Here is a 57,671-nt window from a genome sequence, read left to right as displayed (position 1 = left end):
ACCCTGAAAAGTCATGGACAAGCAAACGCTGGTGTAAGCCACTTGCAGCGGCAGCAACGGCTATCACATAAACCAAATCGAACAACAGCTCAAGCGTGGTTGAAGCGCGATTGGGCTCATCAGGATCGCGAGCACAAATGTTATCAATAGCAGGCAAGGTCATCATGGGCTATATTCGCTAAGCTAAAAAAGGCTCTACCTTATTATTTTTTGAGCGAAAAAGCCACGGTTTTATGACCTATCCAATTCACCCAGCTGACCGGGAAAAAGCGCAGCTGTAAGCGGATGATATTGGCCATGATGCCAGGTACGACTAAGAACTCTCGGTTTTTTACGCCTTTGAGCATAGATTTGACCGCGTCTTCAATCTTCAGCTCACCTGCTAGCTTTTTCATGCCGACGCCTGCTTCTGCCATCACGCCGACCTCGGCTTGAGTAAGAGGGGTATCGATGGGCGGCGGTGCAAACACGGTGATATCTATGCCTAACGGTTGCCACTCATAACTGATCGATTGCATCATACCCCAAACAGCGAATTTTGAGGCGCTATATGAGCTATAGCCGTAGCTACCGGTGAATGAGGCCATCGAAGCGGTGACCATGACTTGTTTGCCACGGGTTAAGAAAGGCCGCATTGCTGCCAGTACATTACGCGTGCCAAAAACATTGATCGCCATCACGCGCTCGAACTGCTCTTGGCTCATCTCATCAAAGCTCCAAGGGCCAGTAATACCGACAAAATGCATAAGAATATCAGGAGACCTCTCATTGGCAGCAGCCGCTATTTGCTGAGTCGTCATCTCGGCATCCGTGACGTCTAAATCATAGGCGCTGATAGTAGCATTGTCTTTATTTAAGCTTTGCAAAGTAGCGACGCTGTCATCGAGTGATTGTACATCGAATAATACTAAGTGAGCACCTTGCCCAATGAGCTGTCTTGCGGTTTCAAACCCGATACCCGAGGCGGCGCCAGTGATATAGACAGTTTTATCTTTATAGTAGCTCATCAAGCACCTACCTTTTGGGTTGAGCTATTGTTTGCTACATCGGTGTGCAATGAGCCAAACTTAGCTTCACCTATTAGATGACTGACTTTATGACCCGGAATGAGCCAATAAGGAGTCGCTTCGCTACTTGAAGCGCAGTTAGGGAAGTCAGGATTTAGTGAGGGACCAGCAATCGTTTTTTCCATTATCATAGAGATGTATTGATCGGTGCTATCTTCCAGCGTGTTGCCATTTAAGATAACTTCCATCCCTGTTTTTTTGGCATAGCGGCGAATGGCATTTACCTTAGAATTCATCGGTGCATAAGCATCTGCCCCTACGCCATTTTCTGAGGTGACGCGGATGCCATCAGGGACTCTAGCCACTAACGAGTGGTTGCCTTCAGTATGACCTGAGGTATGCACCAGGGCCAAGCCGTCCCCTAACTTAAGACTGCTGGTAAAGGTAACCACCTTATCAGGATCGACGCCTTCGATACCGTTGGGGCAATACCATTCTGCTTGCACAGGGAGTAAGCCTTGCGCACTTTGCCATTCTTTTTCGTGCACTAGTAGTTTGGCATTGGGAAAATAAGCCGCTCTATCCTCATCGGCGGTTTTACTGCCCAGCCATTGCCGTACATCTTGCGTATGCAAGTGATCATAGCTGATGTAGTCGACATCTTCAGGCTTTAGACCAATCTCATCTAGAGCTTGAGTCACGTCACGAAAAATAGGCGCAACTACACTCTCAAGCGGCGACCAATCTGGCATTTTATTCGTTAAGCGCTTAAAGAAGGGAGTCTCGCGATCCGCCTCAATATCAGAGGGTGAAAACAACAAGGTCTTAAGCTCGCCCAAAGCATTGCGAAACTGCACGATGAACAGACGATTAAGAATATGTAGATAAGGGAACTTATAAGTGCTTTGCGTGTAGACACCGCTGTAGGCGTACCATGTCGGATAAGGCACCCGGACCAGATTGACACTTTGATAGTAGGCAACTTCCGGCTCATCCATAAAGCGCTCTCGAAACGCCTCAGCTGCCTTACGCGCCGCTGTTAGGCGCTCTTGCGGTAATGGACTTGTGCGTACATTGTCGAAGTCATCAAGGGCTGTCATCCCTAGTGCTTGTAGATCCATCATACATCTCCTTATGATTAGTGGATTTTAAGATAGTACTATTTGATGCCGTACTATTTTGAAATCATATTAGCAGTAATGGTTTAAGCTTTATAGCGGCTTTTAAAGACTACTAAGTCTGCTCATCAGCGCCTATATCGCTTTATCCCAATAAGGATCATCCCCCAAACGCTCGGCAATAAAGTCGATCAAGTAGCGGCAGCGCTGAGATAAGAATCGATTTTTGGGATAAACAGCATAAGCGTTTAAGGTCGGCAATTGATACTCCTCAAGGAGCGGAACTAAATCACCGCGTGCTACGGTCTTATAGGTGATAAAAGTGGGCAAAAAAGCAATGCCTTGACCTTTTACCGCCATATCGAGTAAAAAGTCGCCATTATTGGCTTTTATTTTTGACTGAGTAGCGACCGTATGAGTTTTACCTTTGGCGTCCGTTAGCTCTATACTGCCATCTTTGCCAAGACCATATTGCAAAAACTGATGGTGCTTAAGATCTTCTAAGGTTTTGGGCGTACCCCTTTCGCTGAGATAATCAGGACTGGCGCAGAGGGCATAACGAATCAGCGCCAAACGCTTGGCTTGATGAGTAGAGTCTTGCAATTCTCTAATGCGAATGGCTAACTCAAAGCCCTCCTCGACCAAATCCACATGACGATCAGAGAAGTCTAACTCGAAGTTCAAGTTGGGATGCTGATTGGCATAATCGTCAATCACCCCGCTAAGATGCATCAAACCAAAAGTCAAAGGCGCGGTCATTTTCAGCGTACCTTCGATACGCGTAGGCGCGCCGCTAGTCTGCTCATTGAGCGCGTCGACCTCATTCAATATGCTGCATGCGCGCTGATAGTACTGCTCACCCGCCTCAGTCAGATTAGATTGACGCGTGGTTCGGCTGATGAGCTGATTACCTAAGCGCGTCTCTAAATCTTTTAAGCGCCGACTTACCGCTGATTTGGCGATATTTAATTGCTCAGCGGCCTTGGTAATACTACCCGCCTCGACAATACGTACAAACATCGCCATGTCTTCAAGCTGTCCCATCTTAACGGCCTTTTATTGTTTGTTTGAAAAACTAAGGGAGATTCTATCTAGAGAACCTCCCTTATTACATTAAAAAATGAGCTACAAATCAAGCGGCTATATACTTATCAGTAGCACTTTAATCACTTAAAACCGTCTATTTAAGATCGGCTTTTTTGCTGCCTTCAACTTGCACCACTAGCTTGACGTTTTTCATTATGCCGCCATCCGTATAGGTATCGATACCCCACTTGGTTCTATCAATAGTGGTCTCAAAATCACCACCACAAGCCTCAACGCCTAATATTGGACTATCGTAGCAATTAAACTTAGTCGCTGTTAGAGTCACTGGATGCGTCTCACCTAATAAAGTTAAATCGCCGGTGACTGTCTTAACTTTGTCACCAGCAAACTGCCAGTTGGTAGATTTAAAATAAGCCGTTGGATACTCTTTAACATTAAAAAAATCTTCAGATTTAAGATGATTATCAAAGGCTTTGAGCCCTGTGCTTAAGCTGCCCATGGGAATGGTAATGCCAACAAAACCCTTTTTTGCTTCAGGCGCGTACTCAAGAATACCTGACAAGTCATAGAAACCACCTGCATTGGTAGAAGTACCAAAGTGGTCTACAGAGAAGCGTACTGCAGTGTGATGGGGGTCAAGCTCATAAGTTGCAGCGTGAGCGACAGTGCTCAGCACCCCAAGACCACTGATAGCGGCGATAGCGATAGCACGATTGGTTTGCTTTAAAAATTGTGAGGTCATATTGAATAATCCTTTTATTAAGTACAGCCTTGTTGAGTACAGAGGTTTAAATGAGTTTAAGCTCAATTTTTATTAAGCCTGTTTAATATTTTACGAAACTAAGTCTAGCAAAGACTAGAAAAAATAAATGCCAAAGCTGCTAAAGATAGGTGTTATTGCGTTGCTTTTTGTACGGTTTTATAAGAATCACTTATAAAGTGATCGTTCTTGCTGTATAAGCACGATATTGAATACAAGCACTCTTTGTACAGCTACTTTTAGTAAGGCAATATTGATAGCTTGAGCATATTTAGTTTATCGTTAATAAAAACCTAATGTAGAGGCTCTAGATCAATACCTCAACTTAGTATAAGTAACGTGAGCCATAAATTTAACCATATTTTATGCCTTAGTATTGTTCTTATATTAAGAACTCATATTTGTAATTAAGATGGTTTATTACATTTTAGGTAACGACTATAATAGCGTCATTATTAAGCTTATCAACAATATTTTAACTTATGAAACCTTAACCTATAAATTATTTTTGGAGACTCACTATGGATAAGTTACAAGATTTAAGTGCACCGATTGGTCGTTTATTTATATCAATGATTTTTATTTTTTCAGGCTTTACTAAGATTACAGGATATGCAGGTACGGCAGGCTATATGGAATCTATGGGCGTGCCTAGTATGCTGCTGCCGTTAGTCATTGCCGTTGAAATACTCGGCGGTATTGCGGTACTTATTGGTTTTAAAGCTCGCCTGGCTTCTATCTTGATGGCTGGATTCAGTATTGTATCTGCCATTATTTTTCACCAGTTCTGGAACGATGAGTCGCAGATGAACCCCTTTATGAAAAACATCGCGATGGCGGGTGGTTTTTTGATGATCTTTGCTCATGGTCCAGGTGCTTACTCGATCGACAATCGTAATCGCCGTAAAATCTAGTATACTAAACGCCTTATAGTATATGGTTTTACATCATCATTAAGGACTTATTATGAGCGCACCACTGAACATTGCTCTGATTATCGGTAGCTTGCGAGCAGCGTCTATCAATCGTAAATTCGCCGAGTACATTGTCTCGCAAATGCCTGATAACGTAGATATACAAGAGGTACATATCGCCGATTTACCGGTTTATAATCAGGATTTTGATGAGACGACTATAGACAGTTATGAGCGCGTCCGTAGACAATTAAAAGCTGCCGATGCCGTACTTATCGTTACGCCAGAGCATAACCGTACTATGCCTGCTGCCCTCAAAAACGTTATCGACATCGGCTCTCGTCCTTATAAAGAAAACATTTGGACAAGCAAAAAGGTAGCTGTTGCAACAGCGTCCCCTAGTACTTACGGTGCTAGAGATAGCGGTTTAGATGTGCGTAAAAGCATGCAGATGCTATCGGCGAAGGTGATGATCAGTCCTGAGGTATACTTAGGTAATGCTACTGACAGCTTAGATGAAGAGGGCCAAGTCAGCGAGCGTACACAGAAATTTCTACAGAGATTTGTAGACAGCTTTGTAGACTTCGCTGGCAATACCAATGCCTAAAGCTCAAGCTAGCAATCATTCTCGTCACCCGCTAGAGGATAAGTCGCCAAGTTTTTGGCAGCGCTATCAAGCGCCCATCTTACTGACAGTGGTTGGCGGCGCGATTGATACGATTGGCTTTATTACTTTGTTTGGCTTTTTCACCGCTCATGTCACGGGTAACTTAGTGCTGGCGGGTAGCGGTTTGGTTAAAGGGGAAGATGGCTTATGGATCAAGCTTGCATCTGTGCCGCTGTTTATTCTGACAGTTGTGATTACGAAGATATATATTGATAAAAGTAAACATCAGCAGCGGGTGCTCAGTCATTTATTACTCGCAGAAGCGCTGTTTTTAACCGCTTTTATGAGCGCAGGACTGTCTTTTCAGCCCTTTACTGAAGCGGGTGACATGACAGTTGCGATCACTGGCGGCTTAGGGTTAACTGCACTTGCTATTCGCAATACTGCTAGCAAAACGGTCATTAAGCACATGAGCCCAACCGTACTTATGACCGGTAATACCACGCAATTAGGTATTGGCTTATCAGATTATCTGGCGAATCGTAGCGCTGATAATGCCAAAAAACTCGGTCATAGTACAGCGCTGGTTATCAGCTTTGTGATTGGCGCTCTACTTGGCGCAATACTTTATGTCAATCTAAGCTATTGGGCGGTCGGTTTATTTGTGATGCCGGTGCTGTACTTATCTTGGCTGGCACGTGATCCAGAGTTTTTACAAAACATTAGCTAGCTTTAAGGTTATCTAAGCGATAGAGCGTTTAAATTCACTTGTACTTTATCTTTAGCTATCTACTCTTTGAGCAATAAAAAAGCCATGATTCGTCATGGCTTTTTTATCGACTATTGCTATCGTACTATTTATTTCGCTTTGATCTTAAGCTGTTGCGTCATGAAATACCGAATTGGCTTGATATTCTGGATGCTTGTCGATATAAGATTTTACATAAGGACAGGTGGGTTTGACTCGTAAGCCTTTTGCCGCTGCATCTTCTAAGATATATTTGACTAAATAGCCTGCGATACCTTGACCGCCAAGCGCATCAGGTACTTCAGTATGCTTATACTCAATACCCTTCTCGCCTTGAGAAGTGGTAAAGAACTCATAGTCCTCTAAAGCAATTTGATCATCGATATGAATCTCAAAACGTTTTTTATCTTTATTATCAATAACTTCGTAATTCATCTCACCTTGATTTGACATTATTATCCTCTTTTTATGGTTTGGATTTAACACGCCAATTTATGTTAGCAGCTTATGTCAACAACAGCTCAGATATTATAGTACGTTAATTGTATGCTTTTTATAGCTTAACCTCTCTTATCTTGATAACAGCAATAAGCGTTTGTTTTAGAGTTGAAACAGCAGTCATCACTAATCATAGCTCTCCTGCGAACTGATAGCGCTCGCCGGCATGCCACATCTTTACCACCGTTAGCACCTTGCCTGCAGAATAAGTCTGGCGCTGTAGCATTAAAGTTGGCGAATCAGGGGCTATTTGCAAAGCTTTGGCAATATCTTTAGGCGCTGCTAGCGCTTGAATAGTGTAGCTTCCTCGCTCTAACGGAATCTGCTCAATTAGATAGTCGCTAGTGTTCACTACCCTAAAATCTTGCTCTATAAAGTCAGGCAACTGCTGGGCCGCGACCCAGCGCTCTTCGAACTGTATCGGTAGATCATTAGCCAGATGGATAATCTTCACTTCATATACCAGCGCTTGCGACAGATCCTCTTTTGCTAACTGAGCGCTATTATTCTGCTTAGGCTTTGCCGCGGTATAGTCAAACTTATCGCGCAATTCTTCTGGTAGCGCTTCTGCTAAGGTCTCTTGGGTAATACTACGTTTGCTCACCACTTGGGCTTGATAGTCGTGATTGGCTGATTTTAGATCCTCAGCGATATTACGCACCTCTACAAAAGTATGGTTAAATTGCTGCTGTGCCACAAAGGTGCCAGACCCTTGTCTGCGCTCAAGTACCCGCTCTTCGCTGAGCTCTTTTAGCGCTCGATTGACTGTCATCCGCGACACACCAAACTCTTCTGCTAGCGCCATTTCAGTAGATATCGCCTCTCCTGCCTGCCATTTACCGCTATGAATATTGTGCAAAATCGCTGTTTTGATACGCTGATACGCCGGACTTTTTTTTGTTTTTTCAGTTTTCATTTTAGTTATACCCATTACTTAACACCGTTATTACTGGTCATCCACCTTCATTGCGAAAACACCCTCATCAGATTATGAGCTTTACTATAACCATCATCGTACGATTTTGACAGAATAAATAATTATAAAAAGTGCTTGCAAGCCAATTTAATTCTTGATAATTTGTATATACAACTTATTCATACTAATATTTATAGCGTAATTATTTTATGGTTACCGAAACTCCTCTTTAGACAATCATAAGGAACGATGATGACTACTCAATCTGCGCCGCAAATCCCTACCTTTACTCGTCGTGACGACAGCCGTGAAATCGCCGCACCTACAGGAAGTGAGCTTCATTGTAAAAGCTGGCTCACTGAAGCGCCTTTTCGTATGCTACAAAACAACTTGCATCCTGATGTCGCCGAAAACCCAAAAAGTCTAGTCGTTTATGGCGGTATTGGCCGCGCTGCTCGCAACTGGGAAAGTTACGATCAAATCCTAGAATCTTTAAAAGAGTTAGAAGACGATGAGACATTATTAGTGCAATCAGGCAAACCGGTGGGCGTGTTTCAAACCCATGAAGACGCGCCACGCGTACTCATTGCCAATTCCAACCTTGTACCGCGCTGGGCCACGTGGGAGCATTTCAACGAGCTGGATCGTAAAGACCTATTTATGTATGGGCAGATGACCGCGGGGAGCTGGATATATATCGGTACTCAAGGCATTGTGCAAGGTACTTATGAGACTTTTGTGGAAGCAGGTCGACAGCATTATGATGGTGATTGGAGCGGGCGTTGGATATTGACTGCGGGACTTGGCGGTATGGGCGGCGCGCAGCCTTTGGCCGCGACTTTTGCTGGCGCATGCTCACTGAACATCGAGTGCCAACAGTCGAGTATTGATTTTCGTTTGCGTACCGGTTACGTCGACAAGCAAGCTGACGATCTCAACCATGCTTATAAGCTCATTAAAGAGCATACTGCCGCAGGCGAAGCTATTTCTATCGCCCTGCTCGGCAATGCCGCCGACCTCCTGCCAGAGATGGTTAAGCGCGCCAAAGACGGCGAGATAAAACCTGATCTAGTCACTGACCAAACTTCTGCGCATGATCTAATCAATGGTTACCTGCCTAGTGGCTGGACGGTTGCAGAATGGAAAGCGGCGCAAGAAGATCCAAGTCAATACGAAACACTGACCAAAGCGGCGGCACAGTCTTGCGCGGTGCATGTGCAAGCGATTCTTGACTTACAAGCGATGGGAGTCCCAGCGACAGATTATGGCAATAATATTCGTCAGGTCGCTTTTGATGAAGGCATTAAAGACGCTTTTAACTTCCCAGGCTTCGTGCCCGCTTATATCCGTCCGCTGTTCTGCCAAGGTAAAGGCCCGTTTCGCTGGGTGGCGTTATCCGGTGACCCTGAGGACATTTTTAAGACCGATCAAAAGATCAAAGAGCTATTCCCTGAAAACCAGCACATCCATCGTTGGCTCGATATGGCAAAAGAGCGCATTCACTTCCAGGGTCTGCCTGCGCGTATTTGCTGGTTGGGACTTGGTGAGCGCGACAAAGCAGGCCTCGCGTTCAACGAGATGGTTAAAAATGGTGAGCTAAAAGGGCCTATTGTCATCGGCCGTGATCATTTAGATACCGGTTCGGTTGCTAGCCCCAACAGGGAAACTGAGAGCATGAAAGATGGCACGGATGCAGTCTCTGATTGGGCGCTCCTAAACGCTATGCTCAATGTTGCAGGCGGCGCCACTTGGGTATCCCTGCACCATGGCGGCGGCGTCGGTATGGGCTACTCTCAGCACTCAGGCATGGTGATCGTCGCTGACGGTACGGATGCAGCAGCCAAACGTTTATCCCGCGTGCTGGTTAATGATTGCGGGTCAGGGGTGATGCGTCATGCTGACGCCGGCTACGAGCTAGCTATTAAAACGGCGCAAGACTATGGTCTGAATTTGCCGATGATTAAATAGGTATTAGTCGACTACCCCACAAAGCAATCGTATTATTTAAAATTCAAAAAACCTACTTATTAGGATAGCTTTTATGACCACTATAAAGAAAATGACCCTAACGCCCCGTCAGCTTAGCTTTGCTATGTTACGTGATATTTATGATTATCCCGTAACGCTAACCCTACCTGATAGTGCTTATGACGCTATCGACGCCTCACACGAAGACGTTCGTACTATCATCGCTCGTGATAAGAGCGCTTATGGGATTAACACCGGCTTTGGATTACTCGCTAAGACCCGCATCAGCGATGAGCAATTAGAGCTACTACAACGTAATCTGATTATCTCGCATTCAGTAGGTACAGGTGAGGCCTTACCTGCTGACGTGGTCAGACTGATCATGGTAATGAAAGTTGCCAGTCTCGCGCAAGGCGTCTCAGGCGTGCGCCGCCTCGTTGTCGATAGCTTACTTGGTTTAATTAACAACCAAATCACTCCGCATATTCCAGCTAAGGGCTCAGTTGGCGCTTCAGGTGATCTAGCACCGCTCTCGCATATGACGCTGGCGATTATGGGTGAAGGGCAAGTGTTTGTGAAAGGCGAGCTAGTACCAGCCGCCGACGCCCTAGCACAGCATGGTCTTGAGCCGATCACCCTTGCAGCAAAAGAAGGTCTGGCACTGATCAATGGTACGCAAGTCTCAACCGCTCTAGCGCTGCGGGGTTATTTCCACGCGCGTGATTTATTAGAGACCGCTACTATCGTCGGCTCGATGTCGATCGATGCGGCCAAAGGTTCAGATGCACCGTTCGATGCACGTATTCATGAAGTGCGTGGTCATCATGGCCAGATTCAGATCGCGCAAGCGCATAGAAGTTTGATTGAAGGTAGCGCGATTCGTGCCTCTCATGACGGTGAGCAAGACGATCGCGTACAAGATCCCTACTGCTTGCGCTGTCAGCCACAAGTGATGGGCGCCTGCTTAGATATTATCAATCAAGCGGGACAAACACTACTCATCGAAGCCAATGCGGTGACCGATAACCCGCTGATCTTCAATAACGAAGATGGACCAGTAGCTATCTCAGGCGGTAACTTCCATGCCGAGCCGGTGGCCTTTGCTGCTGATATTTTGGCATTAGCGATTGCTGAGATAGGCTCGATGTCTGAGCGCCGAGTCGCCCTACTAATTGATGCCACTTTGTCAGCAGGCTTGCCGCCATTCTTGGTTGAGAACGCTGGGGTGAACTCAGGCTTTATGATTGCCCATGTGACCGCCGCGGCGCTGGCTTCAGAAAACAAATCTATCGCCCATCCGGGTAGCGTGGATAGTATCCCAACTTCTGCTAATCAAGAAGACCATGTGTCGATGGCGACATATTGTGCGCGCCGACTGTATGAGATGGTACAAAATACGGCGACTATTATTGGCATTGAGCTGTTAGCAGCAGGACAAGGTATTGACTTCCGTCAGGACCTTGATACCTCGAAGCCTTTACAAACAGCGCATCAGCGTCTGCGCGAGCAAGTGAGCTTTTATGATAAAGACCGCTATCTTGCGCCTGATATTGAAGCGGCTAAGCAGATTGTATTGACGCGTACCTTAACCGAGCATTGGTCAGAGCTGCGCGATCAGTGGTATTTGTCTGAGTAAGTCAGTTAAACTTTTATCAGTTAAAAGGGTATCATCAATGACTAATACTGCTATTCATCACGTAGCTGCGGATATGAGCCTATGGACAGGTCGTAGCGAACCGTTTGAAACGGAGCGCGCCCGCTATTGGTATCAGCTTGCTCAGCCTTATACTTTTGATAAAACAAGCCAACACATCGCTTTAGTAGGTTTCGCTTGCGATCAAGGCGTGCGCCGTAATCAAGGCCGCATTGGCGCGAGGGCAGCACCGCCGCTATTAAAAAGTACTTTTGCCAGTCTTCCTGTTATCAGTGCATTGCAAGATAACTTTGATGGCGAGTTGCCAACCTTATTGGGTGATGCTGGCAACGTCGAATGCGATGATAATGATGAGTTTGCTGAGCAGATTTTAGAGGAAGCGCAGCAGCGCTATGCCGATGTGGTCACTAGTATTATCAAACAAGGCAGTCTAGCTATCGGGCTTGGCGGTGGTCACGCTATCGCCTATGGTAGCTTTTTGGGCCTATGGCAAGCGCTGCAAATAAAGCATAATAATCAAGATCAGATAAAGGCTCAGGCGATGCCTACTATCGGTATCATTAATTTTGATGCGCACCTTGATATTCGTGCCTCTAATGTTGCCACATCCGGTACGCCTTTTCGGCAAATCGCTGAGCACCTACAAGCTTTTAACCAACCTTTTCATTACTGCTGCATTGGTGTCAGCCGATTATCAAACACGGCTGCCCTATTTGATCGTGCCGATGATTTAGGCGTGCAAATCATTAGCGATGAAGATTGCGCTAATAAAAAATGGAAAAAAATTGCGGCGCAAATAGAAACCTTTATTAATAACGTCGATATTATCTATTTAACCATTGATATGGATTGCCTGCCAGCAAGCGTGGTGCCCGGGGTCAGCGCTCCGGCCGCTTATGGTATCGATTTGGCCTTTGTTGAGCGCGCGGTCAAACTTATTATGGCATCCAGCAAAGTTAAAATGGCCGATATCGCTGAAATTAACCCGACTTATGATGTCGATAACCGCAGTTGTAAAGTCGCTGCACGTCTATTAGCGACTATCGTTGAGAGGCATCTGTTACCGTCAAATTAAAATAAGTTAGGTGCGGGGTGATTTCTAAGCACCAGCCAAAAGTTATGATAATAATGGATGGAATGCACCCTACCACTTTTTATTGAAAACTATAAACGCACTAGCTTTAAACTAAAATAAGCAGGAGCACATGATGACTAATTCTACCAAGCAAACAAACAATGATGACACTATGAAATCGTTTGATAGCCTTATTATCAATGCCAATCTCGCTACTTTTTCGGCGGAGCATGGCTTTGATATAAGCACAGATGGTGACGGCAACAATACCCCTTACGGTCAGCTAGTAAACGCCGCTATCGGTATTAACAATGGAAAAATTGCTTGGATTGGGACGCAAGATGCGATATCAAGCTGTCTTTCTAGCTATCAAAACGAGCAAGTTTATGACGCTAATAACGCTTGGATAACGCCAGGTCTGATCGATTGCCATACCCATCTCGTGTATGCAGGCAACCGCAGCAATGAGTTTGAAGCGCGTTTACATGGTGCAAGCTACCAAGACATCGCTGAGCAAGGCGGCGGTATTGTCTCGACAGTGAAATCGACCCGTGAGGCTAGTGTTGATGAGCTATTTACACAAAGTGAGAAGCGTCTGCTATCATTAATGCGCGAGGGTGTAACCAGTATTGAGATCAAATCCGGCTATGGTCTTGATCTTGAGACTGAGCGTAAGATGCTCACCACCGCGCGTCAGCTTGGCGAGAAATATAACCTTCATGTCAGCACCAGTTATCTTGCCGCGCATGCCTTGCCACCAGAGTATAAAGATCGTCCGGATGAGTATATCGAGCAAGTTTGCGAGTGGTTGCCCATCTTGCATAGCGAGGGCTTAGTCGATGCCGTCGATGGCTTTTGTGAGGGAATTGCTTTTAGTAGTGAGCAAATGAAGCGCGTTTTTGAGGTAGCACGCTCGCTTGATCTACCCGTCAAACTGCATTCAGAACAGCTCTCCAACATAGGCGCTAGTGCGTTAGTTGCTGACTATCAAGGGCTATCGAGCGATCATCTAGAGCACTTATCAGAAGCTGATATTGAGAAGATGGCAGCCAGCGATACTGTAGCGGTGTTATTACCAGGCGCATTTTATACCCTGCGTGATACCAAGCTGCCACCGATTGACGCGCTGCGTAAACATCAAGTCCCTATGGCCATCTCAACCGATTGTAACCCTGGCACCTCACCCCTAACCTCTTTACTGCTAGCCATGAATATGGGCTGTACGCTATTTTATTTAACGCCAGAAGAAGTGCTTGCAGGAGCTACGGTTTATGCGGCCAAAGCACTAGGATTAGACAATAAAGGCAAAATCGCTGTTGGCTGTGATGCAGACTTAGTATTATGGGATATTGCCCGTCCTGCTGATCTTGCCTATCAGATCGGGCTCAACCCTATTATAGGTGCTATGTACCAAGGCCAATGGCGCTAGTTGGCAGAAATATAACAAGCCTTGGTGCTATCGTTAAATAGCGCCAAGGCTTTTTTATGCTTAGCAGCTTGGTAGTTAAAACGACTACTCCACACTATCTTCTTCAGCAGCTTCTAGGTTCGCCTGTTGATACTGCGCTTGCTCAATCATTGAGAAATACAGCGCTTTATTAATAGGTAGTGTATTGTAGACCATCTTACCAACAGCAGTGCCATTACCCGCGCGATAGTATTCCATCAGCTCGCGCCCGTACTTTCTAATATCGACGCTATTACTAGCATTAGGGATTTGTCTGTCAGCCGGTAAATTTGGAAAAGCACTAACCGAGGAGACGGGCATATATTGCTGTAACACATCTACAGTCAGCCCTTCACTGGCTTTTTCAGGGTCTGCATATTGGTTGCGTTGATGCTGCCACTGTATTTGCCCGCGCCCGTTTAGGCCATATAACAGCTGAATGGTCGGCTGCTGATTTGCATCATTACTATCCATCGATTCGTTCTCCGAACGCGCCGAACCTTCGAACACTTCACTGACAATACTATCTGCTTGCTGATCGGTGACATTTTTCATTAAGGATAAAGCTTGCTGAACGAGTACTTTACTGGTGAGCTTAGTCGCATCAGGCCGAGGATCGCCTAGCTCATAAGCCTTGTCTTCTTGAACGAGTTCAGGGTATTGATTGGTAATCAGCTCATAAAAGATACTGACGTAATCCTTATAAAACTGCTCATAACTCTCAGCGCTTTGTACGCGGCGGATGATTTGCGGCGTTTGCTGCATGGTATTTAGCTGCGGCTTAGGCAGTTTGGGGGATAGAGTCGCCAAAGTCGTAGGCGCAACATAATCAAACTGACTTACGGGCGCCGCTTCATAAGTGCGATCTAAAGCTTCAAAGTGCGCTTTGATGACTGACTTACCGAAGCCTTTGGGCAAGCTACCATCATCAATCGCTAAGCGTAGCCATTTGTTGTGCCACTGAGTGCCAAGCTTGTCATCGGCAAACTCTGAGGTCAGCAGCGCAAAGTTGTCGACCCACAGATAGATATTACCGGTCTTAAAATCGACATAGATAGGCTGATTGATAGTTGTATGATTATTACGTCCTTGATACTGAGCGCTCATCAGCATAGTGAACCTACCGGCTAGAGGCTGATAGACGCCTTGGGCGTTGATAGATAATGGCTTGAGTAAATATGCATCAAGTAATTGCGCTTTTTTGATATCTAGCGGTGTTGATTTGTTGTCATAGTTGTCAAATAGCTGCTGATAATAAGGGCTTATGTTTTGTGAAGTACCGTTATACTTTGTCTCATTAAGACGGTTGCCTTTTATAGTACTGGTTTCAATAATAGTTGCACCCTCATTCCCTCTACCTTCGACAGTTAGCTCTGAAGCATAGAGCTCATCACTGGCTTCAGCTATAGCCTCATCACCATAGTTATTATAACTATCATAATTATCTTCATAACTACCATCATAACTATCATAGTCATCAGCTTTATTTGCGTCCCAAGCTCGATAGGCTTGCGCACACGCCAAATACTCATTTTTAAGCGCGGTGCGCTGAGGATTATACTGGAGTGCTGATAGCTCTAGGTTTTGCGCTTGTGCTTGGGCAACTAAGTCAGCGTAGGCTTGATCATGGGTCTCTTCACAATATCTCGCAGCAGTCTCTGATGCCACCAATTGGGTCTTATTTATATTTAAAAATTGCTGTTCATTGCTGATCTCAATGTTACTGTGATAACTAAACGAGCTACGACGCTGTTTTTTTAGGGCTGTTTCTAGGGTTGATTTTGCAGCATCTTGACTGGCCGCAAGACTGATCTCACCTTGTGGATTAGTGCCCACTGATTGACACCCCGTCAGCGCCACACTGCTAATCAATAAAGCGCTACCCAATAGCGAGCGTTTAGACATGATAGGTTTTAGAGCTAAAGATAACGCTAATGGCTTGAATTGAGTTTTCATTTTTTATCCTTAAAAAAGCTTAATACTGATTCCAAAATTGCTATGTTCTACATCAATCAGCGGCCTCAGTAGCGCTATCAGAACTACGGTCGTAAGCATTCTTATAGTCATAACCACCATCATAATCATAGTCATAACGTGCGTAGCGAGCTTGCTCAAGACGATCTTTTCGCTGACGCTGCTCGGCAAGCCAAGCATTACCATCGATTGCTGGAGGCGTGTTTGCGCCAAATGTTTGGTTCAATAGCGGGGTTAATTTACTACTCTCAAAGCTGCTGCGGTCATAACGTATTTGGTTCAATACAGTGGTGTTTGAGCCCATTAAATCGCCACCGATATTGATCCGTTGCTGCTTAGCTAACAGCTTGTCTGAGCTATCGAGGTAATAGTAATTCACTTGATTAAAGGAGATAGGCACAATAGCTTCTACCAGCTGCAATAAGGCACCAACATCAGCACTCTGATAGCCTTTATTGTAGACTTGTATTTTATCTATCGCCTTTTTTAACATAGCGTCATCTGGATACTGAGTGGGATTGGCATCGACGTATTGCTGCAGAGACTGGCTCATGTATTTGAGCATTTTGCCGACGATTTCGCCGGTTTGTTTGCTGCCAAAGTTGACTTTTATTGCGCGCGCGGCGTCCACTTGTTTAGCAAAATTATCTTCTCGGATATCAACGGCGCTGAAGTGTTCGGGCGCTAATTCTGCCATGCTTGCTTGCATAGCATTGATAGCAGCATCATAGATAACCGCAGTCGGTAGCTGCGAGGTGATAGCCTCTGGCAAACCAAAATCCACTGTATGCGCGGTCATTTGCGTCGGCGTATCTTCAGGATTAGCCAAGGCAACTATCGGCATAATAGCCGCTGGATCTATTGTGATTTTGCTCGTATTAAAGTCAAAAGCTAACGGCAACTGCACCGATGAGCTAATAGTTGGTGCGGTATAATCGTAGCTGTAGACTGTCTTGAATTGGCGCTGTTTTGGCAAATATTGACTAACGCTATTGAAGGTTAAGTATTTGTACTGATAAGCATTTGCAGCAGCGACCTGCTCGGGCGTTTTATGCAGCATGCTTAAGACCATACTAATAGCGCCAGGAGTGGAGGGTTGGGCCGGATCGACGCCAGGGTTGTTTGAATTATCTTTTTCGATTTGTTTGGCCTCTTGCATCGCCTCAAAATCTGTCAGCCAATCTTTTGGATTATTATCGGTTATGCGCTCACGGAAGCTAGTATTGCCGCTGTCTTCTTTATAGTCCTCTGTCCTGTCGCCGTAGTAATCATAGCCCTCCCTATCATAGCCGTTTTCATCATAACCGTCGATGTCGTAACCATCGCGGTCATATTCAATACCGTCCACTTCATATGCCACTTTAAAGTCTGCCGCTACTCTCGTGTCCTCTGTTGCAGCTTCAGATTCGTATACGACGACATCATCGTAATCGTTAAGTGAGGTTTGCGCTTCTTGTTCAACATAATCAGCATATTGCTTATCAGGATCTTCTGCGTCTTCGATCCATACAGTATCTGCTTCTTGTTGGCTGTCACTATAATCGTAGCTATCAGTTTCATCGTCATTATTCTCTTGCTCTTCCCGATAGGCGTAAACTTCAAGAATCGTTCTGAGTAGCCCTGTAGAGCCGGCGTCTATACTGTCAGCGTCGATAAAAGGAACAGCATTATAATTAGCTTGGGCCACAGCGACATGCTCGGTCGCTAAATGCTGACGAATAGCACTTAGTAGATGGCGCTTAGCTTGGCTATCACTATTAGGAAAGCGGGCTTGGTCAAACAGTTGCTGATAGCGCTCGTCCTGTGCTTGTATGCTTTGATTAAAAGCCTTACCTTGCGCCTGCATGGTAGCGGGATCGGTGACGCTAAAATCGATAAGTGCAGCGGAGCTATTAGCAGAACTATCTAACGTCTTATTAGACTGACAACCAGCCATAACTACAGCGCTGCTCGCTAATAGCAAAGTATAACTGACTCGAGATAGCCATTTATATTTTATGGTCGATGATTGCGGCACAGGCGTTGATAACGAAAATGACGGCTTGCGCGGGTCGATAAATGACATAAAAATTCCTTTTTCGAGGCTAAGTAATGTCGTACTAAACACACTCAACATCTATTAGAATGAATATAACGTTAAGTAAAAGATAGTTTATAACGCCGTTTATAATTGTTTTATTTAACCATACTGCATTTAATTAACATACAAAACATTACGATTGAGTAATATAGCAACAAGTTTAGAGGATATTACTCAAAAAGGTAAATACTTTTTTGAACTAAGTATAAAACTCTTATCTAATTTTATTTATCTCACAGCTCTATGGGTGTGATAGGATTTGTTAATACTTTTATATCTCTTCTTACCGGTACAATAATAACTTCGTTCTTCTTATCCGAGCCTTATTGACTATGTCCATATATCAGCTAAAGACTCAATTTCAAAATCAACTGCGGCCCATCAGTGATAAATTGGTCAGCTCTGGAGTAAGCGCCAATCAAGTGACCGTTAGCGCTATTGTACTTAGTGCGGGTAGCGCTTATGTGATTGCAAACATACCGCCGCAGGCAGGTAAAAAAACTCTAGTAGGTAGCGACCATAGCGAGCAAAATGCGCGTGCCTGGCTCATATTGCCCTTGGCACTGTTAGTGCGTATGGCACTCAACGCTATCGATGGCATGATGGCAAGAGAGCATCAGCAGGCCTCAACCTTAGGAGCGGTGCTCAATGAAGGTGGTGATATTCTGTCAGACTATTTATTAATAGCGAGTTTGTCTTCACATTTACCTGCCTCTACTGGCAAGAAACTATATCTTGAGTCCACCACTTTACAGCATCCAAAAATCTTCCATCCCGCGAAACTCTCAAATCACGCTCATCTAAAGCTGATTAATGGCTTAAGTACACTAACGGAACTAATCGCTATCAGCGCCCATCTGACAACTGGTGAGCGCGCCAATCATGGACCTTTGGGTAAAAGTGACCGAGCCTTGGAGTTAGGCGCTATTGGGGTTTTTATGGCAATTGATAAGCCTCGCGTTAATTTTAGAGGTTATCGTCAGCTTAATATTGGCTATATAAGGCCCATTCTTTGGCTAAATCAGCTATTACTCATCAAGACCTCGTTTAATCGTCTCGCCTTTATCGCTCAGCATTACTTCACGTACTATCATCCGCCACCAATAGCCAAATCTGTCGAGGCCATTAATACTGTTCGCTCACAAGGACGCGTCAACATGCCAGCCAAACCTATTAAAAATAAAACTAAAAACAGCCCTGTTAAAGAATCAACCAATAGCGCAAATTTATCGGCTAACATTATCGCTGAGCAAAGCTGCTTTAATGCTTATGACGGTACAGCGCTCTATTATCGCTATTGGTTAACTCAGCCATTAGTACAATTGGCTAATCAATCGAAACAGCAACAGCAGTCTGAGCAAAAGCAAGTCATACTCTTGCACCGAGGTCACGAGCATTCGGGACGTTTAACAGAATTAGCAGAGCGCTTTGCGCAGTCAGGCTATCAAGTGTTTGCTTGGGATGCGCGCGGTAATGGACGCTCAGGCGGTATCAAAGATCATGCTGATAGCGTCACGGAGCTTGAGCGTGACCTAAACGACTTTATCGAGTTAGTTATCGCCCAAACTGGTATTGCACTCGAAGATACTATTATTGTCGCAAGCAGCATAGGCGCAGTATTAGCCGCAGCTTGGGTGCATGATTATGCGCCAAATATTCGCGGTATGATCCTGGGCACGCCGGCGCTCAGTATTCGTCTCTATATTCCGTTTGCTATTCCGGCACTCAAGGTCGCGCGTAAGTTTGGTCTGATGTCTAGAGTATCTAGCTATGTGAAAGCGCAAGTACTGACCCACGATAAAGACGCGCAAGCGGCTTATAACGCGGACCCGCTGATTTCCGGTTCGATCTCTAGCGATTTATTAATCGATACCCATGCGACAGGTCAGCGCCTGCTTGACGATGCTGGCGCTATTACTGCGCCAACTTTTATCTTATGCGCGGGCAAAGATTACGTAGTAGATAAGCAAGCAGAACGCAGCTTTTATGAGCAGTTAAGCTCGCCTAATAAGCGCTGGCAGCTATACCCTGATAGCTTTCATGCGATATTTCATGAGACTAATAAAGTCGATATCTTCGATGATTGTATCGATTTTGCCGACAGCTTATTCGCTAACAGCGCCGATGAAGTGGACTTATCTGCCGCTCATATCAATAGCGCTAGTAAAGATAAAGTCGATCGTCTCGCAATTAAGCCGTTTAACCCAAGCTTTGCGATTACTCGCTTTGCTATGCAAAAATTCGGTCATGTCAGCGATGCCATTGCCACTGGTCTTGAGCATGGTTTTGATTCTGGCAGCTCGCTTGATAAGGTGTATGCCAATGAGCCAAAAGGCAGCAATGCTTTTGGCAAAGCGGTCGATAAGTTCTATTTAAACAATATCGGTTGGCAAGGGATTCGTATTCGCCGTCAGCATTTGTTAGAGCTTGGACGATTCGCTCTTGACCAACGTATGCAAACCACTAGCACAAACAGCGAAACCAAAAACAATCATTCAACGTTAACTATCCTCGATATTGCTAGTGGTAATGGTTATTACGTATTTGATTTATTACAAGAGTATGAGCAACTGCAAGCTGAAATGCGGGATTATGACGCGCACAACGTAAAAGTTATCGCTGACAAGGCGGTCAAATTAGGCTTTGATGATCGGGTCAATACGCTACAAAAAGACGCTTTTAATGACGCCAGCTATAAAGGCTATCAAGTCAATGACGCAAAAAATAGCTCATCAAACCGCTTCGATGTAGCGATCGCTTCAGGCGTGTTTGAATTATTCTCCGACAATACCTTAATTAGTACTGCACTAGAAGGTATAAATAACAGTTTAGCGCCTAACGGTTATTTACTTTATACCAATCAGCCTTGGCATCCTGAGCAAGAATTTATTAGCAAAACCTTAAACAATCATCGCGGTAGTCACTGGGTGATGCGCTGCCGCTCGCAGGCAGAGATGGATCAGCTAGTCTTGCAGGCAGGCTTTAAAAAGCTCGATATGCGCATCGATCGCTTCGGTATTTTTACGGTTTCTTTAGCTGTCAAAGTCGATTAACCCTCGATGAATAACGATACCTCCTTTCAAGTGAAACCTTATAACCGCGTACAGCTATTCTCAGGCGGCGGTTATAAGTTTGGCTACTATCTAGGCAGTTACGCGGCTCTATGTAAGCATCACTTAAAGCCTAACTTGATACTAGCCACTTGCGGCGGTAGTTTGGCAAGTCTCCTCGTCGATATCGCCCCAGATCCACAAGATCTAAAGCTTTTGCTCGAGAGTAAGGCGCTCTATAAAGTAGTGCAAGCCAGCCAGCATCGGCAAAACTTTGCACTAATCTCAAAACAACAAAAACCCAGCTATTTTTATCAAGGGCTAAAACGTTTAGCACTATCAAAACAAGCCACTCGATTATTCAAACTACATCAGCGGGAAAATCACGATGAGCTGTTAGCCGAGCTCAATAATTATGCTATGTTTGAGATTGCTAATGAGGCGGATTGGCTCACAGAGCTAACTAAACTAAAACCAACCTTTAATCCTATTAATTATGCTAATAATCATCCTGATATCGCGATTATTGCCAGCCGTATTACTCCAGTAGAGAATTCGCTGAGAAAAACGCCTCAAGCAAAAGATCTGCAGCTTGCCGCCGAATTACAAGAAGTGCTGTTTGCTCCTGCTAGCCTATTCGCTCATATCGATAAGCAGACTTTATCTTGCCCTACCCATCGCTATGCTCCTAGGCGTATTATGCAAGATATTTATCTCGTCACGGATTGGGATATCACGCAAGCGGTTAGAGCGTCGATGGCAGATATGTATTATCTACAGCCGACGTTTATTGAAGATGTGGGTTGGAGCTTAGGCGGTGTCATCGATTTGACTCCTATTGAGCTAGCCAGCCAGTTTGGAAATACCGTATTCGCTGAAACCAAAAGCCGCTACGATAAAGTACTAGCGGCACCTGCTATTCAGCGTATTTTTGGCTTTGACCCCAATGAGCGACTCGATGAGGTTTTATCTTTTAAGAATACTGAGCAAAATAAGGTTCATTGGTTGCCATTCGCTGATAATGGTAAAGCTCTAGCCGGTCAATATGTGTGCAAAAGACTTAATATACGACAAGGGCGACTTGATCTCATCCATGCTGATTACGATAAGTTCGTACAGCAAATGCAGGCCCAATGGCGCTATGGTTATCAGCGTACGCTTGAGTATTTGCAATCGAATGCTTTGGTTTAGTTACTTTTTATCCAATCCTGACTAAAGCGTTTCCTCATTTTGAACTGATATCACTCTACCGTTAATTGGAATATTTACTCTACCTCGTTAAAAGGACGTTACGATGCTATCTGCTACAAAAGCCAAAAATCACTCTAAAGCCAAGAAAGCCAATTTTAACAAGGCTACTTTACTGCTGAGTAGTACCCTCTTGCTAGCAGTATCCGCTCACGCCGCGGAAACAAGCCAAGCTGTGATTAATAATACTTCCCTCAACACCAACGCGATTAATCTAGCGATTATGACTGAGGCGCCAACGCTAGTATCGGAGACTCAGCGCGTAACCCTAGCCAAGTCAAACGCTGCAACCAACGCTTTATCGTCTCCTGCTACAACCCAAGCTGACCAAGCTATCTATTCAAGCTCGGCCATTCAGCATCCTTTATGGGCCAAAAATGGCATGGTGGCTAGCCAAGAAGCGCTAGCCTCCGATATTGGTCTGCAAATTCTAAAAGATGGTGGCAATGCCGTTGATGCAGCGGTAGCCGTTGGTTTTGCTCTAGCGGTTACCTTACCGCGTGCTGGCAATATTGGCGGCGGCGGCTTTATGATGATTTATGATGCTAAGCAAGACCAAACCATTGCCCTTGATTACCGCGAAAAAGCGCCCAGTAGCGCTACGAGTGATATGTATTTGGATAATGACGGCGAAGCAGTCAGCGATTTGTCGCGTTATCACGGTTTAGCGGTTGGCGTGCCGGGAACGGTAGCCGGACTACTCAAGGCTTTAGAAGATCATGGTACGATGACCCGCCAGCAAGTCATGGCACCAGCGATTGCACTAGCTTCTGACGGCATTGAAGTCACAGTGGGCTTGTCGGAATCATTAGAGGCGCTAAAAGAACGGCTACAAAAGTGGCCGAGTACTAAAAAGATATTCTTTAAGGCTGATGGCAGTACCTATCAGCCCGGTGAGCGTTTGCGTCAGCCACAGCTTGCGCGCGCGCTCAAACTTATCGCCGATAAAGGCGCTGATGGTTTTTATAAGGGAGATACTGCAAGCAAAATTGTGAAAGCGGTCAACGCGGCTGGCGGCGCTATGAGCTTACAGGACTTAGCGAATTATGAGGCTATCGCGCGTGAGCCTGTCAAAGGCAATTATCGCGGTTATGAGATTGTCTCTATGCCGCCGCCGTCCTCTGGTGGCATTCACATCGTACAGATATTGAATATCCTAGAAGGCTATCCGCTAAAAGACTATGGACAAAATAGCGCACAAACGATTCATTTAATGAGCGAGGCAATGCAATTGGCTTATGCCGATCGTGCAGAATATCTGGGTGATTCTGACTTTGTCGATGTACCGACTAGCGGGCTTACCGCGCGTCCTTACGCCAATAAACTACGCAATTTAATAGATGTAAATAAAGCCACGCCAGCAGCTAGTATTAGGGCCAATAACCCGCTGCCCTATGAGAGCGATCAAACCACCCATTTCTCCATCGTCGATAAAGCTGGCAATGCGGTGGCAAATACTTATACGCTGAACTTCTCTTATGGCACAGGCCTTGTCGCTGAGGGCACAGGTATTCTATTAAATAATGAGATGGACGACTTCTCTGCTAAGCCTGGCACTTCAAACGCTTATGGACTCATAGGCGGTGAAGCCAATGCCGTTGAAGCTGGCAAGCGTCCTTTATCTTCTATGAGCCCAACCTTAGTATTCAAAGATAATAAGCCCTATATCGTCACCGGCAGTCCGGGTGGTAGCCGTATTATTACTACCGTCACCCAAATCATATCTAATGTCATCGACCACGATATGAATATCGCTGAGGCCACGCATGCGCCGCGTATTCATGATCAATGGCTGCCCGATGAGATTCGTGTTGAGAAAGCCCTGAATATCGATACGGTCAAAAAGCTAGAATCTATGGGTCACAAAGTCAGCCCTAAGGACACCATGGGCTCGACGCAGTCTATTATGCTCACACCCACTGGGATTTATGGTGCTTCTGATCCTAGGATTGTCGATGCGGCGGTGGTTGGGTATTAGCTTAGCTATATATTTATAAATACGTTTCGCGAAACTGAGTGGGTGACATCCCTGTGAACTGTTTAAACTGGCGGCTAAAAGCACTATGATCGCTATAGCCGCAGTTTAATGATATTTGAGTAATAGACGTCTCTGGTAGCGCTAATAGTTTGATCGCTTGCTCAAGTCGTAGCTTTTGTACAAACTGTAATGGTGACATATTTAGCACAGCTTTAAAGGTACGCTCCAACTGCGATACACTCAAATTAGCCAGCTCTGCTAGCTGCACTATAGTAATCTTCTGATCAAGATGCGCTCGTACAAACTGTGCCACTTCAGCTAAGCGCGCATGTTTACGTAAAATGCGCTCGTTATCTTCATCGATATCGACCGATATACCTACCATTGCGATTATCTGTTTTTGTAGATTATAAATAGGCAGTTTGTTGGTAATACACCACCCCAACTGACCGGATGCATAGCTATGTAGTTCTAAATCATCAACGATTGACTTCCCTTCTTGCAACACTTTCATATCTTGCAAAATATAATCTTTACTCTGCCGATGAGAAAACACCTGCTCAGTAGTGAAGCCAATAATATCTTCCCTTTTATCTAACTTACAGCGTTTCAATAGAGTTCTATTCGCTAGCTGATAACGTGCTCTTTCGTCCTTCACAAAGAACACAACATTGGTCAAGGTATCGAGCAGAGGTAATAATAGTGAGACGTTACCAACAAATGCAGCGCTATTATCTGGATAATAACTAACCATACTTTCCATACTTTGCTGTAATGACATCGCCAGCGTTGTTGTTTCCTCTACTGTTCCAGCAATCATACGTCCTCCTTGTCGCATCAATTACATCTTGTTTTTTTACCATTATTTTCTTGCTAGTCTCAGAATCATACCTATCAAAGCAAACATTCAGTGGTCATAAAATAGCTTGTATAGGTCTTTTTAACGATTACTAAATCTTGGCGACTTTTAGATAAACTCTCTTATAGTGTACACCGTTACACTATGCAGGAATGCGCATTCTTTCTTAAAAAAACAGCAAGACGACTGATTTAAAAAAGTCCATTCTGTATATAGACCTTAAATATTAGGTCATACGGAATATAAGTTTTTCACGGATGAATTAGGACGTCGGTCATGACTTCTACACTATTTAATTTCAAAATTATTGACTCTCATACTGGCGGTGAGCCTACCCGTATGGTTTATGACGGCTTCCCTGACCTTGTCGGTGACACCATTCAAGATAAGCTGCATTATTTCAAACAAAACTTCGACCATCTGCGTCAAAGTATCATTCTAGAGCCACGCGGCAATGATGTCCTTGTCGGTGCGCTACTCCTTCCTACATCTGATCCTAAAGCCACAGCAGGCGTTATCTTTTTTAACAATGCTGGTTATTTGGGTATGTGCGGACATGGCACCATTGGCGTCATTGCCTCTTTAGCGTATCAACAACAAATTACGGCTGGCGTCCATTGGCTTGAGACTCCAGTAGGCCTGGTTCAAGCCACACTTCATGATGATGGTAGCTGCAGCGTCCAAAACGTCCCCTCTTATCGTTATAAAAAACAAGTCGAAGTGCAAGTTCCGGGGCTAGGGCTTATCCGTGGCGATATCGCATGGGGTGGTAATTGGTTCTTTTTGGTTAGTGAGCACGGGCAGAATATTCAGGCCAATAATGTAAAAGAGTTAACTCAAGTTACTCTGCAGATTAAGCAAGCTTTAGTCGCTGCTAATATTACAGGCGAAAATGGTGGCGAGATTGATCATATTGAGCTTTTCGCTGATAGCAATAATGCCCAAGTAGATAGCAAAAACTTTGTATTGTGTCCAGGTTCAGCCTATGACCGCTCACCTTGCGGCACCGGTACTAGTGCCAAACTTGCCTGTCTAGCTGATGATAATCGTCTGGAACCTAAGCAGTTATGGCGACAGCAAGGCGTTGTTGGTAGCGTATTTACCGGCAGCTACCAGTATGCCACTGACCTCAAAAGCACCTCTGCGACGACCTATCCTGTAAACACTATTATTCCGACGATTTGCGGCCACGCTTATGTTTGTGCTGAGACCACACTTATCGTTCAAGCAGATGACCCTTTTAAATGGGGCATACCAGCTTAGTCGCTTGAATTCAGTAAGCTGGCAACTATAAGCGCGTAGCATTATTTAAGTACAATCGAGAATATTTATGAATACCTCAGACTTCGACTTACATATTATTGGCGGCGGCATTATTGGCTTAGCTACTGCAGTAACGTTGCAAGCGCGAGGCCTAAAGGTTGCATTACTTGAAGCAAACGAGATAGGACAAGGCGCTTCAATGGGTAATGCTGGACATATTGCCACAGAACAAGTATTTCCTATTGCTGATGCCAGTATGCTGCGCCATATTCCAGCTATGCTCTTTAATCCAGCAGGGACGCTACGCCTAGATTGGCGTTACCTTCCGCGCTTAATGCCATGGGCCATGCAGCTTTTGATGAACATGCGCGCTGAGCCCTTTGAGCGCATCCATCAAGCCTTATTAAACTTAAACCAACACAGCCTGCAATCTTGGCAAGACTTTAGCACTCAATGGCAGCTAAACGACTGGGTGCAGATAAAAGGTTCATTATTAACGGTCGAGAAGCAAAGCAGCGTTGCGCCTCTAATTGCGCATGGCAAACGCCTTAATGATATTGGTGTGATCAACGAATTACTAAACAAACAAGAGTTGTTAGCACGTGAGCCCGCCTTACAGGACAACCAGCTCAATGCATTATTTTTCCCTGATACGGGACATATCACCAATTTAAAAGCGGTCATTAACCAGTTGACAGACACTTTTAGACAATTAGGTGGTCATATCATTGAGCACTGCCGAGTGCTTGAAGCCAGCCTAAACATAGAGGGTATCCACCTGAAAACCAGTCAAGGTGATATCTCAGTATCCAAAGTCATGTTATCTGCAGGCGCACACTCTAAAAATTTGGCCAAGCAGCTCACAGGGGTAAACATTCCCTTAGATACCGAGCGCGGTTATCACTTGATGCTCCCCTGTGAGCGCCAGCGTTTGCAGATACCTGTATCAAGTATGGATAGACGTTTCATCATGACTCCGATGCAAGAAGGTCTGCGCCTAGCTGGCACTGTGGAGTACGCAGGGCTTGAAGCTCCTGCCAATATGCAGCGCGCCCAAATGCTGTTACAACAAGCGCAGCCTATGCTCAAAGCGCCCTTAAATACAGAAGACAGCATGCCGTGGATGGGATTTCGGCCATCGACAGCAGACTCGCTACCAGTCATCGATAAAATTGAGCGGGTATTTTTGAACTTTGGTCATCAGCATTTGGGTTTAACGCAAGCAGTCGTCAGTGCGCAGATGATTGCAGAGTACTATTTTGACGAACCCCATACTATTGACCCAAAACCTTATAAGCTTCAGCGTTTTAAGAGAGGGCCTTAATAGTATCAATACTAATAAAAAACGTTGTGCTAAAACCCTCATATTTGATCCTATGATTTCAATTAAACAACCAAGCAGTTTACTCGTCATTGAATCACAGCTGATTCAATCATCATTAAGAAAACCACTATTAATAAGGATAGTCTCATGAACATAAATGGAATTTTAGTCCCGATCGTTACTCCTTTTGACAACAATGGCGACGTTGATGCGCAAAAGCTAACCAAGCTCGTTGAAGCCTTTATCGATAAAGGCGTTTCCGGCATCGTTGCTTGTGGTACTACGGGCGAGTATTACACCTTTTCAGAAGCAGAGCGCGAGCTGGTCTTAACCACGATCGCTAAAGCTGCTAAAGATAAGGTCACCTTAATCGCTGGCATCAATAGTTTATCAACGGATCACTCTATCGAACTCGCTAAGCAAGCTAAAGAGTTAGGCTATGACGGGCTGATGCTATCTGCCACCCCTTATAGCTTACCTGAGCAAGATGGCGTAATTGCTCACTTTGAAAAAGTCGCCGACGCCAGCGAGCTACCTATCATCATGTATAACTTCCCTGATCGGGTCGGCGTTAGCATCGAGTTTGAGACGGTCGCCCATTTAGCCAAACATCCTAATATCGCCGGCGTCAAAGAAAGTAGCGGCGACTTTAGTCATGCGCTGCGTATGCTGCAAGCTGATTTTGATAATTTTGAAGTGGTTTGCGGCTGTGATGACCAGCCTGTTGATTTCTTCTTTTGGGGCGCGAAAAGCTGGATAGCCGGTGCAGCGAACGTTTTTCCGGCAGAACAAGTAGCACTCTTTAATGCGACCCAACAAGGCGATTGGGATAAAGCCAAAAAAATCATGAGTGAGATTTATCCTGCTATCCACTCTATGGAATCTGGCAACTATAACCAAAAAGCTAAAGCGGGCTGCTTAAAAGGCAGCATGGATGTTGGCTCAGTACGTGTGCCGTTAACTGACATGCCAACTGATGAAAAAGAAGAGTTTCTAGCACTGTTGTCTAAATAGTACTCCGTTTAGTAAAAAAATATTAAGCATAATTAACGCTAAGTTTGATGCCTTATTCAAAATTGAAACCTAAGCTTTCAAACCTACGTTATCAAGCTTAGCCGACAAGGATTAAAAAAATGACCGTTAAAGAACAACTCACTAAAGAACAAGTATTTGAGCAAGCCAAGCAGCAAAAGCTGTGGGCGGGACATCTAATAGCCGCTGACGACTTGTCAGAAGCGACTTTGGACAATACTACTCCAATTGATAATAGCGTGATCGGTCAGATTGCCTCTGGTACTGCCGATGATGTCGATGCCGCTGTAAAAGTGGCGCGCGATAGTTTTGAAAATGGAGAATGGCGCCGTCTAGCGCCTGCAGAACGTAAAGCCATCATGCAGCGTTGGTGTAGCCTAATGCATGAACATTTTGAAGAGCTAGCAGCTTTAGACTGTGTTGATGCTGGCAAGCCGATTACTGAATGCTTGAACACGGACATGCCAGCGACTGTCGAAACTTTTGAATGGTATGCCGAAGCCGCCGACAAGATCTTTGGTAAAGTCGCCCCGACAGGTAACGATGCTTTAGGACTCATCGTCCAAGAGCCAATCGGTGTCGTCGGTGCGGTATTACCATGGAACTTCCCTGCGCAAATGTACGCCTGGAAGGTCGCTCCTGCTCTCATCATGGGTAACTCCGTTATCGTTAAACCTGCTGAGCTAACCTCATTATCAGCTTACCGTTTAACCGAACTTGCCTATGAAGCAGGCGTACCAAAAGAGGCGCTACAGATGGTTTGCGGCCTTGGTGAAAATGTCGGCGCCGCTTTAGGTCAGCACATGGATGTCGACATGGTGTCCTTCACTGGCTCAACTGAGGTCGGACGTTTGTTCTTACAGTATGCCGCGCAAAGCAACTTAAAAGAAATTGTCTTAGAGTGCGGTGGCAAAAGCCCGCAAATTGTTTTTGATGATGCTGCGCTTGATGATGCTGCCATTAACGATATATTATCCGCCGCCTTTTGGAATATGAGTGAGAACTGTAGCTGCGGCTCACGTTTATTAGTCCATAGCAGCCAAAAAGAGCATCTCCTTGATAAGTTAAAAGAGGGACTTAAAGAATGGAAAGTCGGTTCACCTTATGATGTCGATACCGCTATCGGCCCAATGATTGAAAAAGCACATTTTGATAAAGTTTCTCACTATCTCGAGACTGCAAAAGAGGAAGGCGCAACTATCGTTGCAGGCGGCTCTATTCGAGAAGACTTAGGTAGCGGTTGGTATGTTGAACCTACTATTTTCGATGAGGTTACAGCCGATATGACTTTGTTCAAAGAAGAGGTTTTCGGCCCCTTGTTAGCGGTCACTACTTTTGAGAGTGAAGAAGAAGCTATTCAATTAGCCAATGAGACCAATTACGGCTTGGCAGCCTCTTTTTATACGCAAAATATCAAACGCGCTTATCGAGTAGCCTCTGCTATTAAAGCCGGTACGGTTTCGATTAATGGCTTCTCAGAAGGTGATATCACTACTCCGTTCGGAGGCTATAAGCAATCTGGATTTGGGGGTCGTGACAACGGACTTGAAGCGTTGGCACAGTATGCGCAAACCAAAACCATTTGGTTGGTTAACTAGTAGCCCTAGTTGGTTTTTATGTCACCTGATGTTGTGACTGAACAGTGTTTTTTATTATCAGAATAACCCAAGACTTTAGTCACACACTTACAAGGAAGTAAGACTATGGAAGCGATTATCAATACCATCGTCGGTTATATATGGAGCGATGCGTTAGTTTATTTAGCACTCGGTGTCGGTATATATTTCACCATCATGACCCGCGGAGTGCAGTTCCGCTATCTCAAAGAGATGATTAAACTATTATTTGACAAACAAACTTCAGCCCAAGGCATTAGCTCCTTCCAAGCTTTTAGTATGGCTTTGTCGGGCCGTATCGGTGTCGGCAACATTGCTGGAGTCGCTACTGCCATCGCAGCAGGTGGGCCAGGCGCCGTATTTTGGATGATTGTCATGGGCCTGCTCGGTGGCGCTAGTGCCTTTATTGAATCAACGCTTGCACAGGTTTATAAGCATACTGTTGATGATCAGTATCGTGGCGGCTCACCATTTTATATCGAGCGTGGGCTTAAGATGAAGCCTTTTGCTCTTGTCGTCGCTGCTGTGACCTGTTTGTCCTACGGTGTTCTAGTGCCAGGCGTACAAGCAAATACTATTGCTGACTCTTTTAATACCGCCTTTAATCTCCCCCCTATGGCAACTGGTATCATTATCGTAGCACTGCTAGCCTTTATTATCTTTGGCGGTATCAAACGTATTGCAAGCTTTGCTGGTACTGTAGTGCCTTTTATGGCGATTGGCTATATTTTGCTCATGGTTGTCGTCTTAGGTTTTAATGCCTCAAACCTACCCGCCATGTTTGCTCTGATCTTCAAAAGCGCTTTTGGTATGGACGCTGTATTTGGTGGTATTGTCGGCACCGCTATTTCTTGGGGCGTACGCCGTGCGGTCTTCTCAAACGTAGCAGGCGCAGGTGAAGCAACCTTCGGCTCCGCTGCTGCAGAAGTATCTCATCCTGCCAAACAAGGTTTAGTACAAAGCTTTTCTATCTACGTCGATACGGTTCTGGTCTGTACTGCTACTGCCTTGATGATACTATCTACTGGTATGTACAACGTCATTCCTGCAGAAGGTATGGTATTAGTCGAAAACATGCCAGGCGTTGCAGCTGGAACTGCATTTACTCAAGCTGCGGTCTCAACTGTATTTAGCCAATATGGTAGTGCCTTTGTCGCTATCGCCATTTTCTTATTTGCCTTTACCTGTTTAATTGCTTATTACTATATCGCTGAGACTACACTCGTTTATCTAGATCAAAAACTGCGCTACCCTGTTTTAAAAACTGTATTAAAAATAGTATTTTTAGTTATTTGCTTCACTGGCAGTATGCAATCAGTCGGCGTGATGTGGGCGCTAGGTGATATTGGCTTCGGTAGCATGTGTTATCTTAACTTCATAGCTATCTTGTTGCTCAGTAAAACCGCTTTAAAAGTTCTGAAAGATTACGACGAACAAAAGAAGCTGGGACTCGATCCTGTCTTTGATCCTAGGAAGGTAGGTATTGAAAATGCTGATTTTTGGATAGAGTATAGCGATAAATATGATAAACGTTAATCCATAACAGTCTCATTCTTAATTATCCAATAAAAAATCTTCTATATCTTAATGGTTTAGAAGATTTTTTATTGAATGACAAATTATTATCCGTTACTCTCACTGCAGCAATAACGCTTGAAAATGTGGCTGTCAGCGCCAAACAATGCTATCATTAGCGGCTGATATAGAGAGCACTGCCATTTTATTGACAGTATTTTTTATGGATTAAATGCTTGATAATAAGCATTATTTTTCATAAAAATCATCACGGCGTGAAAAAAAACAATAACAAAATAATACCCTTGGCTTATCTCCAACCCGCTTTCTCACCTGGCTTCTTTAAGAGTACTCTATGGCATTTGTACACCTCGGCATTCATAGCGAATATTCTATTACCGATTCTATCGTGCGTATCAAGCCACTAATCAAGGCGGCGGTGGCAGATGGTCAGCAAGCGCTGGCATTGACCGATTTATCCAACCTTTATGCCACGGTGAAGTTTTATCGTGGCTGTTTAAATGCTGGCATCAAACCTATCATCGGCAGCGAAGTCATCATGGATAATGAGGACACGAGACTGACGTTGCTAGCTTTGGATAATGAAGGTTATCAAAACATTACTCGCATCGTCTCGCTAGGCTTCACCGAAGGCCGCGCTGATCCTGCCAATCACGGCACCCCTATCGTCAAGCGTAGCGATATCCTTGCTCATGCTGCAGGCGTCATTGTCTTATTTACCGAAAAATCTGATGTCGGACAGGCGCTGATTGGCTCTATGCCAGAGCGCGCGGATGAGCTCCTTATTGAATGGCAGGCCAAGTTTGCCGATCGCCTATACTTTGCAATAAAACGTACCAATCGCAGCGGCGAAGACGCGTTTATTCAAGCGGCTATTCATGCTGGCGCTAAGCATCGTATTGCCCTAGTTGCTCACAACGACGTGCGTTTTTTACAGCAAGAGGACTTCGATGCTCATGAAGCGCGCGTGTGTATTGCCGGCTCTTACGTCTTAGCAGATGCCAATCGTCCACGAAATTACTCTGATGAGCAGTACCTAAAAACTCAAGCACAAATGCAGCAGCTGTTCGCTGATATTCCGCAAGTTATCGATAACACTATGCGCTTAGCGACGCGTTGTAACGTTACCTTAACCCTCGGTATTAACGTGTTGCCTGATTTTCCTGTGCCTGAGGGCGAAACCATCGAGTCGTTTTTTCGGGCTGAGTCGCAGCGCGGTCTTGAGCACCGACTGGACAAGCTGTTTCCTGTTGTCGAGCGTAATGAGAGCTGGAGTGACTTTCGTAAGCAGTACGATGAGCGCTTAGAATATGAGCTAGGTATTATCTTATCGATGGGCTTTCCTGGTTACTTCTTAATCGTTATGGACTTTATCCGCTGGGCAAAAGCCAACGGCGTGCCTGTCGGTCCGGGGCGTGGCTCTGGTGCCGGCTCCTTAGTGGCCTATGCACTGAACATTACTGATCTTGATCCCATTCATTATGATTTATTGTTTGAGCGTTTTTTGAACCCCGAGCGGGTATCGATGCCGGATTTCGATATTGACTTTTGTATTGAAGGGCGCGACCGCGTCATCGATTATGTAGCGCAAACTTATGGCCGTGAGGCAGTCTCGCAAATCATCACCTTCGGTACTATGGCGGCCAAAGCGGTGGTGCGTGACGTGGCGCGAGTACAAAGCAAGTCGTACTTTTTAGCCAACAAAATCTCTAAGCTCATCCCTAAAACGCCTGGCATCACTCTCAGCCAAGCGCTAGAGCAAGAGCCGCAGCTCAAAGACTTAATCTCTAACCCTGATAATATGGATTATGAAGATGCCATTGAGATCTGGGAGATGGCGATTAAGCTTGAAGGCGTGTGCCGTAACGTCGGTAAGCATGCCGGCGGCGTACTCATCGCTCCGCATAGGATCACCGATTTTAGCGCGATTTATTGTGATGACGAGGGTCACCGTGTCAGTCAGTTTGATAAAGATGATGTTGAAGATGTCGGACTAGTGAAGTTTGACTTTCTGGGACTGCGTAACTTAACTGTCATCGATGCGGCGGTGAAAAACATCAATGAGCGCCGCGCTCGTGAAGGTAAAGAAGTTTTAGTATTAGAAGATTTGCCACTAGACGATAGCAAAGCCTATAAACTACTGCAAGATGCCAAAACTACCGCCGTGTTTCAGCTTGAGAGTATGGGTATGAAAAAGTACCTAGCCAAGTTGCAACCAACGAATATCGAAGATGTGATCGCGATGTGCGCCCTCTACCGTCCCGGTCCTCTCGATGCTGGCATGGTAGAGATGTATATCGACCGTAAGCATGGCCGCGAAGAAGTCATCTACGATCATCCCAATCTTGAACCGATACTGCAAAATACCAATGGCGTTATTGTCTATCAAGAGCAAGTGATGCAGATCTCGCAGGTGATGGCCGGTTACAGTCTCGGCGGCGCAGATATGCTGCGCCGAGCTATGGGTAAAAAGAAACCTGAAGAGATGGCCAAACAGCGCGATATCTTTGTCACTGGTGCCACCGATCAGGGTATCGATGAGGTCACCTCAGGCGGTGTTTTCGACTTGATGGAGAAGTTCGCCGGTTATGGTTTTAACCGCTCGCATTCTGCCGCTTATGGGGTGCTCGCTTATCAGACCGCTTATCTTAAGCGCTACTATCCAAGCGAATTTATGGCAGCGGTACTCACCTCAGATATGAACAACACCGATAACGTGGTGTTCTTTATCAATGATTGCCGCGAGAACTTTGGCTTAACCGTCATTAATCCTTCGGTTAATCGCAGCGCTTGGCATTTTGTCGCTGATACCCCGACCAATATCATCTATGGCTTAGGTGCAATCAAAGGCGTCGGTGAAGGCGCGGTTGAATCTATTGTCGAAGCGCGTCGCCTTGATGGACCTTTTACCGACTTATACGACTTTTGTCGCCGCGTCGATATTAAAAAAGTTAATAAGCGCACGCTTGAAGCTTTGGTTAGTGCCGGCTGCTTTGATGACTTTGCTGCCACGTTGCGACCTGACCTGCCAGACGATGCTGCTTACGAGATACGCGGGGCATTGATGAGTCAATTGCCAAGTGCAGTGCAAGCCGCTGAACAAGACCGCAAAAATGGCGAGCTTGGTATGATGGATTTGTTCGGTGAGATGGACAGCGTGGTTGCTGCGCCGCCGCTGAAAATGACCCCTGAACTGATTTGGGGCGATAAGCATCGCCTAAAAGCCGAGAAGAATACTTTAGGCCTTTATCTTACCGGTCACCCGATTAATGAGTATTTAGATGAGCTCAAACGCTACACTTCAGGGACGCGGCTCAACAAACTCACCGACACTGGTTATAACGGTAGCTGTTACTTCGCGGGTCTTATTATCGACATGGCAAACTTCGGTAATCGCCATGTCATTACTTTAGATGACGGTACCTCACGGCTTGAAGTCAGCTGTTATGCTGAGCGTTTCAATCGCGTCAAAGAGCAGCTAAAAGTCGATGAAGTGGTCATCATCAAAGGCAGTATCCGTGAGCGTGATGGACGCCTATTCGCTCGCCTTGATAATGCGATGACGATGGTCGATGCGCGTCTGCGCTGGCTAAAAAAAATCAGTATCAAAGTGCACCATGAAGACCTCAAACTTCTGGCCCGCCTGCAGCCTTTATTAAAATCGGCACAAGCTGACATCATCCCAGCGCCAAGACTGTCTCATTATGGCGAAGATGATGAGCTAGAGGGCGACGCTCAAAACTACTATGATAGCGCTATGGGCGCAAGCTTATATGATGAAGAGGGCAATGATCTTATGGCTTTAGAGTCTCATACTGCTAATGGTGATGAAGATAATTTCACTTATAATGACAGCGTCATGAACGATAACTGTACGCCTCTTGGTCTCAGCGTTTACGCCGATTATGGCATTGCGAATGTCGGTTTATCAGAGCATTGGCGTGTCTATCCTAATGATGATAATCTACAGCAGCTAAAGACGATGATTAGTGAGGATAACCTGCATTTTCATTACAACTAATATTTGCACTGCTAATGGTAGTATTGGCCGTTAGTAAATTCAACTTAAGTAACCTTTATACCCTTATTGGACCTTTTTATCATGACTGATGCTGAGTACAAAAATATTAACACCATTGGCGATAGCTTCAATAGTCTCCCTCAAGTCATCATCGATGATGCTCAATTCGAGGAGATGCGCGACTTACTAGAAGAGGACTTTGTCGATTTAGTACAAACCTTTATTGACGATAGCAAACAGCGAATTGTGCTGATGCAAGCGGCGCAAGTCAATAATGATAATGCCAATGGCTTTGAGTTCGCCCATGCCTTAAAGGGGGCTAGTGCTACCCTAGGCGCTACGCAGTTAGTAACGCTCAGCGAGCAGCTAGAGAGCGCTTGTCGTAGGCAGCAGATTAGCAACCAAAGTGAGCTAATTACGCGCTTGTCAACCGCACTTTTGGACGTCGAACAAGAGATCAACCAACGTTTAGGGTTATAGATATGACGTCCACTCCTTCTGCATCCGGCGTCCTAAAAGTTAGCGATTATTTATCCTGCCTGCAAGTCGTGATGGTCAATACTACCCTACCTGCCAATATCGGTTCAGCAGCGCGGGCCATGCATACTATGGGTTTATCTCATTTAACTGTCGTCGATCCTAAGCTGCCAATAGATGAAACTAGTGTCTCCCACGCAGCAGGTGGTAGTGAAATATTGGCAGCCGCTCACATCGCACCCACTTTAGAAGAAGCGATTGGCGATTGTCAGTTAGTGTTTGCCGCTAGTAGTCGTAGTCGTCATCTTCCGCGTCCCGTGGTGACCCCCGTGCAGGCGGCTAAAATCATGTTAGAGTTTATTGATGCGCAAACGGATATTGGTACTCAATCCAAGCTATCAGCAGCAAGCCAACCTAAGATTGCAATCCTCTTTGGTCGTGAAGATCGTGGCCTAACCAATGAGGAGCTGGCCTTTGCCGATTTTCATATCCAAATCGATGCCAATCCTGACTACCCGGTGCTCAATGTCGCCTCAGCGGTGCAAGTCATCGCTAGCTTTATCTTTGCCTATGCGCAAACTCATAAAGCGAGTGCTAATCCTAAGCTCATTGATAAGAGCAGTGATGACGAGGACCAAGCTGCCGCCTCCTTAGTCAATACTTTTATCCGTCAGCAATGGGATGAGCCCGCTATCACTCAGCAGCAATTACAAAAGCTCACTCAGCGCAGTACTGAACTGATGGTGGCACTTAATCTCGCTGATAGTGATCACTTAAGATCACTGCCAGCACGTCTATCGCGACTGGGCTCACGTCTGCAGCTTGACCAAAAAGAATATCAGCTATTGAGTGCTTTGATAGCTAAACTCTCAAAGGATTACTAACCTTATAGAAAACTAAATGGAGTTCATTATGAATTGGACAGTTTACTTATCTGGTGAGATTCACACAGACTGGCGCGAGCAAATCATGCAAGGTGCAAAAGATCATGGCCTAAATATTGAATTCACCTCGGCCGTGACTGATCACGACGCTAGCGATGCTGCGGGTGATGTACTGGGTGAGAACGACAAGCAATTTTGGCGCGATCATCAGTCGTCTAAGGTCAACTCCATTCGCACTAAAACCTTAATTCAGAACTGTGATATTGCCATCATTCGCTTTGGTGATAAATACAAGCAGTGGAACGCAGCCTTTGATGCCGGCTTTTGCGCCGCTTTAGGCAAGCCGTACATCACTCTACACAACGATGATATTATTCATCCGCTAAAAGAAGTCGACGCGGCCGCTATGGCATGGGCACAGACCCCAGAACAAATTGTCGAAATCCTTAAATATACCACTAGCAATACTTAAGCAGTCGTCATTAAAAGTAAGACACTAAGCAGAATTCATATAATTCTGCTTTTAGTTAATAAACCTACATTATTTGCTAATCTGTTGTTATTTATGGCTTAGAGCTATATTTTGTAAGGCAAAGCTGCTATAACTAAAAACTATAAGCAAGCAGTTTAATTCAGTATGTAATCAAAGAATATGATAGGACGCGTTATGCCATCGCCATCTACCCTACTTAAATCGCTCAAGACGGCCAAAAAAGACCTCAAAGAAGACATCGAAGCTGTCTTTAAGCGTGACCCTGCCGCTCGCAATAGCTTAGAAGTTATTCTAACTTATCCTGGTATTCATGCTTTGATACTACACCGCGGCGCCCATTACTTATGGAATCATGAGCAAAAACTCGCCGCGCGCGTGATATCCTACGGCTCACGTATCGTGACTGGTATTGAGATTCATCCTGCCGCTAGAATTGGTAAACGCTTTTTTATCGATCATGGTGTGGGCGTAGTGATTGGCGAGACTGCTGAGATTGGCAATGACGTCACTTTATACCACGGGGTGACTCTGGGCGGGGTCTCACAAAATAACGGTAAACGTCATCCTACTTTGGAAGACGGCGTCACCGTTGGCGCTGGCGCAAAAGTATTAGGGCCATTCGCAGTCGGCAAGAACGCTAAGATTGGCTCGAATGCAGTAGTAGTCAAGCCCGTTCCTGCCAACGCAACGATGGTCGGTAGTGCCGCGCGTATGATCTCTGAGTATCATGACGAAAAAGGCAACCCGATCGTTGCAAAAATCAATGACTCTAAACAACAAGAAAAAGCAGCGAAAGGCATTATCACTGATAATCAGCAAGCAAAAGCACCACAAAAGGACCTTAGTCCCGACAAGGCTACAAGCTCGGCTCGTGATACCGCGTTTCAAGCTTATGGTATCGATCCCTCATCACAAGATCCTGTTGCTGAAGCTTTTGCCAAAATGCTTGAGCACATTCAGCAGTCTGAAACCCGCTTAGACCAATTACAGAAGGCCATGTGCAAAATAGATCCTGACTTTTGTCAAAAAGAGTACGATAAGCTGTGTTTAGAAGATATCGATGTCATCGATCAAGGTGATATGGATCAAGCGGCTACGCCTGAGAAATAGTCATAGGTTTGATCAGCTAAGTGAAGAGTGAGCTATAACTCACTCCTCACTTTTTATTAAATATTGATAAGTAGACATCAATACTTTACTTTTTTAATTCATTATCAAGCCACTCTTTTAGTACCACTGCTTGATTATGCTCTTCGTCCTTTGCGCCATAGACTAAAGTGACATTGTGTTTTTTCAGCTGTGTTTTTACTTTATCCATTAGCTCATTTTTAAGCTCATTCTCTGCCAATTCTTTTTTATAAGCTTTTTTGAAATCGTTAAACTTATTCGCATCATGATCGAACCACTCTCGCAAATCTTCAGATGGGGCTAGCTCCTTTGGCCACCAACTAAAGCTTAACTCTTCTTTTTTGATACCCCTAGGCCATAAACGATCGACTAGTATACGATAGCCGTCGTCCCTACCTTTTTCGCTATAAGCTCTTCGTATTTTTATATCATACATAAGGGATCACTCCTTTTTAGAATACTACCTCTATTTGAACCTTTAAAATGATGAATTCGGTTGCGTTAAAAACTCTATTTCTTCAGCGCTAGACGTTCGCTCTAAAATGTCATTACGGTGTGGATAGCGACCAAAACGATCTATAATCACTTTATGTTTGATTTCAGCGTGTACTGTCTCTGAATTCGTATACTTTTCAAATAACGGTATCGCTTGTTCATGGATAACCTTAGACTCGCTATGCATATAAGGCATCAATAAGAATTTACGCTCCTCTACCGTTTGTAGATGCTGCAAATCATTAGCCGCTACCGCCTCTTGCGCTAACACTAATGCCATGCCATCTTGCGCAAAAGCTGCTGCTGTATCGCGGTAGATATTTCGTGAAAACTGGTCTAATACGATAATCTCGGCTAAACGGCCATTTGGACTGCTGCGCCAATTATGAAATTCAGCTACCGAGGCTTGCGCAAGTATGCCGCCAAAGCGCTTCTGTAGCAATTTATCGAAACTTAAATCTTTTTCAAAAAACTGTTGACTGCCTACCTCATCAAAACAAAACTCTAGTATTTCATGGTATGTATGATAAGCGTTGTTCACAGAGTCCCTCTTCAAAAACTTAATAAACTCGCATAATATTAGCTTATCAGTACGGGCAATGCATAGTTTTGTACTCCTAAACTACAAGTCTTTAAGCTTCATTACTGAAAGCTAGCCCATAATAGCCTATAGTAGTTGGTCAATCACAAGCTTTACTCTTTTACTGAAAACAATATTAATTATAACTATAACGATTAGGAGGCATTATGGCACGCTTACAAGATAAAGTGATCATCATCACTGGAGCAGCTCAAGGCATGGGTGAGACGCATGCCAGGCTTTGTATTAATGAGGGCGCGAAGGTGGTTTTGACTGATATCAGTAGTGAAAAAGGCGAAGCTTTGGCAAAAGAGCTTGGCGATAACGCTTTATTCGTCAAACAGGATGTCACAAAAGAAGAAGACTGGGCACACCTTGTTCAACAAACTAAAGATAAGTTTGGGCAAATTGATGTTTTAGTTAACAACGCTGGTATCACCACCCACAAGTCAATTCTGGACACTTCAATAGAGGACTACCGCAAGATACTTGAAATCAATCAAGTGTCAGTATTTTTAGGGATGAAAGCGGTTATTCCTACTATGACAGCAGCCAAGCAAGGTTCGATTATCAATATCTCATCGATTAACGGCTTAGTGGGCGGCGCTATTGGCTATACCGACTCTAAGTTTGCGGTACGCGGTATGACCAAAGCCGCGGCTCTCGAATGTGCGCCGCATGGTATTCGTGTCAATTCCATCCATCCTGGCGTTATTGCCACCCCTATGATTACCCAAGGCGACACTAAAGATGCAGTAGAGGCTTTTGCCAAAACGATTCCGATGAAACGGGTGGCAGAGGCTGAAGAAGTCAGCGGTATGGTACTGTTTTTGGCCTCAGATGACTCAAGCTACTCTACCGGTTCTGAGTTTGTTGTTGATGGCGGCTTGACCGCGCAGTAGTTCATTAAAATTTTTTTTGAAAAGAGCTAGATTATTACTCTAGCTCTTTTTTTGTAGCTCATTTATAGTAGTCATCTCATGGTCTGCAAAAGGAAAGCGCTCTGCTATAACAATCCATTTATTTTCATTTATGCTTAGGCTATTTTGTTTATAATCTGTCTTTACTAATAAAATATCGATATCCATACTCACCTTGGTAACCGCTCCTTGATTACCTGAGATTATTGACTTCTGCGCACGCTCTCTGCCACATTCGTCCTCTAAATTTTTACAAAACGTCTGTAGCTGATCTAATGTCATACTTTGTGTCAAATCTAAATAGACACTTTGATTGACATAATCAGCTTTCGGCTGCTGTAAAGTCGCGGTAATATCAGGATTTTTAACGGCGTTAGATAACTCAATCTCACCAAGCTCAGCTAGACTTTTTTGGACATGCGATAAGTAATAGTCCGCCTGATAGTTACTACCCAACGCCAATAACGCTGCACTCACTGACAGCGATTGCAGCTCAGTAAAACTAAGCCTTAACAAGCTTCCTAGCTGCAAATCCGCCAAATCTTTATTGCTCATTAGTCAGATTGTCTGTGTGTTTAGCTTCAGTTTTTGCCAAGCGCGTAATTTGTACCCCAACCGCGTTTGCTTCTTTAATAGCTGTCGGCTTAGCTACGCTTAAAGTTACTTTTTGGCAGTAATACTTCGCTAATAGCTTCTCGGCAATTTGCGCGGCTAGATGCTCAAGCAGTTTTGCTTTAATTTCCTTGCACCAAATGCTGACATCATCACAGACTTCTTTGTAGCTTAAGGCATCTTTAACATCATCTGATAGAGCTGCTTTGCTGATATCCGTTTCTAAGGTGATATCGATTAAAATAGGCTGAGTGATTGCGCGCTCCCAGTCAAAGACGCCAATAACCGCCTCAACGGTTAAGCCTTTGACAAATACGACATCTGCTTCGCTATTGAGCATACTGTTATCCTTAATTACGATTTCTTATATACCTCAAACTTAACTATATTTAAAAAGTGCTGTTTAAGATTTAATATGACAAATTTACATAGGGATTTGCCGGGCTGAAGTCACAGCCTCCATGATACTAAGCATATTTTCCCTAATTTAACATAGACTGATATTTGATAGACTGCTGCTTAGCAAAAAATTTCATCAAGCGGTCTCATTTGTCACTGCCATTTTTAGCATTTTACTCGGGCGATGTCGCCACAAATCGATACTGAATAATAATAGGCCTAACCATATCAAGCCAAACACTGCTAAGCGATGCAGATCAAAAGGCTCTTTATAGTAAAACACCGCTAAGAAGAAGATAAAGGTCGGTGTTAAGTAATTCATAAAGCTTAGAATACTATAGGCGACTAGCTTAGTGGATTTATTAAACAATAAAAGCGGTATCAAGGTTATTGGTCCTGCCAACATCAATAGCCAAATATTTGAGGTAAACCAAAAGCTAATCTGACTACTGACGACATCTGCCTGCCAAAACCACCATACGCATATCGGTACGAGCATCGCAGTCTCGACAAACATTGCATCGACAGCCGTTAGCGGTGTTTGCCGCTGAATAGTGCCATAAGTACTAAAGCTAAAGGCCAATATTAACGATATCCAAGGAAGACTGCCAAGCATCACCACTTGTATTACCACCGACAGTAGCGCAAAACCAATCGCTACCCATTGCAGCGGCCGCATGCGCTCTTTAAAGAGAATCATCGATAGCGCCACACCGACTAGCGGCCCGATAAAGTAACCTAAACTGGCTTCTAGTATCTGATCGTGATTCACCGCCCAAACGTACGTCAGCCAATTAGTCGCGATAATCAAACCGGATAAAAAGGTTAGTGCCACCCATCTGGGGTTTTGTTTAAGTGTATTAATCCATTGCCAACGCTTAGTAGCGACTAAAACTACTAATAAGCATAAAAACGTCCAGATAATACGATGCCCGATGATTTCGGTCGCATTGTATTCGCTTAATTGCTTAAAATATAAGGGGAAAGCGCCCCAGATCGAGAAGGCGACCAGCGCTGTGATAATACCACGTCTTGTGGTTTGCACAGCAGCGACTGGTTTTTTTAGCACATTTTGGGTAGTCATAACACAAGACAACTTATTTGAGCAAAGCGCATCCTTATCATCTTATATATCTCCTGCTACTACTAACTAACAGGGAAATAAAAGGGAGGAATATGCGCTTTGTGAGATACAGAGTTTTAGTACTTAGGTTTTATCATTTAAATAGAAAAGCAATGCGTCAATGCCATAAGGGCATCAACCCATTGCTGCTTATTAATCGCTAATGATTTATAAATTAAGCTTTTTTAATTCGTTTTTAACTTATCCGCTATAAAAAGGCTTAGTCGCTACTGGTATCAGTATCTACGCCTTTATCCACCTCAATAGACATACCAATTTGATTGGCAAGCTCTGCAAAGCCTGGGAAGCTCGTATTGACCGTTTCCACGCCTTCGATAATGATCTGCTTGGAGGCACGCAGGCTAGCAACGGCAAAGCTCATCGCGATACGATGATCGTGATGTGAGGTAATATGACCGCCACCAAAGACCGCTTGGCTATTATCGACCTCATCGTCTTGACCTTGTGTGCCCCTGCCTTCAATAATTAGTCCATCTTCGGTTACCCTGCAGTCAATCCCTAAGGTTTGCAAGCCATCGGCCATGACCGCAATACGATCAGATTCTTTCACTCTTAACTCTTTGGCTCCTGTCAACACCGTACGACCTTGCGCGCAACTGGCAGCGACGAATAACACTGGGAATTCATCAATCGCCAATGGCACTAAGTACTCAGGTATCTCAATGCCTTGTAGGTTTGAGCTACGAATGGTAATATCAGCGACAGGCTCACCGCCAACATGAGTCTCATTGCTTAGACTAATATCTGCATTCATCAGCTTGAGGATATCGATAATACCGGTACGCGTTGGGTTGATACCCACTTGACTCAAAGTCAGCTCGCTACCTTGACTGATAGCCGCCGCGACCATAAAAAAAGCCGCTGAGGAGATATCAGCTGGTACCGCTATATCGCCAGCGATTAATTTACCGCCGCCTTCTACGCTGATACGATTGCCATCGACGCTCACGTCATAACCAAAAGCCGATAACATCCGCTCAGTATGATCGCGGCTGACTTCCGGCTGCGTCACCGTCGTGGTACCCTCGCTCCACAGACCGGCTAATAGCAAGCAAGACTTAATTTGCGCAGAAGCCACTGGCATCTGATAGTCAATACCTTGTAGTGGCTTACCAGCTTTCTCGCGGCCAGTAATACTCAGCGGCGAAGTACCACTAGTGCCTGTGCTTTGGATGACCGCACCCATCTGTCGCAGTGGCGCGGCAATACGCTCCATCGGGCGTTTATTGAGGCTAGTATCACCAGTCAGCACGCTATCGAAATCTTGCGCCGCTAAGATGCCAGCTAGCAGGCGCATACTGGTGCCGGAGTTGCCCATATAGATAGGCGTTTTGCTAGGTTTTAAACCTTGCATACCGACACCATGAATGGTCAGCTCGCCGTTATCCGGCCCTTCGATGGTCACACCCATATCTCTGAATGCTTGTAGCGTCGCTAACGCATCTTCTCCTTCCAAAAACCCAGTCACGCGCGTAACGCCCTCGGCGATACTACCGAACATGATACTGCGGTGCGATATCGACTTGTCACCTGGAATGGTGATCGTACCATTGACGGCATTACTGGTATTGGGAGAAATAATATATGAAGCTGACATAGCAGAGGTATCCGTATAAGGGGTGCTGGTTAGCATATGACCAAAATGTCGCCGTGCGGCTTGCGCTCGGCCCAAAAGGCCCATCAGGGCGGTTGAATCTTTATCAATAATAAGCTGACGTATGTTCTTTAAATAATCGCTGTATTCATCGAGCGCATCGATTATCGCATCTTGATTGGCAAAGAAGATATCATGCCACATCTTAGGGTCGCTCGCCGCGATACGAGTAAAGTCTCGAAAGCCGCCAGCAGCATAGCGAAACATATTTAAATTATCATCATGACTGGCCAGCTGATCGACTAAATTGTAGGCTAATAAATGCGGTAAATGACTGGTATGCGCCAGTACCGAATCATGATGCTGAGCCTCCATCGACATCACACTCGCCCCTACCGACTCCCATAACTGGCGCAGCTTGATAATAGCTACCTCATCAGTGCTCGCTAGTGGACAAATAATCACGCTATGGTTAATAAATAAATCGCTGCGACGCGCATGGTAGCCTGAATCTTCAGCACCGGCAATCGGATGCGCGGGCACCAGTCCAGTAGGCAAACCCTCTAGCGAAGTATCAAATACATCTTTAGCGGCGGCGATGATATTGGCTTTGGTGCTACAGACATCGCTGATCACGCAGTCATGGGCAAGTATACCACTCTGCATTGCAGCCTTAATTTCAGTGAATGCCGCTGATACCGCTTGCACGGGGATGGCGATAACGATCAAATCAGAGCCACTCACGACTTGGGCTAGCGAGTTACCGCCAGCATCTAGCAGACCCTGCTCAAGAGCAGCGCTGATGCTTGGCTGATGCTTATCGACAGCGACTAGACGTTTGCTTAGGCTATTATCTTTGATAGCTTGCGCAAGACTGGCCCCGATTAGCCCTAGACCTATGATGCAGACTTGCTCAAATAATGGTTCTGCGCTTAGATGATTTGTGGATTTTAGATAGCTCATGGATGTCTTATTATAGGTATATTACAAATTGATCTGGTATCTTGTTGATCTGGTATCTTGGCTAGGGCGCATTGAGCATTCATCACAGCCCAGATAAAGTTCTAATCAGTTGAGAATAAAACTGTCATAAATTCGAATGCGCTACTGGTATAAATTTTCCTAGCGTGCTGCATCCTTAGAGGCTGCACAAAACCCATTCCAGTAGCGCTATAACACTTTTAAATTTAGTCTACTATACTATTAAAAGGCTTCAATCTTCATTTAAGATAGATTTTAAAGTATCAATCAAGCGCGTATTGTCTTCTGCTAAGCCTACCGTGATTCGTAACCAGTCCTCTAAGCCATAGCCCTTTAAGGGACGTACAATCACCCCTTGCTCTAATAACGCTTGGTTAATGTCAGCCGCCTCTTCTATTTTCACCATAATAAAATTAGCATGTGATTTGATAAACTCAAGCCCTAGCGCATCGAATTGCTTTTCTAACCAGCGCATTTGTCCGGCGTTGGTTTTGCGCACTTCGCTGATAAAGCTTTGATCCGCCAGTGCCGCTGCTGCTGCTGCTAGGGCGATACGGCTAACATTAAAAGGTTGGCGAATACGATTAAGCAGGTCAGCCACTAGTGGCGAGCTTAGTGCATAGCCTACACGTAATCCAGCTAAGCCATAAGCTTTGGAGAAAGTGCGCACTATCACTACATTATTAAACTCGTCTAACAGTGTCCTATTATTGCTCTCAGGACTGTATTCAATATAAGCTTCGTCCAATACCACTAATACCGAGGCTGGCATACTTGCGACAAACTCGCGTAGCTCATCGCTATCTAATAAAGTACCCGTTGGATTATTGGGATTAGCAATAAACACCATCTTGGTATTGGCATTATCTATGACCGCTTGGCGCATGGCTTTTAGATCATGACCAAAACGCTGTGCTGGCACCTCAATTCCGGTCGCGCCTTGCATCTTCGCAAGCATCGAATACACCACAAACCCGTATTGGCTATAGACAATAGCATCATCCTGACCGACGAAGCTCCGAGCTAAGATATCGAGCAAATCATTAGAGCCATTACCCAAAGTAATGCTATCGATGCTCATATTGGTGAAGTCAGATAGCGCCTGTTTGAGATAATAACCATTACCATCAGGATAGCGCGCCAATTGGCCTAACTGCTGCGTTATGGCCAAAGTGACTTGCGGCGAGCAGCCTTTAGGGTTCTCATTACTTGCCAGCTTGACTACATCTGAGACGCCATATTCACGCGTCAGCTCTTCAACTGGCTTGCCCGTTTGATAGGGTGCAAGATCCATTATACTATCGTAGGCTGGCATTAGTGGATGCAGAGTTTTAGCTTGCAAGGTATCGGATGATGGCATGGTTTTGTCCTTTTTTAATGGCTTGACTACTGCTTAGCTGTTTCGTCAAACTTTTAGTCGTTTCGTCAAAAGTACTGGGCTAAAGCTGCCGCCTACGCCGACTCAAGCAAATATTTCAATAATAACTACCACACTCTATATCTTAGAGCACCGCTTTGGGATAAGAGCCTAAAATGCGCACATCTTTGACCAATGGACGTATATCAGCGATAGCGGCGCTGACATTCGGACTATCAATATGGCCTTCCATATCGATAAAGAATACGTAAGCCCACTTGTTCGGGCGCTCAGGACGAGTCTCAATGCTGGTCATAGAGACGCCATGATAGGACATCGGCTTCAAAATTTCGATCAAAGCACCGGCTTTGTCGTGGGCCGAGACGACAATAGAGGTTTTGTCTTGACCGGATGGCGCGATAGCTTCGTGACCGATGACTAAGAAGCGAGTAGTGTTGCTTGGATTGTCTTCGATGTTTGAATACAGCTTATGCAGATCATATTCAGCAACGGCCACATCGCCTGCGATAGCGGCTGAATGCCATTCGTTCTTGAGCCTACGCGCGGCTTCACCATTACTTGAGACCGCCACACGCTCGACGTTAGGATAATTGACATCGAGCCAATGACGGCACTGTGCGAGCGACTGCTGATGTGAATAGATTCGGCTTATACCATCGATCTTGGTATGTTCAGCGACTAAGAAGTTTTGATGAATAGGCAGCTCAACCTCGCCAATAATCTTAAGCGATGAGGATAAAAAACCATCCAAAGTATGGTTCACGACACCTTCAGAAGAGTTTTCAACAGGCACCACGCCATACATCGCCGTGCCCGCTTCGACTTCGCGAAAAACATCCGTAATCGTGGTAAGGGGTACAGTATCAGCGGCTTTGCCAAAGTGCTTTAGCGCAGCAGCATGAGTGAAAGTACCAAGCGGCCCCAAAAATGCAATACGCTGCGGCGCTTCTAAATCTAAGCAAACCGACATAATTTCGCGGAATAGGCGTGCCATTTTTTCATCAGAGATCGGCCCTTCATTACGCGCCATCACCGCTTTTAGCACTTGCGCTTCGCGCTCAGGACGATAAAAGATAGGATTGCTATCGGACTTTTGCGCCGCTAGGTGCTCTTTTTTTACTACCGCCACTTTTTGGGCTAAGTTTGCCCGACTATTGATCAGCATATGAATCTCATTATCGACTGCATCTATGTCCTGACGCAGCTGATTCAAAAGCTGTTGATCGGTTGAAGCGTTGCTGACATCAGTATTTGCTAGCGTCGAATGATCTGTTTTTTGTTCTGCCGGCTGCTTACTCATATCCTTTATCCTTTTTGAAACGGTTAACGTTTGCTATATTGAAGAAGACTAGTATCTAAATCTAGTCATTTACTTTTTATTATTGGCGGCTTGCTATTATTGATGCCTGCCAGCTCTATTTATTCTCTTTACCCATAAAAGAGTCAGTAAATAAGGTAGGCAAACAACGGACCGTCCCTACTATAGCAAAAACTGCTTACAGTGCCCATGCATAAATGGCTGTCAATAGCTGAAATAAAGTAAATGAGGATATATCTTTTAGTGGCATGAGCTTTATTATAAGAAATGCTCAAATCGCTATGACTAGCAGTAACCTGATAAGCAAATCTGTGTTAGAGTCTTAAAGACAGCTTACAAATAAATCAAAGGTTTCACCCTTATTAAAATGACAAGGATATTTAATGAGCGCATTACAACAGCTTCGCACTATGACTACTATTGTCGCTGATACTGGCGATTTAGCCGCTATTGAACGCCTCAAGCCTATCGATGCGACGACCAACCCAAGCTTGATTACCAAAGCGCTGATTCATCCTGACAATCAATCGATGTTAGCAGAAACGATGAACCGTCAGCAAGGTGATGTCGATGCCGTTATCGATGCCTTAACGATCCAAATTGGCTGTAGTATTTTAGAGCTCATTGAAGGCCGGGTATCGACTGAGGTGGATGCGCGCTTATCTTACGATACTCAGGCCACTATCGATAAGGCTTTGGAATATATAGAAGCCTATAAAAAGGCTGGAGTTGACTCAGACCGAGTGCTGATCAAAATGGCAGCGACTTGGCAAGGGATTGAAGCGGCTCGCTACCTTGAGACTCAAAATATTCACTGCAATCTCACCTTGCTATTTGGGCAGCATCAAGCGATTGCTTGTGCCGATGCTGGCGTCACGCTGATATCGCCATTCGTTGGTCGTATCTTAGACTGGCAAAAGCGCCAACAAAATCGCCAAAACGTACCCGCCGCCGATGATATGGGCGTGCAATCGGTCAAGCTTATTTACCAGTATTATAAGCAGCACGGTTATCAAACGCAGGTTATGGGTGCAAGTTTCCGCTCAACAGAGCAAATATTAGCTCTAGCAGGCTGTGATTTATTAACTATTGCGCCAAACTTAATTGATGAGCTTGCCAATATGAATGTCGAGGTCACCCGCCAACTCTCCCCTACTATGTCGATGGATCAGGACGCTATGAGTAAAGTCAGTTTAACCCATGAGGAGTTCAGCGCCGCTTATCAGAACGATAAAGTGACGCAAGATCTATTACCAAAAGGCATTGATGGGTTTATTAGCGCCCGTGAGGAACTGGCGCAAGCACTGGCAGCTATGCGTTAATCAAAATACTTATGCTACTAACGCCGTATTACCTTAATAACGGTTAAAGCAGATAACCCAAAAAGCGCTCAAAGTAGAGCGCTTTTTTTGTTTAAACCCCTGCTTTGAAAGTCGACTTAAGCTTTTAAAACCGTATAAACCGGCACTGGAAACTCGCCATGCAAGTCGACTAAGTCCAATAACACTAAAGCCCCTACTACATTATGATCAGCGGATTTGCACAGCTCATAGGCCGTGCGTAAAGTACCACCAGTGGCCAAGATATCATCAACCAATAGTAAGCGCTCAGGGGGCAGGTTGCTTTGCATCTCAAGCGTATCTTTGCCGTACTCTAGCGCATAAGCTTTATTAGCGACCGGTGGTGGCAGTTTACCCGGTTTACGAAGTAATATCATGCCCTTGCCCAATCTACCTGCTAGTAAACTTGCAAAGACAAAACCGCGCGCCTCAACTGCTCCTAAACAGTCCACCTCGTCCATTAGACCCTCCGGCAGCGCCGCTAACAATGCATCAATCACTTCATTAATATGACTGCGCAGTAAAGGGGTAATATCATAAAAATCTATGCCAGGCTTAGGAAAGTCCGGTACAGTACGAATAATTTGCCAAAGCGGGTGCTCAGTATTGACAAGATTAGAGTCATCAGAAGCAGTCTTAGCGGATGATGTCGCTTTTGTGGCGCTCATAAAAGTCCTTAACAGGTAAAAATATAGCGATTACAACCAAAAGGTAAAGGTTATAATAATCGGTCGTTATAGTAGCATAGTTGTCGTTCTGACAGTGATGAAAGCTAAAAATGACGACTGCTTCACTATTGAATATAGCGATAAGGCTTTAATAAAGGCATACTTGTCTCAATATACAAGTGTAAACTTAAAAGAGCTAAGTGGCGATATATGCTACACTACGTGCGCTTTAATAGTCTTAAACCCTAATGAGCAATGATAGATAGGATTATGTATGAAACGTTATGAATGTATCGTCTGTGGCTGGATCTATGATGAAGAGCTTGGCTGTCCTGAAGAAGGTATCGCTCCTGGTACACGCTGGGAAGACGTCCCTGATGACTGGACTTGTCCTGAGTGCGGTGTGGGCAAGCTTGATTTTGAGATGGCAGAGTTTTAGAGCTAGCACCTTGATAACTAGGTAACTAGGACCCTCTAAATAGGATACTTTATGACGAACTCAAACTCTCCTGGTACTGATAGCAGCGTTAATAGTAGCATTAACGAAAATAATGCTAACGCTATTCACGACCCTGTGAACACTGCTGCGGCTAATAATGTTGCGACTAAAAAACAAGCGCAATACCCTACTCCAGACTGGCAAAAATTCGGTGAGCATCACTGGGTACCTTCAGATCTGAGTAAAGACCTTTATCAAGCGATGATCGATATCGGTGATGGTATCGAGCTTTGCGTCGAAGCAGGTGGCAATCCTGATAACCCGCCGCTGCTAATGATAATGGGTTTAGGCTCACAAATGATCTTTTGGCCCAATAGCTTTATAAAAAGACTCATTGAAGCAGGTTTTTTTGTGATTCGTTTTGACAATCGGGATATTGGGCTGTCCTCTAAGGTGCAGATTGAAGGGTTACCACGCGTTAATCAGCTGAAGATGATGTTTCGTTTGCAAACCGGTCTGTCTAATAAAAGCGAGCAAGTCGCTTATAAGCTTACCGATATGGCCGAGGATACCGTGCGCTTGATTAAGGTGTTACATCTTGGTCGCACTCATCTGATTGGCGCTTCGATGGGCGGTATGATCGCCCAAATTGTCGCCGCGCGTTATCCAAGCTTAGTCAACCGTATGGCCTTGATGTTTACCACTAATAATCGCGCCTTTTTGCGACCACCGAAACCTAGACAGTTATATACCTTAATCAATCGTCCTGAGAGTCATTCTGAGCGCGATATTGTGCGTCATAGTGTTTGGTTTATTAAGACGGTTGGTACGCCTGGGCATATTGATATTCGCGCGGTACGAGAAGTTGCAGAGTTGCGCTATCAGCGTAGCTTTCATCCGCTAGGTACGCTACAGCAACTCAATGCTATTTTGGCTTCCGGCTCCATCGCGCGCTTTAGTAAAAAGGTGAAAGCACCAACTATCGTTATGCACGGTAGCGCCGATGGGCTATTGCCAGCATCGCAAGGCAAGGTAGTGGCCAAGACTATTCCTAATGCCAAGTTTTATCTAATCGATGGTATGGGTCACGATATTCCGGCTTATTATCAGCCCTATATGGTCGATCTGATCCGTAATCATCTTTTAGGGTAAAGGGATCTTGCTAATTGCTAGATTTTTAAATAAATAAAGCGGCGCATAATGAGATTATGCGCCGCTTTATTTGTTTAATATTGCCCACTTTTACTTTAGGAATTATTTATCAATCACAGCCAACATTGGTTCCTTCTTGATCAATACACATCTTATTACCATTTTGGAGACTGCCGATCCAAGCTTTCCCTTGTTTAAAGACAAAAGAGGGTGCCCCTCGATAGCTACCGCTGCTCGCCACGCCTTCTTCATCGAAGCGAAAAGGAATCACTAGCTCCCCGCCTAAATTCACGAAGCCCCACTTACCATCGACACGTACACCTGCTAAGCCTTCAGAAAAAGGACGCACGGCATCAAACGAATAGGTAATCATAGTAATATTACGCTCATCTACATAGCCCCATTTGCCATCGCGCTGATCCGCTTGCAAAGTCGTAAATGGCGCTGGGTTGGAGCGGTTAGCAGCCGCAGTACTATTGTTTGTGCCGTTAGCATTATTTTGTTGCCTATCACGGCTAGCATCAGAAGTACTGGCAGAATTGACAGGACTGGGATCTGAGATAATATTACCATTTTTATTGAGCCAGCTAATGGCTTGGCCTTTACGCACCCGCGCTTTGCCGCCTTTATAATTATCGATATCGCTAATAGAGGCAGAAAACGGCACTATGATATTGTTAGCAGTATCTATCACTCCGTATTTGCCGTCTTTTTTTACCACAATACGTCCATCTGCTGCCGCTCGTGCCCAGCCGGAAGATTCATCTAACTTATCATAGCTCAGCGGCACTACTTCGCGCCCTTTCATATTCAGATAACCAATTCTGTTACTGCGCTCGACAGGGATCAAGCCGCCAGCCAGCTTATCGGCGTCTACTTGCTGATAGCGCGATAAATCAACGACCCTTTTACCTTGCTTATTGATTAAGGCAACTGGTGCGCCAAAATCTTTAATTGCTAAGAAATAACGACTATCAGCGGTGCAAGAGACGTTTTTGTAATAGCTCTTAGGCAACTTACAGCTAGCAGCTTGCGCAGTTGGCATAACGAGCACCAAGCTAGCCGACACTAATAGTCCTGTAGATAGGCGTTGAGCTGTCAGCGCAGATAGCTTTCTAGATGTAGATCTAAGTAGTGACATAGACGATGTATATACCGGTAAGTTATTAACAAAGGTTGGATTACTATTTTCGATTGCTTTTAAGCCTTAAAACTCATTATAAGCCTGTTTATTATAAACTGCTAAGCCAACAAATAGCGAATATAGCGCCCGGTTCATCATCTAGCGCATCTTAGTAAAAACTTACAACTATTATAATGGACGACCGCTATAAAATTGTTGCTTGCTAGCGTCAAGCAAACCCTAGCTAATAAATTATCGTCATGCCATTTAGATTTTAGGCCAAAAGGTATACACTTGTGCTCTTTTTTAGGCTTATATTCTTATCTTGTATTGTTATAAGTGCAATATCATAGCCATCTGTAAACTAGTCAGCTAAATAAGCAGGTAAATAAGTCGGAGGGAAGCCTTATGACCGATAACTCTACGCGTATGGCCACCATTGGCTTAGCGATAGGTTGTATTATTTTTGGTTTAGGTAGCCTCATTGTCGCCCATGTCGATATTGGTGGCTGGGCCATGTCATTTTGGCGGTTGGCCATTTCAGGGGTGGTTTTTGCAGTTTTAGCGAAAATAGCCGGGCAGCGCATGCCAAGCTCGAGACGCGCTATTTTTTATGGGTTATTATCAGGGGCGTTTTTAGGCTTAGATTTGGCGCTTTGGCATGAGAGTATCTATGCGGTCGGCCCTGGCATCTCAACGCTATTGAATAGCTTACAAATTTTCTTTTTGGCGGCGATTGGATTTTTATACTTCAATGAGCGCCAGTCTATCTTGCAATTGATTAGTCTATGCTTAGCGATGCTAGGAGTTGCTATGATTGGCAGTCCAGAGTTTGCGCAAAACTCTGCCGCCACTTGGGGCTTTATCACAGGTATCGTCTCAGGGGGTATGCTAGCGGCCTCGATGACATTTATTCGTAAGACCCACGATACAGAACCGACACCTATACTAGTGCTAATGCAGCTGGTCAGTATTGGCGGGGTGCTAGCGATGATAATACCTATGCTAGTACTGGATAAGGGTAATATTATGCCCAGCACTTTATCAGAGGTTGGCTGGATACTGGTCTATGGTGCGGTGATGCAGTGCTTGGCTTGGGGCTTGATTGCCTACTCTATTCCCAAACTATCGCTGGCTTTGACCGGTCTATTGTTGTTGACTGAGCCAGTTGCCGCTTTGCTCATTGATTATACTTGGCTAGATAAGCCTATTAATGCTTTGCAATGGACCGGCGCTCTACTGACTATGTTGGCTATCTATTTAGGCTCGCTAAAACCCAAACCTCGGGCTCTACGCCGCTATCGATTTTTTGCGCGGTTTTATAACAAGAAATATTAATCCAAAAAAAAGGGTAAGCCTGATATCAGCCCCACCCTTTTACTCTTAAAACTAAAAAACCTTAAAGATAAGAGATTAGTCCTTTTGCCGATTAAATAAAGCATTGAGCACGATGGCTGCTAAAGTTGCAGTACCTATGCCGCCCAAATCAAAACCGCCTAGATGCAGACTAAAATTACCCGTGCCCATAATAACTGTAACCGCAGCGATGATTAAATTGCTATTTTTACTAAAATCAACTTTACTGTCTATCCAGATTTTTGCCCCAGCGATAGCAATGAGACCGAATACGACGATGGATGCACCGCCCAATAGCGCCACTGGAATGGTCTGAATAATCGCGCCAAATTTCGGTGATAACCCTAATAGCACCGCGACGACACCGGCGACAACAAAGATGGTCGTGCTATAGACTTTAGTGACTGCCATAACCCCAATATTCTCAGCGTAAGTGGTCACTCCCGTACCGCCAAAGCCTGCTGAAAAGGTCGTCGCTAAGCCATCAGCAAAAAAAGCTCGGCCCATATAAGGGGTGACTCGTGCCTTGGTCATGCCCTCTACCGCTTTAAAATGACCTAAGTTTTCGGCGACTAAAATAAAAGCCACAGGTGCAATTAAGACAATAGCGCTGAGCTCAAAGCGCGGCGTATGAATACTAGGCAGACCAAACCATGAGGCAGCAGAGACACTAGTAAAATCAATAGGTGTCCCGTAGCCCATCACGTTGGTAACGATGTAATAGATCACATAAGACAAAATAAGGCCGACTAGCAATAATAGGCGGCGCAGCATACCTCGCGTAAATACCGCTACGCCACTAATGAGCAATACCGTGAGCGCCGCCATCCAAGCATCAAACTGATTGGCTGAGACACCTTGAATGGTGACGGGCGCTAAATTCAGTCCGATAATCATCACGATAGCGCCGGTGACAATAGGCGGCATCAAGCTTTCAATCCAGCCCGTGCCGGTCTTCATAACCAGTAAGCCTACTAGCGCATAAATAAGACCACAGGCCATAATACCGCCTAAAGCCACATCTAAACCGCTATTGAAACCGGTACCTGCATAAGCAGTAACCGCTATCACAGGGCCGATAAAAGCGAAGCTTGAGCCCAAATAGCTTGGCATCCGGCCACCGGTAATCACAAAAAACATGATAGTACAGATCCCTGACATCAAAATAGCTAAATTGGCGTCAAATCCCATTAATAGAGGGGCTAACACTGTCGCGCCAAACATCGCAAAAGTATGCTGAATACCGAGCAAGATACTCTTTGATGGCGGTAAATACTCATTGATGCCAACCGGATTGCGATCCAAGTCACCTTGAAATGGACGCCAAGTGGGAAACCATTTACCATTATTGAAGTCTGGATTGTGCGGTAGCGTCATAGCATTAGTCTCAATACCTGCGGCCTCCAAAGCATTGTGTTCCGATGAGGTTTGAGACGATTGTTCTGAAGGGGGTATCATGCGCGTTTCCTATTTGACCCAACTGCATTATTATGGCTTCTATAAAAGAAGCGTGTGCTGTCATTATTTACCAGTAATGAAGACTCGTGATTCTTGCTAAGTCGTGCACTATGATTCTATAGCAATCTGATGGCTTGCCTTGAGGAACGTTATTAATAATAATTAGTTAACCATCGCAAGTCTAAGCCTTGCTATTTTTCGTTAGTCACATCAATCTATATATGTTCTACTAGGTAAATAAAGATTTTTTCTAAATTTTTTGTACTTACATTTAATATCTTTTATTTTTATTACAGGATGTTACAGCACGGTTAGTGCTCAGCATAATAACGGAATTTTATAGCAAAAAAAAGAGCTGATTTGACGGCTCTCTATACTGAGCTATTCTTAAGTAGCTACTAACGAAACGGTCGGCTATTCGCTAAAAACCTTTAATTGACTATCCTACTCGTGTCCGAATGTTGGTTATTCCTGATAATCAAAATATCTAATAAACAACCCTTTATTTAAGCGCTATCTACTGAACAAGTTAGGCGTTTTTTATTTCATCTGTTGAGTATTTCATTATGATTAGTGTTTTTGATTTATTTAAAATCGGTATTGGTCCCTCAAGCTCACATACGGTAGGCCCGATGGTAGCGGCTAACCTGTTTTTATCTTCACTGCGCGAACAGACTGAACTGAGCACAATAAGAAGTGTTGAAATCGAGCTCTTCGGCTCTTTAGCTGCGACCGGCAAAGGGCATGCGACCGATACCGCTATCTTGCTCGGGTTACTCGGTCATGCTCCTAGCACCATTGACACCCGGCTTACCAGTCAATACCTGCTACCTATATTTTCAGATAAAACCCTTAATATAGCAGGCGAGCATGAGATTGCTTTCGATGTGGAAAGCCATATCCACTGGTATAGCGATACGGTCCTGCCTTATCATCCTAACGCGATGACTCTTAGTGCGCGCTTAGCTGATGATAGTAGCTATCGACAAACCTACTATTCAGTAGGGGGCGGTTTTGTGATCAATGAAGAGGACGCTACCAACCCTGATGACGATCATGCGACACCGACAATAGAAGAGATACCCTACCCGTTTAATAGCGCCTCCGAGCTACTTGAGCGCTGCCAAAAGAACGGCTTGAGTATCAGCGAGTTGGTATTGGCTAATGAGTGTCATTATCGCGATAAAGAAGAGGTACTTGCTTACTTAGATTCTATATGGGATTCGATGCAAGACTGCGTCGCAAGAGGCTGTCAAAATAGCGGTATTTTGCCTGGAGGTCTCGATGTCAAACGCCGTGCCCAAGCGCTATACTTACAGCTATGCGCTGAAAAAGACCGCCCTATCGCCAAAACAGATAAATTAGCAGCGATGGATTGGATCGATTTATACGCTTTAGCAGTCAACGAAGAGAATGCCAATGGTGGTAATGTGGTGACCGCTCCGACTAATGGCGCGGCAGGTATTATCCCAGCCGTAATGCATTACTACCGTGATTTTTTGGCTAACTACAGCCAGGACGGGGCGCGAAAGTTTTTACTCAATGCCACAGCTATCGGTAGTCTCATCAAACAAAACGCTTCTATCTCAGGCGCTGAAGTCGGCTGCCAAGGCGAAGTGGGCTCTGCTTGTGCGATGGCGGCATCGGCTTTGGCAGAGATATTAGGTGGCGATCCGGCAAAATGCCTCAATGCTGCTGAGATTGGTATTGAACACAACCTAGGACTAACTTGCGATCCTATTGGTGGCTTAGTGCAAGTGCCTTGTATTGAGCGCAACGCTATGGGGGCGGTGAAGGCGGTGAATGCTGCTCGCCTTGCCTGCCGCGGTGATGGTCAGCACTTTGTCTCTTTTGATAAAGTGGTTGAAACCATGAAACAAACCGGCGCTGATATGCTCGAGAGCTACAAAGAGACTTCGCGCGCAGGCCTTGCCGTGATTGCAGATAACCGAATCCCAACGGCCAACCACGGGGTCAGCGTCAAGTATAGTC

General features: G+C 44.9%; 47 protein-coding genes (2 of these 47 running past the window's edge). 26 read left to right on the top strand and 21 right to left on the bottom strand.

The window, feature by feature from the left end; all coding sequences use genetic code 11:
• From ACTXGJ_RS05235 to ACTXGJ_RS05215, 5 genes are all read right to left on the bottom strand, one after another.
• A protein-coding gene (locus ACTXGJ_RS05235; protein WP_439244363.1) for a low temperature requirement protein A crosses the window boundary here: on the bottom strand, positions 1 to 166 show its 5' portion. The gene continues 1,046 nt to the left of window position 1, outside the view; 166 of the gene's 1,212 nt are visible here — the first part of the coding sequence; it begins with the start codon at positions 164 to 166; its stop codon lies beyond the left edge, outside the window.
• Positions 167 to 203: 37 nt separating this feature from the next.
• Positions 204 to 1,007, bottom strand: coding sequence for an SDR family NAD(P)-dependent oxidoreductase (locus tag ACTXGJ_RS05230; RefSeq protein ID WP_439244365.1), 804 nt, complete (start codon positions 1,005 to 1,007; stop codon positions 204 to 206).
• Complete coding sequence (locus ACTXGJ_RS05225; RefSeq protein WP_439244368.1) at positions 1,007 to 2,131, bottom strand: MBL fold metallo-hydrolase; 1,125 nt, start codon at positions 2,129 to 2,131, stop codon at positions 1,007 to 1,009. The genes ACTXGJ_RS05230 and ACTXGJ_RS05225 overlap by 1 nt, the downstream gene beginning before the upstream one ends.
• A 129-nt stretch (positions 2,132 to 2,260) precedes the next feature.
• The gene (locus ACTXGJ_RS05220) at positions 2,261 to 3,169 is read right to left on the bottom strand and encodes a LysR family transcriptional regulator (RefSeq protein ID WP_439244370.1); all 909 of its coding nucleotides are present in this window, start codon (positions 3,167 to 3,169) and stop codon (positions 2,261 to 2,263) included.
• 136 nt (positions 3,170 to 3,305) lie between these two features.
• Positions 3,306 to 3,914 carry a YceI family protein gene (locus tag ACTXGJ_RS05215; protein ID WP_439244371.1) on the bottom strand — a complete coding sequence of 203 codons (609 nt, stop codon included), beginning with the start codon at positions 3,912 to 3,914 and terminating at the stop codon, positions 3,306 to 3,308.
• Positions 3,915 to 4,453: 539 nt separating this feature from the next.
• Here ACTXGJ_RS05215 and ACTXGJ_RS05210 point away from each other — a divergent pair.
• From ACTXGJ_RS05210 to ACTXGJ_RS05200, 3 genes are read left to right on the top strand one after another with little or no spacing between them, the layout of a single operon-like run.
• Positions 4,454 to 4,846 carry a DoxX family protein gene (locus ACTXGJ_RS05210; RefSeq protein ID WP_439244372.1) on the top strand — a complete coding sequence of 131 codons (393 nt, stop codon included), beginning with the start codon at positions 4,454 to 4,456 and terminating at the stop codon, positions 4,844 to 4,846.
• A gap of 52 nt (positions 4,847 to 4,898) precedes the next feature.
• Entirely contained in the window at positions 4,899 to 5,453 is a 555-nt protein-coding gene (locus ACTXGJ_RS05205) for an NADPH-dependent FMN reductase (protein ID WP_439244374.1), read from the top strand.
• Complete coding sequence (locus ACTXGJ_RS05200) at positions 5,446 to 6,183, top strand: YoaK family protein (RefSeq protein WP_439244375.1); 738 nt, start codon at positions 5,446 to 5,448, stop codon at positions 6,181 to 6,183. Before ACTXGJ_RS05205 ends, ACTXGJ_RS05200 begins: the two co-directional genes overlap by 8 nt.
• Positions 6,184 to 6,327: 144 nt before the next feature.
• On the opposite strand, the gene ACTXGJ_RS05195 is transcribed toward ACTXGJ_RS05200, so the two are convergent.
• Entirely contained in the window at positions 6,328 to 6,654 is a 327-nt protein-coding gene (locus tag ACTXGJ_RS05195; protein ID WP_439243182.1) for a GNAT family N-acetyltransferase, read from the bottom strand.
• Positions 6,655 to 6,829: 175 nt separating this feature from the next.
• Positions 6,830 to 7,615 carry a UTRA domain-containing protein gene (locus ACTXGJ_RS05190; protein WP_439243184.1) on the bottom strand — a complete coding sequence of 262 codons (786 nt, stop codon included), beginning with the start codon at positions 7,613 to 7,615 and terminating at the stop codon, positions 6,830 to 6,832.
• Positions 7,616 to 7,867: 252 nt separating this feature from the next.
• Here ACTXGJ_RS05190 and hutU point away from each other — a divergent pair, with 252 nt between their 5' ends.
• The 4 genes from hutU (at position 7,868) to hutI (ending at position 13,741) form a co-directional block, all read left to right on the top strand.
• Positions 7,868 to 9,583 carry a urocanate hydratase gene (hutU, locus tag ACTXGJ_RS05185; protein WP_439243186.1) on the top strand — a complete coding sequence of 572 codons (1,716 nt, stop codon included), beginning with the start codon at positions 7,868 to 7,870 and terminating at the stop codon, positions 9,581 to 9,583.
• A gap of 73 nt (positions 9,584 to 9,656) precedes the next feature.
• Positions 9,657 to 11,219 carry a histidine ammonia-lyase gene (hutH, locus tag ACTXGJ_RS05180; RefSeq protein WP_439243188.1) on the top strand — a complete coding sequence of 521 codons (1,563 nt, stop codon included), beginning with the start codon at positions 9,657 to 9,659 and terminating at the stop codon, positions 11,217 to 11,219.
• A 37-nt stretch (positions 11,220 to 11,256) separates the two neighbouring features.
• Positions 11,257 to 12,312 carry a formimidoylglutamase gene (gene hutG, locus ACTXGJ_RS05175; protein ID WP_439243190.1) on the top strand — a complete coding sequence of 352 codons (1,056 nt, stop codon included), beginning with the start codon at positions 11,257 to 11,259 and terminating at the stop codon, positions 12,310 to 12,312.
• Between the two features lie 130 nt (positions 12,313 to 12,442).
• Positions 12,443 to 13,741, top strand: coding sequence for an imidazolonepropionase (gene hutI, locus ACTXGJ_RS05170; RefSeq protein ID WP_439257437.1), 1,299 nt, complete (start codon positions 12,443 to 12,445; stop codon positions 13,739 to 13,741).
• Between the two features lie 84 nt (positions 13,742 to 13,825).
• Here the strand turns inward: hutI and ACTXGJ_RS05165 are convergent, their stop codons facing one another.
• Both ACTXGJ_RS05165 and ACTXGJ_RS05160 read right to left on the bottom strand, forming a co-directional pair.
• Positions 13,826 to 15,715: a hypothetical protein gene (locus tag ACTXGJ_RS05165; protein WP_439243194.1), complete on the bottom strand. Its 1,890-nt coding sequence runs from the start codon at positions 15,713 to 15,715 to the stop codon at positions 13,826 to 13,828.
• Positions 15,716 to 15,767: 52 nt separating this feature from the next.
• Entirely contained in the window at positions 15,768 to 17,798 is a 2,031-nt protein-coding gene (locus ACTXGJ_RS05160; RefSeq protein WP_439243195.1) for a hypothetical protein, read from the bottom strand.
• Positions 17,799 to 18,145: 347 nt separating this feature from the next.
• On the opposite strand from ACTXGJ_RS05160, the gene ACTXGJ_RS05155 reads away from it, so the two are divergent.
• The 3 genes from ACTXGJ_RS05155 (at position 18,146) to ggt (ending at position 24,089) form a co-directional block, all read left to right on the top strand.
• Positions 18,146 to 20,866, top strand: a complete 2,721-nt coding sequence (locus ACTXGJ_RS05155; RefSeq protein ID WP_443565300.1) for an alpha/beta fold hydrolase — start codon at positions 18,146 to 18,148, stop codon at positions 20,864 to 20,866.
• A 6-nt stretch (positions 20,867 to 20,872) separates the two neighbouring features.
• Positions 20,873 to 22,054 carry a patatin-like phospholipase family protein gene (locus tag ACTXGJ_RS05150; protein WP_439243199.1) on the top strand — a complete coding sequence of 394 codons (1,182 nt, stop codon included), beginning with the start codon at positions 20,873 to 20,875 and terminating at the stop codon, positions 22,052 to 22,054.
• Between the two features lie 103 nt (positions 22,055 to 22,157).
• Positions 22,158 to 24,089: a gamma-glutamyltransferase gene (ggt, locus tag ACTXGJ_RS05145; protein ID WP_439243200.1), complete on the top strand. Its 1,932-nt coding sequence runs from the start codon at positions 22,158 to 22,160 to the stop codon at positions 24,087 to 24,089.
• 13 nt (positions 24,090 to 24,102) lie between these two features.
• Here the strand turns inward: ggt and ACTXGJ_RS05140 are convergent, their stop codons facing one another.
• Complete coding sequence (locus ACTXGJ_RS05140) at positions 24,103 to 24,909, bottom strand: helix-turn-helix domain-containing protein (protein WP_439243202.1); 807 nt, start codon at positions 24,907 to 24,909, stop codon at positions 24,103 to 24,105.
• A 315-nt stretch (positions 24,910 to 25,224) separates the two neighbouring features.
• Here ACTXGJ_RS05140 and ACTXGJ_RS05135 point away from each other — a divergent pair, with 315 nt between their 5' ends.
• The 10 genes from ACTXGJ_RS05135 (at position 25,225) to cysE (ending at position 38,704) form a co-directional block, all read left to right on the top strand.
• Positions 25,225 to 26,211, top strand: a complete 987-nt coding sequence (locus tag ACTXGJ_RS05135) for a proline racemase family protein (protein WP_439243204.1) — start codon at positions 25,225 to 25,227, stop codon at positions 26,209 to 26,211.
• A gap of 67 nt (positions 26,212 to 26,278) precedes the next feature.
• Complete coding sequence (locus ACTXGJ_RS05130) at positions 26,279 to 27,535, top strand: NAD(P)/FAD-dependent oxidoreductase (RefSeq protein ID WP_439243206.1); 1,257 nt, start codon at positions 26,279 to 26,281, stop codon at positions 27,533 to 27,535.
• Between the two features lie 147 nt (positions 27,536 to 27,682).
• Positions 27,683 to 28,549, top strand: coding sequence for a 4-hydroxy-tetrahydrodipicolinate synthase (dapA, locus tag ACTXGJ_RS05125; protein ID WP_439243208.1), 867 nt, complete (start codon positions 27,683 to 27,685; stop codon positions 28,547 to 28,549).
• 119 nt (positions 28,550 to 28,668) lie between these two features.
• Entirely contained in the window at positions 28,669 to 30,165 is a 1,497-nt protein-coding gene (locus ACTXGJ_RS05120; protein WP_439243210.1) for an aldehyde dehydrogenase, read from the top strand.
• A gap of 105 nt (positions 30,166 to 30,270) precedes the next feature.
• Positions 30,271 to 31,719, top strand: coding sequence for an alanine/glycine:cation symporter family protein (locus tag ACTXGJ_RS05115; protein ID WP_439243212.1), 1,449 nt, complete (start codon positions 30,271 to 30,273; stop codon positions 31,717 to 31,719).
• 334 nt (positions 31,720 to 32,053) lie between these two features.
• Positions 32,054 to 35,740, top strand: a complete 3,687-nt coding sequence (gene dnaE, locus ACTXGJ_RS05110; protein WP_439243214.1) for a DNA polymerase III subunit alpha — start codon at positions 32,054 to 32,056, stop codon at positions 35,738 to 35,740.
• A gap of 81 nt (positions 35,741 to 35,821) precedes the next feature.
• Entirely contained in the window at positions 35,822 to 36,220 is a 399-nt protein-coding gene (locus ACTXGJ_RS05105; RefSeq protein WP_439243216.1) for an Hpt domain-containing protein, read from the top strand.
• Positions 36,221 to 36,222: 2 nt separating this feature from the next.
• Positions 36,223 to 37,101: an RNA methyltransferase gene (locus ACTXGJ_RS05100; protein ID WP_439243218.1), complete on the top strand. Its 879-nt coding sequence runs from the start codon at positions 36,223 to 36,225 to the stop codon at positions 37,099 to 37,101.
• 28 nt (positions 37,102 to 37,129) lie between these two features.
• Positions 37,130 to 37,573, top strand: coding sequence for a YtoQ family protein (locus ACTXGJ_RS05095; RefSeq protein WP_439243220.1), 444 nt, complete (start codon positions 37,130 to 37,132; stop codon positions 37,571 to 37,573).
• 195 nt (positions 37,574 to 37,768) lie between these two features.
• Positions 37,769 to 38,704 (top strand): serine O-acetyltransferase, encoded by a 936-nt coding sequence (gene cysE / locus ACTXGJ_RS05090; protein ID WP_439243222.1) that lies wholly within the window; start codon positions 37,769 to 37,771, stop codon positions 38,702 to 38,704.
• A gap of 85 nt (positions 38,705 to 38,789) precedes the next feature.
• Here cysE and ACTXGJ_RS05085 read toward each other — a convergent pair whose 3' ends face one another.
• Both ACTXGJ_RS05085 and ACTXGJ_RS05080 read right to left on the bottom strand, forming a co-directional pair.
• Positions 38,790 to 39,158 (bottom strand): DUF488 domain-containing protein, encoded by a 369-nt coding sequence (locus ACTXGJ_RS05085; RefSeq protein ID WP_439243224.1) that lies wholly within the window; start codon positions 39,156 to 39,158, stop codon positions 38,790 to 38,792.
• Between the two features lie 42 nt (positions 39,159 to 39,200).
• Positions 39,201 to 39,758, bottom strand: coding sequence for a DUF924 family protein (locus tag ACTXGJ_RS05080; RefSeq protein WP_439243226.1), 558 nt, complete (start codon positions 39,756 to 39,758; stop codon positions 39,201 to 39,203).
• A gap of 206 nt (positions 39,759 to 39,964) precedes the next feature.
• On the opposite strand from ACTXGJ_RS05080, the gene ACTXGJ_RS05075 reads away from it, so the two are divergent.
• Complete coding sequence (locus ACTXGJ_RS05075) at positions 39,965 to 40,699, top strand: glucose 1-dehydrogenase (RefSeq protein WP_439243228.1); 735 nt, start codon at positions 39,965 to 39,967, stop codon at positions 40,697 to 40,699.
• Positions 40,700 to 40,738: 39 nt separating this feature from the next.
• On the opposite strand, the gene ACTXGJ_RS05070 is transcribed toward ACTXGJ_RS05075, so the two are convergent.
• From ACTXGJ_RS05070 to pheA, 6 genes are all read right to left on the bottom strand, one after another.
• A complete protein-coding gene (locus tag ACTXGJ_RS05070) occupies positions 40,739 to 41,272 on the bottom strand; it encodes a 2-amino-4-hydroxy-6-hydroxymethyldihydropteridine diphosphokinase (protein WP_439243230.1) in 534 nt (177 codons plus the stop codon).
• A complete protein-coding gene (gene folB, locus ACTXGJ_RS05065) occupies positions 41,262 to 41,669 on the bottom strand; it encodes a dihydroneopterin aldolase (protein ID WP_439243232.1) in 408 nt (135 codons plus the stop codon). The genes ACTXGJ_RS05070 and folB overlap by 11 nt, the downstream gene beginning before the upstream one ends.
• A gap of 195 nt (positions 41,670 to 41,864) precedes the next feature.
• Complete coding sequence (gene rarD / locus ACTXGJ_RS05060) at positions 41,865 to 42,812, bottom strand: EamA family transporter RarD (RefSeq protein WP_439243234.1); 948 nt, start codon at positions 42,810 to 42,812, stop codon at positions 41,865 to 41,867.
• Between the two features lie 259 nt (positions 42,813 to 43,071).
• Positions 43,072 to 45,429: a bifunctional prephenate dehydrogenase/3-phosphoshikimate 1-carboxyvinyltransferase gene (locus ACTXGJ_RS05055; RefSeq protein ID WP_439243236.1), complete on the bottom strand. Its 2,358-nt coding sequence runs from the start codon at positions 45,427 to 45,429 to the stop codon at positions 43,072 to 43,074.
• A 250-nt stretch (positions 45,430 to 45,679) separates the two neighbouring features.
• Positions 45,680 to 46,807 (bottom strand): histidinol-phosphate transaminase, encoded by a 1,128-nt coding sequence (gene hisC / locus ACTXGJ_RS05050; protein WP_439243238.1) that lies wholly within the window; start codon positions 46,805 to 46,807, stop codon positions 45,680 to 45,682.
• A gap of 142 nt (positions 46,808 to 46,949) precedes the next feature.
• Entirely contained in the window at positions 46,950 to 48,125 is a 1,176-nt protein-coding gene (gene pheA, locus ACTXGJ_RS05045) for a prephenate dehydratase (protein ID WP_439243239.1), read from the bottom strand.
• Positions 48,126 to 48,526: 401 nt separating this feature from the next.
• Between pheA and ACTXGJ_RS05040 the strand changes: the two genes are divergently transcribed.
• Positions 48,527 to 49,465 carry a transaldolase gene (locus ACTXGJ_RS05040; RefSeq protein ID WP_439243241.1) on the top strand — a complete coding sequence of 313 codons (939 nt, stop codon included), beginning with the start codon at positions 48,527 to 48,529 and terminating at the stop codon, positions 49,463 to 49,465.
• Positions 49,466 to 49,581: 116 nt separating this feature from the next.
• Here ACTXGJ_RS05040 and ACTXGJ_RS05035 read toward each other — a convergent pair whose 3' ends face one another.
• The gene (locus ACTXGJ_RS05035; RefSeq protein ID WP_439243243.1) at positions 49,582 to 50,151 is read right to left on the bottom strand and encodes an adenine phosphoribosyltransferase; all 570 of its coding nucleotides are present in this window, start codon (positions 50,149 to 50,151) and stop codon (positions 49,582 to 49,584) included.
• A gap of 274 nt (positions 50,152 to 50,425) precedes the next feature.
• Between ACTXGJ_RS05035 and ACTXGJ_RS05030 the strand changes: the two genes are divergently transcribed.
• Complete coding sequence (locus tag ACTXGJ_RS05030) at positions 50,426 to 50,590, top strand: rubredoxin (RefSeq protein WP_439243245.1); 165 nt, start codon at positions 50,426 to 50,428, stop codon at positions 50,588 to 50,590.
• 261 nt (positions 50,591 to 50,851) lie between these two features.
• Positions 50,852 to 51,742, top strand: a complete 891-nt coding sequence (locus ACTXGJ_RS05025; RefSeq protein ID WP_439243453.1) for an alpha/beta fold hydrolase — start codon at positions 50,852 to 50,854, stop codon at positions 51,740 to 51,742.
• A 109-nt stretch (positions 51,743 to 51,851) separates the two neighbouring features.
• On the opposite strand, the gene ACTXGJ_RS05020 is transcribed toward ACTXGJ_RS05025, so the two are convergent.
• Positions 51,852 to 52,787, bottom strand: coding sequence for a WG repeat-containing protein (locus ACTXGJ_RS05020; protein WP_439243247.1), 936 nt, complete (start codon positions 52,785 to 52,787; stop codon positions 51,852 to 51,854).
• A gap of 486 nt (positions 52,788 to 53,273) precedes the next feature.
• Between ACTXGJ_RS05020 and ACTXGJ_RS05015 the strand changes: the two genes are divergently transcribed.
• Positions 53,274 to 54,203: a DMT family transporter gene (locus ACTXGJ_RS05015; RefSeq protein WP_439243249.1), complete on the top strand. Its 930-nt coding sequence runs from the start codon at positions 53,274 to 53,276 to the stop codon at positions 54,201 to 54,203.
• A 75-nt stretch (positions 54,204 to 54,278) separates the two neighbouring features.
• On the opposite strand, the gene ACTXGJ_RS05010 is transcribed toward ACTXGJ_RS05015, so the two are convergent.
• Positions 54,279 to 55,679 carry a solute carrier family 23 protein gene (locus ACTXGJ_RS05010; protein WP_443565298.1) on the bottom strand — a complete coding sequence of 467 codons (1,401 nt, stop codon included), beginning with the start codon at positions 55,677 to 55,679 and terminating at the stop codon, positions 54,279 to 54,281.
• A 566-nt stretch (positions 55,680 to 56,245) separates the two neighbouring features.
• Here ACTXGJ_RS05010 and ACTXGJ_RS05005 point away from each other — a divergent pair.
• Positions 56,246 to 57,671 carry the 5' portion of an L-serine ammonia-lyase gene (locus tag ACTXGJ_RS05005; protein WP_439243253.1) on the top strand. 8 nt of this gene lie beyond the right edge of the window, so only the first 1,426 of its 1,434 coding nucleotides appear in the window; its start codon is at positions 56,246 to 56,248; the stop codon falls past the right edge of the window.

The organism is Psychrobacter sp. 1Y11 (assembly GCF_052259045.1).
Taxonomy (GTDB): Bacteria; Pseudomonadota; Gammaproteobacteria; order Pseudomonadales; family Moraxellaceae; genus Psychrobacter.
The sequence above is the reverse complement of the archived record's forward strand: the minus strand, read 5'-3'. Positions and strand labels throughout refer to the sequence as shown.

What these genes read in the sequence shown, in the direction of transcription:
- ACTXGJ_RS05140 (WP_439243202.1), bottom strand. Translation starts at nt 24,909, where the DNA reads ATGATTGCTGGAACAGTAGAGGAAACAACAACGCTGGCGATGTCATTA.
- ACTXGJ_RS05150 (WP_439243199.1), top strand. Translation starts at nt 20,873, where the DNA reads ATGAATAACGATACCTCCTTTCAAGTGAAACCTTATAACCGCGTACAG.
- dnaE (WP_439243214.1), top strand. Translation starts at nt 32,054, where the DNA reads ATGGCATTTGTACACCTCGGCATTCATAGCGAATATTCTATTACCGAT.
- ACTXGJ_RS05035 (WP_439243243.1), bottom strand. Translation starts at nt 50,151, where the DNA reads ATGAGCGCCACAAAAGCGACATCATCCGCTAAGACTGCTTCTGATGAC.
- ACTXGJ_RS05020 (WP_439243247.1), bottom strand. Translation starts at nt 52,787, where the DNA reads ATGCCAACTGCGCAAGCTGCTAGCTGTAAGTTGCCTAAGAGCTATTAC.
- ACTXGJ_RS05040 (WP_439243241.1), top strand. Translation starts at nt 48,527, where the DNA reads ATGAGCGCATTACAACAGCTTCGCACTATGACTACTATTGTCGCTGAT.
- ACTXGJ_RS05095 (WP_439243220.1), top strand. Translation starts at nt 37,130, where the DNA reads ATGAATTGGACAGTTTACTTATCTGGTGAGATTCACACAGACTGGCGC.
- ACTXGJ_RS05160 (WP_439243195.1), bottom strand. Translation starts at nt 17,798, where the DNA reads ATGTCATTTATCGACCCGCGCAAGCCGTCATTTTCGTTATCAACGCCT.
- ACTXGJ_RS05105 (WP_439243216.1), top strand. Translation starts at nt 35,822, where the DNA reads ATGACTGATGCTGAGTACAAAAATATTAACACCATTGGCGATAGCTTC.
- ACTXGJ_RS05030 (WP_439243245.1), top strand. Translation starts at nt 50,426, where the DNA reads ATGAAACGTTATGAATGTATCGTCTGTGGCTGGATCTATGATGAAGAG.
- hutG (WP_439243190.1), top strand. Translation starts at nt 11,257, where the DNA reads ATGACTAATACTGCTATTCATCACGTAGCTGCGGATATGAGCCTATGG.
- ACTXGJ_RS05200 (WP_439244375.1), top strand. Translation starts at nt 5,446, where the DNA reads ATGCCTAAAGCTCAAGCTAGCAATCATTCTCGTCACCCGCTAGAGGAT.
- hutI (WP_439257437.1), top strand. Translation starts at nt 12,443, where the DNA reads ATGATGACTAATTCTACCAAGCAAACAAACAATGATGACACTATGAAA.
- hutU (WP_439243186.1), top strand. Translation starts at nt 7,868, where the DNA reads ATGACTACTCAATCTGCGCCGCAAATCCCTACCTTTACTCGTCGTGAC.
- folB (WP_439243232.1), bottom strand. Translation starts at nt 41,669, where the DNA reads ATGCTCAATAGCGAAGCAGATGTCGTATTTGTCAAAGGCTTAACCGTT.
- ACTXGJ_RS05100 (WP_439243218.1), top strand. Translation starts at nt 36,223, where the DNA reads ATGACGTCCACTCCTTCTGCATCCGGCGTCCTAAAAGTTAGCGATTAT.
- ACTXGJ_RS05120 (WP_439243210.1), top strand. Translation starts at nt 28,669, where the DNA reads ATGACCGTTAAAGAACAACTCACTAAAGAACAAGTATTTGAGCAAGCC.
- ACTXGJ_RS05220 (WP_439244370.1), bottom strand. Translation starts at nt 3,169, where the DNA reads ATGGGACAGCTTGAAGACATGGCGATGTTTGTACGTATTGTCGAGGCG.
- ggt (WP_439243200.1), top strand. Translation starts at nt 22,158, where the DNA reads ATGCTATCTGCTACAAAAGCCAAAAATCACTCTAAAGCCAAGAAAGCC.
- ACTXGJ_RS05130 (WP_439243206.1), top strand. Translation starts at nt 26,279, where the DNA reads ATGAATACCTCAGACTTCGACTTACATATTATTGGCGGCGGCATTATT.
- ACTXGJ_RS05025 (WP_439243453.1), top strand. Translation starts at nt 50,852, where the DNA reads ATGATCGATATCGGTGATGGTATCGAGCTTTGCGTCGAAGCAGGTGGC.
- pheA (WP_439243239.1), bottom strand. Translation starts at nt 48,125, where the DNA reads ATGAGTAAGCAGCCGGCAGAACAAAAAACAGATCATTCGACGCTAGCA.
- rarD (WP_439243234.1), bottom strand. Translation starts at nt 42,812, where the DNA reads ATGACTACCCAAAATGTGCTAAAAAAACCAGTCGCTGCTGTGCAAACC.
- ACTXGJ_RS05210 (WP_439244372.1), top strand. Translation starts at nt 4,454, where the DNA reads ATGGATAAGTTACAAGATTTAAGTGCACCGATTGGTCGTTTATTTATA.
- ACTXGJ_RS05115 (WP_439243212.1), top strand. Translation starts at nt 30,271, where the DNA reads ATGGAAGCGATTATCAATACCATCGTCGGTTATATATGGAGCGATGCG.
- ACTXGJ_RS05015 (WP_439243249.1), top strand. Translation starts at nt 53,274, where the DNA reads ATGACCGATAACTCTACGCGTATGGCCACCATTGGCTTAGCGATAGGT.
- ACTXGJ_RS05195 (WP_439243182.1), bottom strand. Translation starts at nt 6,654, where the DNA reads ATGTCAAATCAAGGTGAGATGAATTACGAAGTTATTGATAATAAAGAT.
- cysE (WP_439243222.1), top strand. Translation starts at nt 37,769, where the DNA reads ATGCCATCGCCATCTACCCTACTTAAATCGCTCAAGACGGCCAAAAAA.
- ACTXGJ_RS05225 (WP_439244368.1), bottom strand. Translation starts at nt 2,131, where the DNA reads ATGATGGATCTACAAGCACTAGGGATGACAGCCCTTGATGACTTCGAC.
- dapA (WP_439243208.1), top strand. Translation starts at nt 27,683, where the DNA reads ATGAACATAAATGGAATTTTAGTCCCGATCGTTACTCCTTTTGACAAC.
- ACTXGJ_RS05190 (WP_439243184.1), bottom strand. Translation starts at nt 7,615, where the DNA reads ATGAAAACTGAAAAAACAAAAAAAAGTCCGGCGTATCAGCGTATCAAA.
- ACTXGJ_RS05230 (WP_439244365.1), bottom strand. Translation starts at nt 1,007, where the DNA reads ATGAGCTACTATAAAGATAAAACTGTCTATATCACTGGCGCCGCCTCG.
- ACTXGJ_RS05055 (WP_439243236.1), bottom strand. Translation starts at nt 45,429, where the DNA reads ATGAGCTATCTAAAATCCACAAATCATCTAAGCGCAGAACCATTATTT.
- ACTXGJ_RS05070 (WP_439243230.1), bottom strand. Translation starts at nt 41,272, where the DNA reads ATGAGCAATAAAGATTTGGCGGATTTGCAGCTAGGAAGCTTGTTAAGG.
- ACTXGJ_RS05135 (WP_439243204.1), top strand. Translation starts at nt 25,225, where the DNA reads ATGACTTCTACACTATTTAATTTCAAAATTATTGACTCTCATACTGGC.
- hutH (WP_439243188.1), top strand. Translation starts at nt 9,657, where the DNA reads ATGACCACTATAAAGAAAATGACCCTAACGCCCCGTCAGCTTAGCTTT.
- ACTXGJ_RS05155 (WP_443565300.1), top strand. Translation starts at nt 18,146, where the DNA reads ATGTCCATATATCAGCTAAAGACTCAATTTCAAAATCAACTGCGGCCC.
- ACTXGJ_RS05215 (WP_439244371.1), bottom strand. Translation starts at nt 3,914, where the DNA reads ATGACCTCACAATTTTTAAAGCAAACCAATCGTGCTATCGCTATCGCC.
- ACTXGJ_RS05205 (WP_439244374.1), top strand. Translation starts at nt 4,899, where the DNA reads ATGAGCGCACCACTGAACATTGCTCTGATTATCGGTAGCTTGCGAGCA.
- ACTXGJ_RS05075 (WP_439243228.1), top strand. Translation starts at nt 39,965, where the DNA reads ATGGCACGCTTACAAGATAAAGTGATCATCATCACTGGAGCAGCTCAA.
- ACTXGJ_RS05010 (WP_443565298.1), bottom strand. Translation starts at nt 55,679, where the DNA reads ATGATACCCCCTTCAGAACAATCGTCTCAAACCTCATCGGAACACAAT.
- hisC (WP_439243238.1), bottom strand. Translation starts at nt 46,807, where the DNA reads ATGCCATCATCCGATACCTTGCAAGCTAAAACTCTGCATCCACTAATG.
- ACTXGJ_RS05085 (WP_439243224.1), bottom strand. Translation starts at nt 39,158, where the DNA reads ATGTATGATATAAAAATACGAAGAGCTTATAGCGAAAAAGGTAGGGAC.
- ACTXGJ_RS05165 (WP_439243194.1), bottom strand. Translation starts at nt 15,715, where the DNA reads ATGAAAACTCAATTCAAGCCATTAGCGTTATCTTTAGCTCTAAAACCT.